Genomic DNA, 56,695 nt, shown 5'->3' with positions numbered 1-56,695 from the left:
CGGCGGCAACGAGGTCGGCCGCCACCAGCTCGAGCACCAGCAGATCCTGCCGCAGGCCGGCTGGGTGGAGCACAACCCCCTCGAGATCTGGGAGCGGACCCAGACGGTCATCCAGACCGCGATGAACGAGCGCGGCCTGACCGCCTCCGACCTGGCCGCGCTCGGCATCACCAACCAGCGCGAGACCACGGTCGTGTGGAACCGCCGCACCGGGCGGCCCTACTACAACGCCATCGTCTGGCAGGACACCCGTACCGACCGGATCGCCTCGGCCCTGGAACGCGACGGCAAGGGCGACATCATCCGGCGCAAGGCCGGCCTTCCGCCGGCGACGTACTTCTCCGGCGGAAAGATCCAGTGGATCCTCGAGAACGTCGACGGGGTCCGGGAGGCCGCCGAACGCGGCGAGGCACTCTTCGGCAACACCGACACGTGGTTGCTGTGGAACCTCACCGGCGGCACGGAGGGCGGGGTGCACGTCACCGACCCCACCAACGCCAGCCGCACGATGCTGATGAACCTGGAGACGCTGGACTGGGACGACGAGCTGCTGTCGTTCTTCGACATCCCCAGGGCCATGCTGCCGCAGATCCGGCCGTCGTCCGACCCGCGCTCGTACGGCAGCACCGTGAACGGCCCGTTCAACGGCCCGGTCCCGCTCACCGGCGACCTGGGCGACCAGCAGGCCGCCACGGTCGGGCAGGTCTGCTTCGCCCCGGGCGAGGCGAAGAACACCTACGGCACGGGAAATTTCATGCTCCTCAACACCGGCACGGAGATCGTACGGTCGGAGGCGGGGCTGCTCACCACGGTGTGCTACCAGTTCGGTGACGACGCCCCGGTGTACGCGCTCGAAGGTTCGATCGCGGTCACCGGCTCGGCCGTGCAGTGGCTGCGCGACCAGCTCAAGATCATCAGTAACGCCGGGCAGAGCGAGATCCTGGCCCGCCAGGTGGCGGACAACGGCGGCGTGTACTTCGTGCCGGCGTTCTCCGGCCTGTTCGCCCCGTACTGGCGCTCCGACGCCCGCGGCGCGATCGTCGGCCTCTCCCGGTTCAACACCGACGCCCACATCGCCCGGGCCACCCTCGAGTCCATCTGTTACCAGAGCCGGGACGTCGCCGAGGCCATGGAGCAGGACTCCGGGGTGCACCTCGAGGTCCTCAAGGTCGACGGCGGCGTCACCGTCAACGACCTGTGCATGCAGCTGCAGGCGGACATCCTCGGCGTGCCGGTGAGCCGGCCGGTGGTCGCCGAGACCACCGCGCTCGGCGCCGCGTACGCCGCCGGCCTCGCCGTCGGCTTCTGGAAGAACACCGACGAGCTGCGCGAGAACTGGAACGAGAGCCACCGCTGGCAGCCCACCTGGTCGCCGGAGCAGCGCGAGACCGGCTACACCCGGTGGAAGAAGGCGGTCCAGCGCACCCTCGACTGGGTCGACGTCGACTGACCGCCGGCCCCACCCCTCAAGGATCCGGGCGGCCGGCGCCCGTCGCCGGCCGCCCCCACCCCTCCCAGGAGAGAGAAGACGGATGCACTCCGCGACACTGTCACCGGCCGCCCGTGAGCGGTCCCTGGCCGCCCTCAGCAGCGGTCAGGAACTGGACGTCCTGGTGATCGGCGGCGGCGTCACCGGCGCCGGCTGCGCTCTCGACGCCGTCACCCGCGGCCTGTCGGTCGGGCTCATCGAGGCCCGCGACTGGGCCAGCGGCACGTCGAGCCGGTCCAGCAAGCTCATCCACGGTGGCCTGCGCTACCTCGAGATGCTGGACTTCGGGCTGGTCCGCGAGGCCCTGCGCGAGCGGGGTCTGCTCCTGCAGCGGCTCGCGCCGCACCTGGTCCGCCCGGTGCCGTTCCTCTACCCGCTGCGCCACCGGGGCTGGGAACGCCTGTATGCCGGCGCCGGCGTGCTGCTCTACGACGCGATGAGCCTCTCCGGCACCCATGCGCGCGGCGTGCCGACCCACCGGCACCTGAGCCGCCGCGGGGCGCTGCGCGCCTGCCCGTCGCTGCGGCCGGAGGCGCTGGTCGGCGCCCTGCAGTACCACGACGCGCAGGTCGACGACGCCCGGCTGGTGACCTGCCTCGTCCGCACCGCCGCCGGGCACGGGGCGCACCCGCTGTCGCGGGCTCGCGTCGTGGGTCTGCTGCGCGAGGGCGCCCGGGTCACCGGCGCGCGGGTGCACGACCTGGAAACCGACCAGGTGTTCGAGGTGCGCGCCCGGCAGGTCATCAACGCCACCGGGGTGTGGACCGACGACACCCAGGCCCTCGTCGGCGAGCGGGGGCAGTTCCAGGTGCGCGCCTCCAAGGGCATCCACCTGGTGGTCCCACGCGACCGGATCCGGTCCAGCACCGGCCTGATCCTGCGTACCGAGTCCAGCGTCCTGTTCGTGATCCCGTGGGGCCGGCACTGGCTGATCGGCACCACCGACACCGACTGGGACCTGGACAAGGCGCATCCGGCGGCGACCAGCCGGGACATCGACTACCTGTTGGAGCACGTCAACGCGGTGCTGGCCACCCCGCTGACCCGCGATGACGTCGAGGGCGTGTACGCCGGCCTGCGCCCGCTGTTGTCCGGGGAGTCCGAGGCGACCGCCAAGCTGTCGCGGGAGCACACCGTGGTCAGCCCGGCGCCCGGGCTCGTGGTGGTGGCCGGCGGCAAGTACACGACGTACCGGGTGATGGCGCGCGACGCGGTCGACGAGGCGGTGCGCGGCTTCGGCGCTGCGGTACCCGCCTCCTGCACCGACCGGATGCCGCTGCTCGGCGCCGAGGGTTACGTCGCCCGGTGGAACCAGCGGCGCCGGCTGGCGCAGCAGTTCGGCATGCACACCGAGCGCGTGGAGCACCTGCTGCGGCGCTACGGCGCCGCCGTCGACGAGGTTCTGGCGCTGCTGCGGGAGGATCCCACGCTCGGTGAGCCGCTCGACGGCGCGGAGGACTACCTGCAGGTGGAGGTCGTCTACGCGGCGTCCGCCGAGGGGGCGCTGCACCTGGAGGACGTGCTCACCCGGCGCACCCACATCTCGATCGAGACCTTCGACCGTGGCCTGCTGGCCGCTCGGCCTGCGGCGACACTGATGGCTCCGGTCCTTGGCTGGGACGACGAGCGGGTCGACCGGGAGGTGGCGCACTACGTCGCGCGCGTCCGGGCCGAGCGGGCCGCGCACGAGCAGCCCGACGACGCGGGCGCCGACGCCGTCCGGCTGGGCACGCCCGACGTGGTGCCGGTGGCGGCCATGGCAGCCTGAGCGGGCTCCGGCGGGTCAGCGGGTCTTGCGTGGTGACCTCTTCGGCGGCCCCGAAGAGGTCACCAAGCACTTGAGCCTCTCCCGCCACGGTGACCGGCAGGACGCATGCCATCTGAGAGCCACACCAAACCGCGGTGGGCAGCCGATGAGAGAGCCATCCCGCCGGTCACCTCGACCACGCCTGGCACGGTCCGCGTCTGCTGGCGCAGGCACTCCGGTCAGGTGTTAGCCATCGGTGCCAGGGCGAACAAGGGCGGCACCGGATCGGCTGCCTGGATCGCGGCAACGACCTGTGCCAGTTGCTGGTAGTCGCCGCCGGCCGCCCTGATGAGGGTGTCCGCATCGGCGTGGTTGCCGAGGTAACACTCGGCGATGGCCCGCAGGAGAAACGCGACGCTGCACAGGTCCGGCGGGTCAACACCCGGCCGAATGTCGAGAAGCAGCGACCGCGCATCCTCCGGCCGCTGGTTGAGCAGATGAGCCAGGCTCATGGCGACACGCGCGGACAACATGTGCGGCTGCACGTGGAAGGCGAGCTGGGCCAGTTCCGAGATCTCCAACACCTCTTGGTGTTCGACCGGCGATCCGTTCACCACTGCGGCGTGCAGGTACCACAACCCGAACTGGACGGTGAGCACCTGCCCGATTGCGGCGGCGGCCATGGGATCGGTGCTGTCGGCGCGAGCCAGCGCCGCGAGCCGCTCGGCGTCGGCGATGAGGTCCCCCGCCGACTGCGCGTGTCCCGTGCTCCAGCGCCGTTGGAAGGCAGCGAGCGCGAGTCGCGGGTCGTTGCCGCCGCGAACCGGGTCTCCGAGACGACCGTCGTCAACCTCCCCTCGGGCAATCGCCCGCAACGTCCTGCTTACCTCCTCCTGGTAGTAGCCCGCCCGTAGCGCGGCGCGGGTGGCTGTTGGCGTCAAGAGCCAGCGAAGCAGGTTGCGGCCGTCACTGCGGGGCGATATCCCGGGAATGAGATTGACCACCCCGAGCAGCGCCGCACAAAGCGCTGCGCCGAGCAGTGCGACGCGTGTCAACGCCGTGCTCGTCAACGCCGTTGCGGTACCGAGCACCGTCGCAGTGCACAGGTTCGCCATCGGGCCACCGAGGTAGAACAGCACCATCCGCAGCGGCAACGCCGTCGCCGACGGCGCCGGCCGGACCGACACCTCGCTCCGCCACCCGGTAAAGGGTGCGATACGGACCGCGATGACCGGCAGCCGCAGCAGCTTCGCCACGACGAGGTGCCCGCACTCGTGCAGGACGACGTGCACCCACAACGACACGCAGGTGAAGCCAACGGCGGCGATCGCACCCGTCACGGACTCGGTGACGAACAGCGCGAACGCCACCGCCTCCAACACCAAGAGGATGGACGCGGCGACCAGCCGTCGGCGGGGGGAGATCACCGGGAGATGGTACGGCCGGACAAGTAGCGGCCCAGGTACTTACCGTACGTACGTCGCACACCGCGACGCCGATCCACGTTCGCGATGCCCGCCCGGCTTCGCCATCCTCTTCTGCCGCTGACAGAGCGCCCGGGATCTTGCGCGCGGCGCGGGGCGGCGAGAGTTTGCGGTCAGAGTTGACGGTAACGGACCCGGCGGGTCTGGCGGCGGTCCGCCGGGTCGACGTCGAGCAGGGTGGCCAGCTCGTGCGCCAGTACCGCCCCCAGCCGGTCGAGGAACGCCGCGGGCTCGTCGGCGGCGTCGGGTCGCTCGGCCACGATCCGGTCCACAATGCCCCTTGCCCGCAGGTCCTGCGCGCGGATGCCCTGCGCGGCGGCGACCTGTGGCGCCCGCTCGACGGTGCGATGGAGGATCGCCGACGCGCCCTCCGGCGGCAGCGGCGAGAGCCAGCCGTGCGCCGCGGCGATGACACGGTCGGCCGGCAGCAGGGCCAAGGCGGCGCCGCCGCTGCCCTGACCCAACAACACGCAGAGGGTCGGCACCGGCAGGGTGACGAGATCGGCAAGGCACTGGGCGATCTCTCCGGCCAGGCCACCCTCCTCGGCCTGTGGCGACAGGGCGGCGCCCGGCGTGTCGACAACGGTGACGACGGGCAGCCCCAACTCTGCGGCGAGCTTGAACCCCCGCCGGACGGCCCGCAGGCCGGCGGGGTCAGGCGGGCTGTCGCGCCGATCGTGTCCGACGACCATGGCGGGGGCTTCCCCGAAGCGGGCCAGCGCCACCATCACACCGGCTCCGGTTTCGCCGCTCTGCGTGCCGTGCAACGGCACGACATCCCGGCCGGCGTGTCTCAGCAGTCGACGGATTCCGGGACGGTCTGCCCGGCGGGATCGCCGGACGGCGTCCCAGGCGGTGCTTTCGCCGGGCGGGTCCTCCACCGGGCTCGGCGGACGGGGGAGACGGCGCGGCGCGCTAAGAGTGGCCAGCGCTCGGTCGGCCAGCGGCGCCACCTGCTCCGGCGCAACGACCGCGTCGATCAGACCGTGTTTGTGGAGGTTCTCGGCAACCTGCACGCCGGCCGGGAACGGCGAGCCGGTCAGCGCCTCGTGTACCTTCGGCCCGAGGAAGCCGATCAGCGCGCCCGGCTCGGCGACTGTCAGGTGCCCGAGGGACCCCCACGACGCGTACACGCCGCCGGTTGTCGGATGTCGTAGATAGACGAGGTATGGCAACCCCGCGGCCTTGTGCGCGGTGATCGCCTGGCTGATCTTCACCATCTGCAGGAACGCGATCGATCCTTCCTGCATCCGGGTGCCGCCGCTCGCGGGCGCGGCAAGCAACGGAATCCCCTCGGCGGTCGCCCGCTCGACGGCCCGGGTGAGCCGCTCGGCCGCCGCGACGCCAATCGAGCCGCCGAGAAATGCGAACTCGCCGGCGATGACGGCGACCCGCCGCCCGCCGAGCCGGCCCGCGCCGGTGATGACCGCCTCGTCGACGCCGGTAGTCCGGCGCGCGGCGGCCAGGGCAGCCGCATAATCGGCGTCGAGCGGGGTCGGATCCGCAACCGCCTCATCCCACGACACCCACGTGCCGGGGTCGATGACCAGTTCGATCAGGTCCCGTGCCGATCTCCTCACACCCGGTCGACCTCCGCGTACGGGCGGCCGCCGGAGAGCCGCGCACAGCCCGGACCGCGGTCGAAGAATGACTCCTCACCGGTGCGCCGGCTCCACAGCGTCGGGCACAGTGCTTCCGAGGCGGCCTCGTCAACCTCGTCGCCAGCCATGATCACACCATAGTCGTCGCGGGCTCCGGCAATGGAGAGAGAGGAAGACCTCGGAAGATTGGTTCTCGTCAAGGGGGTCCCGCGTAGGGGAGTGCCTTCCACGGTCGACCCGTGTCGTCAGTCGACCAGCTCGGCGATCTGGCGCAGCTGCCGTGGGCCGCCCGAAACCAGCAGCGTGGTGATCACGCTCTCGCGCCACCGCTGCAGCTCGTCCTTGATCTTTGCGGTCGGCCCGATCAGCGCGATGTCCTCGACCAGTGCGGTCGGCACGGCGGCGATCGCCTCCTGCTTGTTGCCCGCAAGGTACGCCTCGGTGATGACGTCGCACTCCCGCTCATAGCCGAGACGGGCGATGACGTCCCGGTGGAAGTTGGCCGACTTGGCACCCATGCCGCCGACGTACAGCGCGACGAACGGCCGGATCCGATCGGCCGCCCGCTCCACGTCGTCGTCGACGACGATCGGCACTGTCGCGGCGATCTCGAACTCGTCCGGACCGCGGCGGGCGCCCGGGCGGGCGAAGCCCTCGGCCAGCGCGTTGCGGTAGAAGCCGTCCGCCTTGGGGGAGAAGAACAACGGCAGCCAGCCGTCGGCGATCTCGGCGGCGAGCGCCACGTTCTTCGGCCCTTCGGCGGCAAGGAAGATGGGGATGTCGGTGCGCAGCGGGTGGACGGTGGACTTCAGTGGCTTGCCGAGGCCGGTGCCGACGCGCTGCGGCAGCTGGTAGAAGTCACCGTCGTACTGGACCGGGCCGGTGCGGGCGAGGACGGTGCGGATGATCTCGATGTACTCCCGGGTGCGGGCCAGCGGCCGCGGGTACGGCTGGCCGTACCATCCCTCCACGACCTGCGGGCCGGAGGCGCCGAGCCCGAGGATGAACCGACCGCCGGACAGGTGGTCGAGGGTGAGCGCCGCCATCGCGGCGGCGGTCGGCGTACGGGCCGAGATCTGCATGATGTTGGTACCCAGCCGCACCCGGGAGGTGCTGGCGCCCCACCAGGCGAGCGGGGTCAGGCAGTCCGACCCGTACGCCTCGGCGGCCCAGACCGAGTCGAAGCCGAGGCGGTCGGCCTCCGCGATGGCCTCCGTGACGCCGGCGGGTGGGCCGGAGGACCAGTAGCCGGTGGTGTACCCGAGTTTCATCGCGCGACCTTCCATGTCACGGGGCGATGCCGTCGGCGGCGAGACCGGCGACGACCGCCTCGCTCAACGTGGTGACGGCGGACAGGGGGCGGACCATGACCGTGAACTCCTCGATCAGACCGTCGTCGCCGAGCTGGAGCAGGTCGAGGCCGTGGATCTGCTTGCCGCGCACGGTCGCGCGGAAGATGAGGATGTGCGACTCGACCGGCCGGCCCGCCGTGCCGATCTCGGCCTCGCCGGCCAGCTGCCCGACGTACCGAAAGTCCTCGAAGGTGCGCAGGAGGACGCCGAGGAGCCCATGAACGGCCTGCGCCCCCTCGAACGGCGTGAACTTCACCGGGCTGAAGAAGCGGACGTCCGGGCTGAACAGCCCGTCGAACGCGGCCAGGTCGCGGTCCTCGACGGCGGCACGGAACCGCTCGACGGTCGTCACGGCGGCCTCCCCTATAGTCAACGATAGGAATAGTCATATCACTGACTATGCGACGAGGGAAGTGGGAGGTTGCGCCGATGGCGTTGCGCCACGCGGTGCTGGCGGCACTGCTCGACGGCGAGTACAGCGGGTATCAGCTGGCCAAGGTCTTCGACGTGTCGCTGGCGAACTTCTGGTACGCGGTGCCCCAGCAGCTCTACGGCGAACTGGCCAAGCTGGAGCGCGAGGGGCTGATCGTCGGCCGAAAGGTCATCCAGCACGACCGGCCCAACAAGCGACTGTTCACGGTCACCGACGCCGGCCTCGCGGAGCTGGCCGCGTTCACCGCGACGCCGTCGAAGCCGACGTCCATCCGGGAGGACCTGCTCGTCATGGTCCAGGCCGTCGACCGGCTGGACCCGGCCCCGGTCATCGCCCAGCTCGAGGAGCGGGCGGTCGCGGCCGCGGCGAAGGTGGAGATCTTCGACCGGATGCTCCGGCGGTTGCGTGGCGAGCTGGACGAGGAGACGTTCCTGCGCGAAGGCGACCGGATCGGGCCGTACCTGACGTGTCTGCGCGGCCGCCGGTTCGAGCAGGAGAACCGCGAGTGGTGCGAGCAGGCCGCGGCGCTGCTGCGCGCCCGGGCGCCGCTGCCGGCCTGACCCCGCTATCAGTGCCATCAGCGCAGGGTGGGGCGCTACGAACCAAGGTGATCATGGCGGCGCTACGCACCTACCTCGCGAAGAGTGGCTGTCAGCCGCGCGGGATGGCGCCATGAAGGCGCAGCCCGTGTTGGGGTGTGAGCGCGGACCTTCCTACTTGTCGTGCTGTCGGCGCACCATCTCGTTGATCCAGGTGGGCGCGAACGGAGATGTGCAGCCCGGGGAGGTCGGGTAGTCCTTGAGCACCGCCAGGCGCTCACCGATGTCGATTGCGCGGGTGCGGTACTCGGCGTGCTCGATCCCGATCTGAGCCAGGCAGTGGTTCATCGCCCACTGCAGGCGATCCGGGGCGTCTTTCATCTCCGCCTCGATGACGTCGAGCAGTCCTGCGAGGTCCAGGCCCTCGGGCTTCTTCGCCACGCGTTCGGTGGTCAGCGCCCAGCCGGCACTCGCGACCACCGGATCCGGATCGGCGGACCAGGCCAGGCGCAGCTCTTCGGAGTGCGGGTTCTTCTTCACCACGTAGTTCACGAGCCAGTCGTGCACCTTGGGTGCGCGCGCCTCGCGCAACATGACGTCCAACTCGTCACGCTCGAACGCCTTCGGGCGGCAGATCAGGATCGCCAGCAGTCTCGCCGCGGTGTCACCCGTCTTCCAGAGCTGGCACGCGAGTTCCTGTTGCGTCTTCAGCCGCTTGGCGAGCGCGCGCAGCTTGCTGAGGTTCACACCGTGATCGTCGCCGTGTCTCTCGTTCACCTGGCGTGCCTTCGGGTCCTCGAGCTCGGCCAGCTCGGCCATCACCTCGGTCAGCGTCGTCTCGGCCACCTCAGCCTCCTGTCCATCACGTGCGGGATGCAGCCTACGACGGGAGGGCGGCCTCCAGTCGTACACGCCGGTTCGGCGACAACCACCGACCCGAAATCACTCGTCCTCACAAATCTGCAGCGGTTCTCGGGCGCCACCTGGGAGCGAGCGTTCCTCAACACAGCACGAAGTGGAGAAGCCGAATGCGTGCCCAGGGCGCTGACCGGCGCCCCTGCCCTTGGGGAGTCGGCACACTCACCTCGCGCACCGGTACGCGCGTGCCTAAGCCGCGCGTACCGGTGCCGAGTTGTCGCCGACGTCGCCCACGCGTCGGTCAGCGAGTCTTCCTCTGCGTCCCGATGGTCGGCTGGGCGGCGTCGCCGATGACGGACTGTGCGGTGGTGGTGTCGGTCCACCCCAGCCGGTGCACGGCACGGATCTGCAGGGTGTGCGCGCCGGGCGTGACGGTGACCGTGGCCGACCGGGCGGTGCCCGCCGTGGTGAGCAGCACCTTCCCGTCCACCAGCACCTCGAAGCTGTTGATGAGGTGACTCGCCGTGCCCACCGACCAGGAGGCGGTGAACGTGCCCCGGGTGTGGTAGGTGGTGCCGGACTTGCGGCCGGTGAGGCCGGCGAGTGCCAGCCCGGAAACCTTGGCCGCCCTGGTCCGGATTCCGCTCAGCTGGGCGTAGAGCGAGTCGCCCGGGCACTCCGTCGCCACCGCGTCGCGGTGACCGGAGATGCGGTTCATCACCACGGATTGGCCTTGGTCGTACTTGCCGTCGACTGCGGACACCAGGGACACCTTGCCGTACGGGTCGTTTCCGTACTGGCCGAGCTTGTACGCCGCGACGTGCGCGACGGCGTCCTGGACGACGGTGGGCGCGCCGGAGGTGATGTACGTCCCGAGCACGGCGATCGCGGCGGTGTTCGTGTTGAAGCCGTAGGTGTGCGCCCCGGTCACCGGCTTGTCGATGCCGCCCTTGCGGCCCTCGAAGATCACGCCGCACTTGTCGACGAGGAAGTTGTAGCCGATGTCGTTCCAGCCGTTGCTCTTGACGTGGTAGACCTCGATGCCGCGGACGATGGCGGCCGAGTCCGTGCAGCTGTAGGTGCTGGTGCCGGCGGTGTGGTGTACGAAGAACGCATTGACCGTGGTCCCGTACGTCGGTGGGCTCAGCACGATCGACTCGTCGGCCTTCCACCCCGCGCGGGTGACCACCTTCGGCGCGGGGATCGGGTTCGGGGGCGTGCTGGGGCTGGGCGACACGGTGGGTGAGCTGGTGGTGGGCGCCGGGGCGGAGGTGGTGGCCGGCGCGGGTGCGGTGGTGTCGGCCGGCGCCGGGGCGGTGGTCTCGACCGGCGCCGTCGTGGTGGCGGTGTCGGTGGGCGCGGGCGCGGTTGTCGTGGTGTCGGTCGGCGCCGGCTCGGTCGTCGTGGTGTCGGTCGGTGCCGGGTCGGTGGAGGTGGGTTCCAGTGCCTGTACCTCGGCGACCGGCTGGAGGCGCTCGGGGCGGACGTGCACGGCACCGGCCCCGGCGGCCTTGCGGCGCTTCGGCTGGCCCGGGTCGACAAGCTCCAGGCGCAGTCCGGCAGGCAGCCGGTGGCTGCCGTTGCCGCCAGCGGTCTTGGCGCGCACCTCGACCGCGTCGGAGGGACCGACCCACAGCGGGTCCGTGCCGCCGCGCGCCTTTCCGGAGGTCGCCTCGGCACCCGGCTCCGGTCCGAAGTGGTTGTCCAGATCCAGCGGCAGCCAGCCCGACCAGCCGCCGCCGACCGCCCGAGTCCGGACGGAGATACTGCCCTCGAAATCGATCTTCGGGTTCGCCCAGGTCACCCCGACCATGGCGAAGCGGTCGGTCTCGCGCTGCGCGATGGCCACCTCCCGGTCGTCAGCGGTCGGGAAGTCCACGGTGTGCAGCGCCGTGGTGACCGGCCCCTCCGCGGCTGCCCACTCGGCCCCGTCCTCGCCGAGGCCGACCACGACCAGGCCGACCGTTCCGGCCACAGCGGTGGCCACCAGGCCGGCCCCGACGCCGGCCGTCCGGCGGCTCCAGCGGATCCCCGTCAATCTCACAGCTGAGTCCCTCCGTAATGATCTACCGGAGGGCTCAGCGCCGGTAATGTCCGGAGCGTTACTCGCTCAGGTTGATGCGGCGGATCGAGATGTGCCTCCATCGAGCTGCTTTCGCGAGACGTCCCTCAAGTACGGCGCACCACGCAGACACCGCCACTATTGACCCTGGGTGGGAAGATGCGCCGATGCCGCTGACCTTCCCGTCGCACCCGGGCGTGGTACTCCCGCTCAAGCTCTGGCGACCCCGCTGGTTCGACGGTGTCGCGCTGACGACCGGGGCGGTCGCACCCGACATCAAATACGCGTTCCTCGGGGTCGGACCGGAGTGGCAGAGCCACACTCTCACCGCGCTGGTGTGGTGGTGTCTGCCGGTGGCGCTGCTCGGCGCGTGGCTCGTCCGCGCCACCGTCGGGACCCTCGCCGCCCACCTACCCCACCTCGGCCCGCTCGCGCTGCGCGACTACGGGGTGCTCGCCACAGTGCGCCACCCCTGGCAGATCACCGCCGGATCGGCGCTGCTCGGCGCGGCCAGTCACATCGCCTGGGACTACCTAACCCACACCGTGGCGTGGCTGCGCACCGTATTCGGCATCGACTGGGACCAGGTCAGCGACGTCGCCTGGTGGACCGTGTCCGACATTCCCAGCAGTTTCGTCGGCGCGCTGGTCACGCTCGGCGTCGCCGTCGTGGTCGGCCGCCGCCGGCTCGTTCGCGCTTGGCACGGCAACCCACCGCCGGTCCCCACCCGCCCGAGGTTGTTCTGGTCCGTCGCGGGCGCCGCCGCAATCATCGGGTACGCCCTGACCCCACTTATGCCAGCCAAGGAGCTGCCATGGGCGACTACCGTACGGCTGCTGTGTGTCACGGCCGGGGCGCTGCTCGTCGCCGCCGTGGCAGTGCAAGCAACGAGCGCTAGGACCGCCCCCGCTGACACACGCACGGTGGTGCGTGGGAGCCGTTCGGAAGTGCCACCCTCGTCGCTGTAGCAGGCTCTGTCAGCGCTGGGAGACCGGCGGATCTGGCGGTGCAACCGCACACCATCTCCTCGCCGTCAGGCTTCCTTGGATTCGCTTCACCGAACGGACTGTCCGGCGGTGTATCCGGCGGATCCGGAGCCGATGATGATCAAGCGGTGCGGGTCGGACACGAGGGACTCCTGCTCAGTGTGCAGCCGCCCGCCGACGGTGGTCGGCGGGCGGCGAGGGGGACGGGGTCAGGCGGTGCGGCGCAGTTCGGTGAGCAGCTGCTCCACTCGGCTGCGGATCTCGTCGCGGATGGGGCGCACGGCCTCGACGCCCTTGCCGGCCGGGTCCTCGAGCTTCCAGTCCTCGTACCGCTTGCCGGGGAAGATCGGGCAGGCGTCACCGCAGCCCATGGTCACGATGACGTCCGAGGATTCGGCCGTGGCGTACTCGAGGAGCTTGGGGGTCTGATCGGTGATGTCGATGCCGACCTCCCGCATGGCCTGCACGGCGGCGGGGTTGACCGTCTCGGCGGGGGCGGAGCCGGCGGAGCGAACCTCGACGGCCTCGCCGGCGAGGTGGCGCAGCCAGCCGGCGGCCATCTGGGAGCGGCCGGCGTTGTGCACGCACACGAAAAGGACGCTGGGCTTGTCGGACATCAGGAGCCTTCCTTGCAGTACGGGTCGCAGGGCCGGTTCACCGGCGCCTCCGAGTGGGCTGTGGGCGGGACCGGTCAGAGTCGCTGTTGCGGTCGAGCAGCCGGTAACGGCCGGCCGGACGCGGCGAATTGACCAGGGCGCGATACGAGTCGTCCGCGCCACCGTGCGCCGGGTTGGTGCTCATGGGCGGTGGTCGAGCGCCCGGTCGCGCTCGTCGGTAGGCACGACCACCTGGTCTGCGGCCTGCCCGGCGTCGGGGTAGAGCGCGGCCAGGAGACCGATGCCCACGGCGAGGCCGACGATCTGGGCGATGATGAAGCCGGGCACGGACGCGGGGGCGATGCCGGCGAAGGTGTCGGTGAACGCCCGCCCGATCGTGACCGCCGGGTTGGCGAACGAGGTCGACGAGGTGAACCAGTAGGCGGCGCCGATGTAGGCGCCGACCGCGGCGGGGGCGACGGGGGCGCGCCCGGAGCGGGCCAGAGCGAAGATCAGCAGGATCAGGCCGGTGGTGGCGACGACCTCGCCGAGCCAGAGGTGCCCGGCGGTGCGGTCCTTGGCGGAGAAGTCGACGGCGGCCAGGTCGAACATCAGGTTCGCCAGGATCGACCCGCCGATCGCTCCAGCGGCCTGGGCGGCGACGTAGCCGCCGAGGTCCCGGCCGGTCAGTCCGCTGCCGGCGCGGCGGCCGAGAAACCAGTCGGCGGCGGAGACGACCGGGTTGAAGTGGGCCCCGGAGACCGGTCCGAAGATCAGGATCAGCGCGCCGAGGGCGAACGCGGTGGCGATCGAGTTCTCCAGCAGTTGGAGGCCGACGTCGCCGGGGGAGAGCGCGGTGGCCATGATGCCGGAGCCGACCACGGCGGTGACCAGCAGGGCGGTGCCGGTGAACTCTGCCAGCAGGCGCCGCCAAAGTGCGATGGTCATCAGTCTCTACTCTCCCGTTGCAGTGAGGTCCCGAGCCGCTTCTCGGCCGGGGCGAGGGTTATCGGCTGGCGGGGACGTGCAGCTCGTCGAGGAGCCGGCGCACGTCCGCGGCGCGGACGTGGTCGCCGGCGAGGCGGGTGAAGAAGCCGAGCGCCATCTGAGAGCGGCCGGCGTTGTGGGTGCACAGGAACAGGGCGACGGGCCGGCCGTCGCGGTGATGCCCCTCGACGCGGGCCAGGGCCTGCAGGCGCTGGCGGGCGAAGCGCTCGGCGAGCAGCGGCAGGTAGTTCGGGGCGCTGCCAACAGTGGCGAACCGTACGTGCTGGTGTCAGTCATGGCGATCTCCCGAACTCATGGCGGGGGTGACGACGGGGGCGACCCGCTCGACGCGTGCGGCCAGGTCGGCGAACGCCGCCTCGAACGCGGCATCGGTGTCCAGCCGGACCGGGTCGGGCACTGACCAGTGCAGCCGAGGCCGGACCGGTCCGGTGAGTTCCTCGTGGGCGTTGTCGCAGACGGCGATGACGAGGTCGTCATCGCGCACGATGTCCGCGACGTGAGAGGTGCCGGTCGGGTTCAGCGCCAGCCCATGTCGCTGAGCCACAGCCACAGCACGAGGATGAACCCGGTCTGCGGGCTTCGTCCCCGCGGATGCCGCCGAGGTGTGGGCGCGGTCGGACCAGATGGCGGCAGCGAGCTGCGAGCGGGCGGAGTTGCGGGTGCAGACGAACACCACCCGACCGACCCCGGCCAGCGGCGACGGGGTCAGTGCCGCCAGGGCCGCCGGTCGCAACCGCAGGTAGGTACGACGACGGTCTCCCTCCGACCGGCCACGGACCACCAGGCCGGCCTCGGTGAGGACCTTGACGTGATGGGCAACCAGATTCGTCGGCATCCCCAGGTCGGAGGCGATCTCGCCAGGGGAAGCGTCACCCAGGGTGAGCGCGTCCACGATCGCCAGCCGCGCCGGGTCGCCGAGCGCGGCGTGAATCCGGGCGCGCCCCTTCAGAGAGACAAGGTCAGTAGCCATTGACTCAATGATTACTGAGTAACTGAAGGAACGTCAAGCGGAAGAAGCCAGCGGTCAGGTGGGTGTCCGCCGACGCGCCCGGGCCGGGCGGAAGGTGCAGTCGGGTGAGGGGCCCTCCTGAAGCCGGTCGGCCAGCTCGTGCGTAACTCGCCCCAAGGAGGCGCCCATCTGGTGGGCAGGGGAGCTGTGTTGCCGGCTCCGTCTTGAGGCCGCGGTCAGCAGCAGGTCTTCAGGTACGACTGCAGCTCGGCCAACGCCGCGACCGCCCCGTCGCGGTCGGCCCGGTAGTACACGGTCTTCCCGTCGCGCCGCGACGTCACCACGCGCCCGCGGCGCAGCAGGGTCAGCTGTTGCGACGCCGTGGCCTGACTGATCCCCGCGCGTTCGGCCACTTCCCCGACCGACAGCTCGGCACCTCCCGCGAACAGCAACATGATCCGCTGTCGCGTCGGGCTGCCCAACGCCTTGAGAAACTCCTGCGTGTCCAGCGCCAGCCCGGGCGGTCCGGCGCTGGGCGCGACCGCGGCCGGCTCTGGCTCATCCATGCTTCCCAGCTTTCCGCAGCATCGCCATATTGTCATTCAACGAAATAACAATATGATGGTGCTGTGACCACCTCGTCCGAACCCGTGATCATCGTCGGCGGCGGCCAGTCGGGCCTCGCCGCCGCTCGCGCCGCGCTCTCCGTTGGCCTGCGCCCCGTCGTTCTGCAGGCGGGCGTCGAGACGGTCGGGTCCTGGCCCGACTACTACGACAGCCTCACTCTGTTCTCCCCGGCCCGATACAGTGCGCTGCCCGGCAAGGCGTTCGGCGGTGCAGACCCCGACCGCTACCCCACCCGCGACGAGGTTGTCGCTTACCTGCGCCGCTACGCCGGCAGCCTGGATGCCGACATCCGCACCGGCGTCCGCGTCACCGCCGTGCACCAGCGCCGGGGTGCTGGGTTCATGGTTCGCACGGACACCGGTGACGAGATCCCTGCGGCGGGTGTCATCGCCGCCAGTGGCTCCTTCGGCAACCCGTATCTTCCGGTACTTCCCCGTCGGGAGGACTACGCCGGCGAGGTGCGGCACGTCGCGCACTACCGCCGGCCCGAGCCGTACGCCGGCAAGCGGGTCATCGTCGTCGGCGCCGGCAACTCCGCCGTCCAGGTCGCCCACGAACTGGCGTCGCACGCGAACGTCACGCTGGCCACCAGGGCGCCGATCCAGTTCGTGCCGCAACGTATTCGCGGCCGGGACCTGCATTACTGGTTCCACGTCACCGGCGCGGACCGGCTCCCACGGGCGGTGCTGACCCGCCTCGTCCGGCACTCCGCCGTGCTCGACACCGGCGTCTACCGCGAGGCCATCGCCTCCGGGCTCCTCGCCCGCCGGGAGATGTTCACCGCCTTCACTCCTGACGGGGTCGTCTGGGCCGACCGCAGCTCTGAGGTGGTTGACGCGGTGATCTTCGCTACCGGCTACCGCCCGAATCTCGACTATCTCGCTCCGCTCGGGACCTTGGAGCGCGGGACGCCGCGGCAGGTGGCCGGCGTCTCCACCACCCACCCAGGGCTGGTCTACCTGGGGTTGGAGTTCCAACGCTCGTTCTCGTCGAACACCCTGCGCGGGGTCGGCCGCGACGCCGCCCACGTCGTCGCCGCCTTGGCCGAGCGCGTGTCCGGCGCAACGCCCCGGCGGCGGTGGCTTACTGAGCGGCTGCCGGTTCGACGGTGAGCAGCGCGGCGAGCTGGCGCAGCATGGCCGGCCGGGCCCGGTAGTACACCCAGGTGCCCCGGCGTTCGGCGTCGACCAGCCCTGCTTCGCGCAGCGTCTTCAGGTGATGCGAGATCGTCGGGCCGGTGAGATCGAAGGCGGGGGTGAGGTCGCAGACGCAGGCCTCCCCGCCCTCGGCTGAAGCGATCATCGACATCAGCCGCAGCCGTACCGGATCGCCGAGGGCTTTGAACGCGGGCGCGAGCACCGCGGCGGTCTCGGCCGGTACCCGCCGCTCCGCCAGGGGAGGGCAGCAGGGGGTGTCGGCGGTCAGGTCGACGAGGGTGAGAGGCGCCGCTTGCTTCGACATGCCCCTAGGTTGACATCTATCTAATCAACGTGCAAGTCTCTACTTCGACGGACGTCAAGACAGACGCCTGGGGAAGGGGAGCCCATGTTCGGGTTCATGCGCAGGCCGAAGTTTCCGGCGGCTGGCGTGCGGTTCTGCGACTCCTGGGCTGAGGTCACCGCCACAGGGCAGCGAGCTCGGCGCCGCTACGACACTGCCCGCACCGCCGCATGTGCGGCCATGCGCCAGCGGTAGCCAATGAGGGCCTGTTAGGCTTTATCGCCTATCGGCGATAAACGATGAAGGACGTGGTGATGGCGGACGAGCTGCTGGATCGGACGACGGCGCAGACGTATGCGTCGTGGTTCCGGGCCCTCGCGGACCCGACCCGGGTGCAGATCGTGGAGTACCTGGCCCGCCATGCCCGGCCGATGAGCGTGGGGGAGATCGTCACGGCGGTCGGGTTGGCCCAGTCCACCGTCTCACAGCACCTCAAGATCCTCACCGAGGTGCGGTTCGTGCTGGTGGAGCCGGCCGGAACGGCCCGCCACTACCGGATCAACGACGCGTGTGTCGGCTGCTTTCCCTCCGCCGCCGACGTCGTCATGGGCCGGCCCGCCCCCAGTCCGGACGGAATCTGCTGATGGGCGACATCACCATCCGTGCCATGGCCGCCAGGGACGCCGACCGGGTCCTGGCGATCTACCAGGCCGGACTCGACGCCGGCAACGCCAGCTTCGAGACCACCACGCCGACCTGGGCGGCGTTCGATGTCGCGAAACTGCCCGAGCACCGCTTCGTGGCCGTCGACGGCGACGACACCCTGCTCGGCTGGATTGCGGTCTCGCCGACCTCGAACCGGGCGGTCTACGCAGGGGTGGTGGAGCACTCCGTCTACGTGGACCCGGCCGCGCAGGGCCGAGGCGTCGCCCGGCTGCTGCTGCAGACCCTGATCGCCTCCACCGAGGCCGCCGGCATCTGGACGATTCAGTCCGGCGTCTTCCCGGAGAACACCGCCAGCCTCGCCCTGCACGAGCGCGCCGGGTTCCGGGTCATCGGCGTGCGGGAGCGGGTCGGACGGCACCACGGCCGCTGGCGGGACGTCGTCCTGCTGGAGCGCCGCAGTCCCGCGATCACCTGACCAGCGCCGGCCCAGAGGACACGGGCCGCCGTCCACCTATTTGATTCGACAGATCTCTACACAGAGGAGTGACCCATGAGGGCCCTGGACAACCTTCCCGCCGTGGTCATCGGCGCCGGCCCGGTGGGGCTGGCCGCCGCCGCGAACCTGCACGAACGCGGCATCGCCTTCACCGTCCTGGAAGCCGGCGACTGCGCCGGCGCCGCCGTACGGCAGTGGGGACACGTGCGGGTCTTCTCCCCGTGGCGATACAACATCGACCCCGCTGCCCGCCGCCTCCTGGACGACGCCGGCTGGGTCGCCCCCGACCTCGAGGCACTGCCCACCGGCGCGGAACTCGCCGCCGACTACCTGCAGTCCCTGGCCGAACTGCCGCAGCTCAAGCCGCACCTGCGCTACGGCGCACGGGTGGAGGCGATCAGCCGCCTCGGCCTGGACCGGCTGCGCACCGCCGGCCGCGAGCACACGCCGTTCCTGATCCGCCTCGCCGACGGTGACGAGGTCCTGGCCCGGGCGGTGATCGACGCCTCCGGCACCTGGGGCACCCCCAACGTGCTCGGTGCCTCCGGCCTGCCCGCCCGCGGCGAGGCCACCGTCGCCGCGTTCCTGGAGCACGCGCTGCCGGACGTGCTCGGCACCGACCGGGACCGGTTCGCCGGCCGGCACACCCTGGTCGTGGGCGCCGGCCACTCGGCGGCCAACACCCTGCTGTCCCTGGCGGACCTGGCTGCCGGCGAGCCGGGCACCGAGGTGACCTGGGCGATCCGGACCGGCTCACCGGCGCGCACCTACGGCGGCGGAGACGCCGACGCCCTGCCGGCGCGCGGCGCACTCGGCTCCCGGCTGCGCGGGCACGTCGACGCCGGCCGGATCCGGCTGCTCACCGGCCTCTCCGTGCACACCCTCACCCCGACCGACGGCCGGGTGAGGGTGGTCGTGCGCCACGCCGACGGCGGCGAGAAGTCGATCACGGTGGACCGCATCGTCGCGGCCACCGGCTTCCGCCCGGACCACTCGATCGCCTCCGAGCTGCGCCTGGACCTCGACCCCGTCATGGGCGCCACCCGGGCCCTCGCCCCGCTGATCGACCCCAACGAGCACTCCTGCGGCACCGTCCCCCCGCACGGCGTGGACGAGCTGTCCCACCCGGAGGTCGGCTACTACGCCGTGGGCATGAAGAGCTACGGCCGCGCGCCGACGTTCCTCATGGCCACCGGCTACGAGCAGGTCCGCTCCGTCGTCGCCGCCCTCGCCGGCGACTGGGACGCCGCCCGCGACGTCCAGCTCGACCTGCCCGAAACCGGCGTCTGCAACAGCAATCCTGCCGACTCCGCAACCGGCGACAGCTGCTGCGGGCCGGCCCCGACCGGCGAACCGGCAGCGCGCGGGCTCGCCACCGGCGTCACCGGTGGCCTGCTGTCCGCGCCGCTGAACCTGGTCACCCTCGACGCCGCCCCCGCAGGCGGCCAGACCGGTGGCTGCTGCGGCAGCTGATGCCCACCACCACGACGGTGCCCGCCGACCCCGCGGTCGGCGGGCACCACGCCCACGGCTGGCGGATCGTCGCCGCCCTCGCCGTCACCTCCACCGTCGGATATGGCACCCTCTACTACGCCTACGCCGTCCTGCTGCGCCCGATGGCCGTCGCCCTCGGCGCGTCCACCACCGCCGTGACCGGCGCGCTGACCGCCTCGGTCCTTGCTGGCGCGGTCATGGCCATCCCGGTGGGACGGTGGCTCGACCACCACGGCGGACGCGCGCTGATGACCGCCGGTTCGATCACCGCCACCGCCCTGCTCGTGGCCTGGTCGCAGGTTCACTCCATCGCCCAGCTCTACGCCGTCATGATCGGCATCGGGATCACCGGCGCGATGGTGCTCTACGAGCCCGCCTTCGCCGTCATCGTCTCCTGGTTCACCCCGGACCGACGCGCCACCGCCCTGTTGGCCGTCACGATCGTGGCCGGATTCGCCAGCACCATCTTCATGCCGCTGACCGGCCTGCTGGCCGAACACCTCGGCTGGCGCGGTGCGCTGCTCGTCCTCGCCGTCATCCACGGCATGATCACCGTGCCCCTGCACGCGCTCACCATCCGCCGGCGCCCGTCGTCGGCGACGACGGCCCCTGCCGGGCCGACACCACCGGATCCCGCCCAGCGGCGTGCGATCGTCAAGGCCGCGATGCGCGATGCCAGGTTCTGGATCCTGGCCGGTACCTTCGTCGCCCAGGGTGCGGCGACAAGCACCATGACCGTTCACCTCGTCGGCTACCTGACCAGCCACGGCCACCCCGCCACGTTCGCCGCCACCGCCACCGGCCTGCTCGGCGTCCTGTCGGTCACCGGCAGGCTCATCCTCACCGGCGCCCGCCGACGCCTGCCCGTCACCAGCATCGTGGCCGCCGTCTTCGCCACCCAGGCGGGCGCTGTCCTCGCGATGCCGCTGCTCGCCGGCACCCGCACGGGCGCCGTCATCACCGTCGTCGGCTTCGGACTCGGCTTCGGCATCACCAGCCTCGCCACCCCAGCCCTGCTCGCCGACCGCTACGGCACCACCGCCTACGCCACCATCGCCGGACGACTCGCCGCCCCCGTCACCATCGCCAAAGCCACCGCGCCCCTCGCGGCCGCGATCCTCCTGCACACCGCCGGCGGATACACACCGCTGCTCACCGCCGTCGCCATCAGCTGCGCACTCGCCGCCGTCGGCATCACCACCCGAGTGAAAATTCCTGCGCCACAACCCTCCACTGCCCACACCTGAGGCTGCATGTGTGACCAACTCGGGCCGACCCGACCCTCACCCAGGCGGCGCGGTCCGGGTGGTAGCACGCGGCCAGGGCGGGGCGAGGATCCCAACTTTCGGAGCACGATAGGGACCCTTCTTTGCAGGAGGACAAGCGCCGTAGCACGCCGCCGTAGTGGCTCGCCGGCCAGCCGGGCGCGACAACTGTCTATCCTGGCCTCATCCCCTTGGCAGTCACGCTCATCTATTCTTTGCTGTCCGAGACGATTAACTACCGCCCAGGACGGCGGTGTTCGTGCTCGGCGACCAGGAGGAGGCACGGCTATGAGTGCGAGCATGAGTCGGTTGGCCCGTCGCGTCGTGGCGGTGGGCGTGACCGCGACCCTGGCGGCGGCAGGATCAACGTTCCTCGCGGCCGGCGCGGCACAGGCGGCGGGAGTGCGCGCGAGCGTGGTCAACGCGGCGAAGGCGTATCTCGGGACCCCCTACCGCCTGGCCTACGGATGGACGTGCGGAAGGGCGGCGGTGGACTGCGAGTGCCTCAACCGGCATGCCATCTGGGACGGCACCTACGCCGCCACCGGTCGTGGACTGCAGCTCAACTACTGGCTACAGGGACAGATCAACCAGGGGCGTCGCACGACCGCCCCCCGACCTGGCGATTTGATCTTCTGGGACACCGACCCCAACGACGGCATCCGCTACGGCGGCGACCTCGACCACACCGGCGTCTACGTCGGCAACAACAAGGCCATCGACGCCAACGCCTACTACGGCTACGTGAAGTACGACTCCATCACCCTCGGCGGCACCGAACCCGACCCGATCTTCGTCGACGTCCTCACGCCCAACGGCTACTGACCGAACCTGAAGTGCCGGCCGGCAATCAACTACGGTCGCCGGTCGGCCCGCACCAGGTCCAGCACCAGATCGACCGGCAGGGCGGGCATCCAGTGACCATCGCGGCCGCTCATCTCGTCGTTGACGAACAACGCGTTGAGCACCGCCTCCTCGACCGCCTGCACCACTGCGTCAAAGAACCGGTCGATGAAACCCCAGGGCACGTAGGTGAGCGTGTCCAGGCGTTCCGTCCCGGGCTGCGGATGGTCCGCGCCCAGTCCACCCTCATTCCCGGTGGAGAAGGTGAGGAAGAGGTCGCCGGAGAAGTGCGACCCGGTCGTGCCGGTGCGGGCCAAGCCGAGCGGCACCCGCCGCGACAGCGCCTTGCACTGGCCGGGAAGCAGTGGCGCGTCGGTCGCCACCACGGCGATGACCGACCCCGCGCCGGCCGGCACCGACACGCCGGCGCGGGGATCCTCGCCCGGCAGCGCCCGGCCCACCGGTACGCCGGCTACGACCAGCTCCTCTCGGGCGCCGAAATTGGCCTGCACCAGTACGCCGACCGTGTAGCTCCGGTCCGCCAGGGTTGCCAGCCGCGAGGCCGTTCCGGTGCCACCCTTGAAGCCGTAGCAGCACATTCCGGTACCCCCTCCGACCGAACCCTGCGCCACCGGCCCGCCGGCCGCCTCGTCGATCGCTCGCGCGACCGTAGCCGCCCGCACATGCTCGCCATTGATGTCGTTGAGATAGCCGTCGTAAGTCTCGGCCACCACCGGCAACATCCACCGATCGGCCCGCCGCGGAACGTTGGCGACCACCCAGTCAATGACACCGCGGTGCCCGGCGCCGACCGCATGTGAGTTGGTCAGCACGACGGGAAGGTCCAGCAGGCCCGCTTCCTCGATGAATGCCGCTCCGGTCATCTCCCCGTTGCCGTTGAGCACTGACGTTCCTGCCGCGCACGCCGACCCGACCCCCGCTCGGCCCCGAGGCAGGACCACCGTCACGCCGGTGCGGACCGGACCGACGCCCACCGTGAGCGCTCCGGTGCCCTCGACCAGAGTGACCGCACCGACCTCCACACCCGGCACATCGGTGATGGCGTTGTTCGTCCCAGGTACACCGGGCAGCGGGAGCCCGAGCTCGCGAACGCCCGGCTTCACCGGCCGGCTCCGTCGGTGGTCTTCCGACACCGGCACCTCCGTCGCAAGGGATTCTTCGTACGCGACGACGAACGATACCGGCCGCCTACATCGCGCGGTCCGGACGATGAGGTGTGCTGTCTGCTCTACGAATTCTCACCCCAGGCGCGCCGGCGACCCAGCGACGCCGGCCTGCGTCGCACCCTGTACGACCGGCAGGTGCAGCGCTACGAACAAATCCTCACCGAGGGCAGCCGCGACGGCCAGTTCACGCTCGCGCTGCCCGCGGCGGAGGCGGCCCGAAACCTCGTCGCCCTCGAGGACGCCTACGGGTATCACATCATCGCCGGAACACGGTCACCCGCGACCAGGCGCGCCAGTACCTCATCGGTTATGCCAGCTATGCGACCAACACCCAACTCGCGCCGTCGGTCCGCCCCACGTGACTCGACGAGCGCCTGGTGCCGTGACCACTATGAGCGGCACCCGTGTCGTCGCCTTGCTGAGGCCGCTGACAGTCGCCACGATCGCGTTCCTTCGGCACGGCGCCGGCCACGGCGGTGCCGGTCGGGTGAGCGCCGATGACCCGCGGTGTGGCGCGGGAGGGGGCGACCCGATGCGCCCAGCGTGGTATCTGAAATCTCCAATTCGGTCCGCAACCTTGTAGCATGCGGCGGACGATGGCCGGCAGCCGGAGCGCGGCTCTGGTACGACTCGGCGGGGTGGCACTGCCGGGTCGGGCGGCCGCGGCGCCGGTCAGGCCGGGGTCGGAGCGAGAGAGGAACCTGCTCGGCGTGTTCCAGGAACCGGACCGGACCCGGATGACCGGCGGAAACTCAATTGGCGGGGCGCCAGGCGTCGACCCGCCGGGGGCGTGGGACGCGGAGCTGGCCAAGGCGGTGCGGCACGTCGCCGTGCTGCGCACCGGGTTCTACGTTGTCGTGCTGCTGATCGCGCTCGGCGGCCAGGTGTCCGGGGCGATGGAACGGCTCGGCATGCCGTGGTACGTCGCCCTTCCGGCCGTTGGGGCGTTGGAGCTGGGCGGCGTTGTGGTGCTGGCGAACGCCGACGTACGCCGTCGACTAGGCGAACCGGCGATCCTGTCCCGTGTGCTGTCGGCCGGTATCGCCACCGCCGCGGTCGCCTTCAACTGGCTGGCGCACAGCAACCACCTCGAAGGCGGCTTCTACGCGGGCATGTCCCTGCTCGGTTATCTGGTGTGGCTGATGAACGCCGAGAACCAGCGGCGGGACCGGCTGCGCGCCAGGCAGCAGCTGCCCCCCACGACGCCGGCGTACGAACCGGTCGGGCACTGGTTGCGACACCCGTGGCTGACCCGCCGCGCACGCTCGCTGGCCAAGGCTGACCCCGGCCTCGGGCTGTACGGCTCGCTCGACGCGGCCCGCGCGCAGATCCGCGCCGAGCGGCGGCAGGCGGCGCTGAGCAAGGTGTTGCACCGCAAGATCAGCCGAGCGCTGGACGCCACCACCGCGGACATCGCCGTGGCGGTGTACGACCTCGACGAGATCGCCCGGCGGCTGGCCGAGCAGGCGGACTACGACGGGCTCACCGCGCTGATCGCCGCCGATCTGGCACCTGCACGCGTGCTGGCCGGGAACCTGCCGGCGGGCGGCCGCCGCCGGCGGTGGCGTCGGACCGGCCAACCCGACCCCGTCGCACTAGCCTCGGCCGCGCGGCTGCTCGCCGACGCGCCGGACCCGGTCACGGACGCGGCCCCCGTAGCCCCTGCGGCGGACGCGGCCTCCGGCGACTCAGCGCGGCCCGAGTCGGCCGGGGACGCCGTTCAGCAGGCGGGCGCCACCGAGCAGGCCGGAGACGATGCCGAGCGACTGGGATCGGAGCGGTCCCGGGGGGCAACGCCAGACCGTACCGACCGGCAGTTGGAGCGGTCCGAGAGCACGGGCCAGCTCACCTCGACCACGGATCAGCCCGACCCGCCCCGCGCCTCGGACTGGGCGGCGCTGCACGCGGAGATCGCCCCACTCCTGCCGGCAGCCGCACCGCGCCGAACGCCGCGCAACACAGCAGGCCGGTCGGCCACCAGCCGGGCGGAGGCATTGTCGACCACGGACGCGCCAGGCTCCGTCGAGGAGCCGGCCGACACCGCGCCGCCGGCAACGACCCGCAGCAGCGCGGCAGCGATGCCGCGGGCCGCGACGGGACGGGCACGTGTCGCCCGAGCCGCCGAGGCGGCGGGCGAGCCGGGGCCGATCGCGGCAGTCACGCGAGAGCTACCTCTTGTGGCCGGGCGGGACCTGCCGGACCTGGTAGACACCGCGGCGAGCCGTACCACACCACCCGTCGCGACCCCCGACACGGTGGAAGGGGCCACCGAGCAACGCTCGGCTTCGCGACCGCGGCAGCGCCCGGTGGGACGACGCGGCCCCGCGACCGGGCGCGGAGACCGTCCGGCGTCGGTCGAGCACCCGGTCGGCTGAGGCCAGTCGGCCCCTGGGGAGCTGGAGCAGTCATTCCCCGTGTGCCAACGAGCCGGCTGGGCAGCCAGCGCGGCGAAGCCCGATACGTCCTCGGCTCGGAGCGGTACCGCAACCGGTGGGCGGTGACCATCGGGGCAGGTCAGCCCCATACCGGTTCGCGGCGCAGGCAGTCCACGCCAACCACGACGGCATCGACGGGGTGCCGATCGTCGAGTACGTTACGGCGAGTCGATCTGGCGATGGTGGACGGCGGGAGGCCGCGTGGCCGGGAAACACCGTTCGTGGTGGGGCTGGGGGCACGTCGAGGACGCAGTGACCGGCACGGAGGCCACGGCGTTGGCCGACCGGGTGCGTACCCTGCTGCCCGACGTCGATCTGACCGAGCATGTCGCGCCGCCGGTGGCCGAACTCGACCTGCGCCCGCCGCGGGTCGATCCGCCGACGTCGCTCGCCCGGCTGTGCTCGACGGACCCGGCCGACCGGGCGGCGCACACCCACGGCAAGGCGTTTCGGGACGTCGTCCGCAACCTGCACGGGGAGGTTCACGACCCGCCGGACCTGGTGGTCCGGCCGGCGACCGAGCAGGACGTCGTCGACGTGCTGGACTGGTGCGCGGGCCAGGACATCGCGGTGATCCCCTACGGCGGCGGCTCGTCAGTGGTCGGCGGCGTGGAGCCGCGGCTGGACGACGCGTATCCCGCGGCGGTCAGTCTCGACCTCGGGCGCCTCGACCGAGTGCTGGAGGTGGACCCGACCAGCCGGGCGGCCCGCATCCAGGCCGGCGTGTTCGGCCCGGCGCTGGAGAACCAGCTCCGGCCGCACGACCTCACGCTGCGACACTTCCCGCAGTCGTTCGAGTTCTCTACCCTGGGCGGCTGGTTGGCCACCCGCGCCGGCGGTCACTACGCCACCGTCCTGACCCATATCGACGACCTGGTGGAGTCGTTGCGGGTGGTCACTCCGGCGGGCACCAGCCAGTCGCGCCGGCTGCCCGGCTCCGGCGCCGGGCCATCCCCGGACCGGCTGTTCCTCGGCTCGGAGGGCGTGCTCGGCGTCATCACCGAGGCGTGGATGCGGCTGCAGGACCGGCCGCGCTGGCGGGCGGGCGCCTCGGTGCACTTCACCGACTACGACCTGGCGGTCGAAGCCACCCGGGCCATCGCCCAGTCCGCGCTGTACCCGAGCAACTGCCGGCTGCTCGACCCTGCCGAGGCGCTCCTCAACGCCGGTGCCGCCACCACCGGCGGCGTGCTCGTCCTGGGATTCGAGTCCGCCGACCATCCGGTCACAACGTGGCTGGACCGCGCCGTCGAGCTGTGCCGCGACCACGGGGGAACCCTGCCGGAGCCGCCCCGTGGCGACGACTCGTCCGGCCCACGGCAGCGGACCGCCACCGACGCCTGGCGGTCAGCGTTCCTGCGGATGCCGTACCAGCGCGACGCACTCGCCGCCCGGTCGATGATCGTGGAGACGTTCGAGACCGCCTGCACCTGGGACCGATTCCCCGCCTTACGCGCCGCCGTGCTCGACGCGGCCGGCGACGCGCTCCGCGCCGTCAACGCGACCGGTGTGGTCACCTGCCGCTTCACCCATGTCTACCCGGACGGCCCCGCCCCCTACTTCGGCGTGTACGCCACCGGCCGCTGGGGCGCCACCGTCGACCAGTGGGACCAGATCAAGCATGCCGTCTCCGACGCGCTGCTCGCCGCCGGCGGCACCATCACCCACCACCACGCCGTCGGCCGCGACCACCGACCCTGGTACGACCAGCAGCGTCCGGACCCGGTCGCGCTCGCCATGCGCGCCGCCAAGAGCGCGCTCGACCCGTCCTGGATCCTCAACCCCGGCGTCCTCGTCGATCCCGCCGGCTGACCTGGGCCGGCTCCGCGACGCCTGACTTCCCGGCAAACCTTCGCCGGCGGGGTGCGGCGGAGGCAAGCGCCCCGTGACACAGCCCGTCAGCGACACCGGCGGGCGTTGAGCCGGGCGGCCTGGCGCGTCAGGTGGTCGCGTTCGGCGAGGTTGGGGGCCTTGTGGGCTGCCTCGGCGTACAGCCGTGCCGCCGTCGCCAGGTCGCCGTCGCGCTCGTGGAGGTACGCCGCCACCGCCGCGTGGCGGGGCAGTGAGTCGTTCAGCGCCGCGAGCGCCGCCAGCCCGGCGCGCGGTCCGTCGGCCTCGCCGACGGCCACTGCGCGGTTGAGCCGGACGACCGGGCTGTCGGTCAGGCGCGCGAGCTCGTCGTACCACTCGACGATCTGCACCCAGTCGGTCTCGTCGGCGGTGGGCGCGTCAGCGTGCAGTGCCGCGATGGCGGCCTGAGCCTGGAACTCGCCCAGCCGGTCGCGAGCGAGGGCCGCCTGGAGGATCGCGACGCCCTCGGCGATCGACGTGGTGTCCCATCGGCCGCGGTCCTGCTCGGCGAGCGGCACCAGGCTGCCGTCGGGCGCGGTCCGGGTGGCGCGCCGGGCGTGGTGCAGCAGCATGAGGGCGAGCAGCCCCGCCACCTCGGGGTGGTCGATCGCGGCCGCGAGTTGCCGGGTGAGTCGGATGGCCTCGGCGGCGAGGTCGACATCGCCGGAGTAGCCCTCGTTGAAGACCAGGTAGAGGACGCGCAGCACGGTGGCGACGTCGCCGGGCTGGTCGAACCGCACTCCGGAGACGGTGCGCTTGGCCCGGCTGATGCGCTGCGCCATGGTCGCCTCGGGGACCAGGTAGGCGTGGGCGATCTGGCGGGTGGTCAGCCCGCCGACGGCGCGCAGCGTGAGCGCGACCGCGGACGACGGCGTCAGCGACGGGTGGGCGCACAGGAAGTAGAGCTGGAGCGTGTCGTCCACCGTGGGCGCGGGTCCGGGCGCCGGCTCCTCGTCGACGAGGTCCTCACGCCGGCGGCGGGCGGCGTCCGCCCGGGTCGTGTCGAGGAACCGGCGCCAGGCCACGGTGACCAGCCAGCCCTTCGGGTCCCGCGGCGGGTCGGCCGGCCAGACGCGGACCGCCTCGACCAGCGCGTCCTGCACGGCGTCCTCGGCCGCCGCGAAGTCGGCTCCGCGGCGGACGAGGATCCCGAGCACGCTCGGCGTGAGGCTGCGGAGCAGGGCCTCGTTCATCTGAGAGGTCACTCCGTGATGGTGGGCGGCGCGGTGAGGAACGGGCGCACCTCGAGCCATTCGTGGATCGGCTTCCCGCCCGCCCCAGGGGCGGCCGACAGTTCCCCGGCCAGCTCGATGGCGCGCTCGTAGCTGTCGACGTCGATCACCATCCAGCCGGCGATGAGGTCCTTGGTCTCGGCGAATGGGCCGTCGGTGACCGGCGGGCGCCCCTCGCCGTCGTAACGGACGAACGTCCCCTCGGGGGCGAGCGCCTGACCGTCGACGAACTCGCCGGTCCCCTCGAGCCGGGCCGCAAAGTCGTGCATGTACTGCACGTGCGCCGAGATCTCCTCCGGCGTCCACTGGTCCATCGGCACGTCGTTGACCGGAGCCGGAGCGCCGCGGTAGTGCTTGAGCAGCAAGTACTTCGCCATCGTGTTTCTCCTCTGCTGGTAAGACCCATCTTGGTCACCTTCACCACGGGGACGGAGCCAGCCACCAGTTCTCGACATGGCCGTCCCAAATTTTTCTCGCTCTTAGATGAGCCTGGCTGAACCGACTCGCGGGTGTCCGGGTCCACGGCGCGGCGCGGCCGGGTGCTGTGCAGGTACGCCTCGAGTGCCGGCCGCCGAGTGCAATCTGGGGCAGGGGCACACTTCTGGGATCCTGAGGTCCAGGAAGACATCGAGCGGACGCGCCGCCGAGACCAGCCGACTAGCTCCGCCGGGCATCCTTGACGAACACGATCCCGTCGGTGCTGGCCACGTGGGCCGGGTCCAGCGGGGAGTAGCCGTACCAGGGGGAAACGCGGGGAGCGGGCGTCACGTTGGCGAGGGCAGCGGCCAGTCGGTGGGCGTCGACGATGTAACGCTCCTCCGGGAGCGCGTACAGCAGCCCCTCGATGGTGTCCGGAGGCGGGGCGTCCACCCCCTGGTGGCGGATCGTGCCGAGGGCTGTGGCGAGGAAGGCGTACCCCTCGCCCAGGTGGGCGCTGACGATCGCGCCGGCACTCCACCATTCCAGCGGCAGGTCGCCCATCCGCATCGTGCTCTTGTTTCGCTGGAGGTGGCCGTTGTGGGCGTTCACCAGCGCCGGCCCTCGTTCGGCGATGGCGAGCAGGTTGGCGGCCATCATCGAATCCCGCACGCCGAGCAGCCGCGCCATGCGGCTCGGTGACGTGTCGGCCATCCAGAAGTGGTAGCGAAGCAGCCCGGTGGCGGTACGGCCGTACAGGCGTGCCCGGTGCCAGTCCTCCCGTGAGGACGCCGCGATCAGGTGTGGCGTCTGCGCGTCGAGCAGGGCCACCAGATCATCGGCGAGCAGCCGCAGCTGTTTGGCGTCGGGCGTCTGCCCGACGGACTGGGACGGGTCCATCATCGCGGCGGGATTGGTCCACCGGTCGTCAGCGCCAAGCAGACGGTCGAGCGTTTCCGCGGTGCAGGGAAGCCGGTCGGCGTCAACCCAGGCGGTGAGGTAGCGGTGGAGTGCGGTGAGGGCCTGCCGAGGGCTCGCGGCACCCGTGATCTCCAGCGGGCCGTCGAAACCGGCGAAGCGGAGCTGCTGTGACACGGGCCGGCCGTCGTTGTACGCGCGCATCCAGCGCACCAGCTCGCGGTTGCCCGCGAAGGCGCCCCACTCGTGGCTGAAGCCGCGCTCCATGACCTCGTCGAGGATGCCGGTGCCTGAGGTGACGTAGTCGTCCACGACCAGGCCCATCACGCAGTCGCTCTCGATGGCGATCGTCCGGTAGCCCTCCTGCTCGACGAGCTGCCGAAAGATCTCGTTACGCACCTCGAGCAGAACGTCCTCGCCGTGGGTGGGCTCGCCCAGGGCGAGCAGCCGCGGCCGGGTCGCGAGCAGCCGCATGACGGTCGCGGCCTCGACAGCATGGGCGGTGTCCTTGGTGCCAGCAGCCATGCCCTCAACGGTATCGTTGAACCTTCGGTTGAAACTTCTGCGCAAATGTTGACAGGACATGGGGCGAAACCTTCAAGACGGTGGGCGGCTCAGGCCGGTCGACCTCGCGCGCGGGCCCGGTCTGTCCACCCAGGCGATCAGGAACTACGAGGCGGCCGGCATCCTTCCGGGCGCCGAACGCACCCTGCACGGATACCGCACCTACACGCCGCTGCACGCGCAGGCCCTCCGCACGTTTCTCGCGCTCGTGCCCGGACACGGCCACCAGACGGCCACGTCGATCATGCAGGCGGTCAACCGGGACGCGACCGAGGACGCGCTCCGGCTCATCGACGAGAGCCACGCCCAGCTGCTCGACGACCGCCGCACCCTCCAGTCCGTCGAAGCCGCGCTTCGCGACCTCGATCCTGTACCGCAGGAGCGCGGTGACACGTTCGTCGGCCCGCTGTCGCAGCGGCTCGGGATCCGCCCGGCGACTCTGCGCAAATGGGAACGCGCCGGCCTGGTCCAGCCGCGCCGCGACCCACGGACGGGCTACCGGGTCTACAGCGAGGCGGACGTCCGCGACGCCCTGCTGGCCCACCAGCTCAGACGGGGTGGCTACCTGCTGGAGCAGATCGCGCCGCTGATCGCCCAGGTCCGCTCCGCCGGAGGCGTCGCACCGCTGGAGTCGATGCTGCGCGACTGGCGCGCCCGCCTCTCGGCCAGGAGCCGCGCCCTGCTCGCCGGCGCCGCCGCATTGGACGCCTACCTCGACCACCGCCCTGCTCCGCCCGGATGACGAGCGGCCTGCTGGCCGCGAAGCTCCGGGTGTCTCAATCTGACGGACTGCCGTGCGCACAGTGCGGGATTGCTCACGGCCGACTCTGACAGCAACAGCGGCGGAGGCTCGGTCACCCGCCACCCCGGCGGACAGCATCGAGCGTCTGGGGAAGCAGCCGGCGGCCGGCATGGAGGACGGCGCCGTCGGGGCGGACGACGGCTGCGCGAGCCGCGCCGGTCCCTAACCATCGGTGCAGTTCGCTGCCCGGGTGGGCGACGATCAGAACCGCTCCGCGCCATTCGATGTCGGCGCGTTGGGCGGCGGACGGCTCGATGGACGTCACGATCGCGAACCGGCCAGCGGCCAGGTCGTCGAAACGTCGTTGGCCGTCGATGACCGCGTTCGGGCACAGCCTGCCCGCGAGGCCGCGGCGAAGCCGTGGCCGGATCACGAGGTCGGAGCGGTGCAGCGGGGGTGTCCGGCTGTCCGTGGCCAGGTCCGTGAGGCCTGGCACGAGGTGCAGCCGCGGCGCTACAGCGCGCCGGATGACGCTGCCGAACTCGCCGCCGGCCGTCATTGCCGTACCGATGAACTTCGCCAGCTTGATCATGGCGCGGGCGTGGTGCTTGCGTTCGATCTCGTACGTGTCGAGCACGGTCTCCGCCAGGGTCCCGTCGAGCACAGCGGTGACCTTCCAGGCCAGGTTCATCGCGTCGCGCAGCCCGGCACACATGCCCTGGCCGATGAACGGTGGGGTGAGGTGGGCGGCGTCGCCGAGCAGGAACACCCGCCGGTCGCGCCACCGGTCGGCGACCTGCGCGCGGAAGGTGTACTCGGCGACGCGGATGATCTCCAGCTCCGCGACGGGAATGTCCCCGGTCCACCGTGAGATCAACGGATGCAGCCGGGCCATGTCGCGGTAGTCGTCGGCGGTCTCGCCGGGCGTCAGCTGGAACTCCCAGCGGTACCGGGTCCTCCCGACCCGCATGTAGGTGCCGGCGCGGGCCGGGTCGGACAGCTGGTGCACGCCCTCCCACTGGCCGAGGTCGGCCTCGGTCGCCACGTCGATGACGAGCCAGCGTTGCGTGAAGCCCAGGTCCTGCATGGCGGCGCCGATCGAGGCCCTGGACAGGCTGTGTGCACCGTCGCACCCCAGGACGTACGCCGCCCGGACGGACTTGTGCTCTCCCGTGGCGGTGTCGGTGACGTCGACCCGCACCCCGCTGGCGTCCTGGGTCAGCGCGGTGACCTCGGCGTTGCCCCGGAAGGTGACGGTGATGTGCCGCTTGAGATTTCGGCGGAGGATCGTCTCCAGTTCCGGTTGGTCGAACATGCTCCCCTGGGGGTAGCCGTGCCGGCCGGGCCCCGTGTCCCGCCGAAACTCGGCCAGCACCCGCATGTTCCGGTCGAGGAGGCGCAGACCCCGGTGCGGCCGGGAGATCGCGGCGAACTCGTCCCGGAGCCCGAGCCGCGCCAGGATGCGGTGGACCTCGTCGTCGAGGGCGACGGCGCGGGGCTGGGGATAGATCGACTCCCAGCGCTCGAGGACCAGGCACTCGACGCCGTACTGGGCGAGCAGCGTCGCGGCGGTGAGCCCGGTGGGGCCCGCGCCGACGATCACCACGGGAACGGTCCTCATCGGGCCGATACGAGGTGGAGGGCGAGGTAGACGGCGACGAGGAGTCCGCAGACGACGGCCGGGGCGTACTTCTGGGGGCCGTCTCCCTTGCGCAGGTGGACGACGAGAGCTCCGGCGAGCAGGAGCAGCAGCCCGGTGCCGGCGAGGGCGCCGATCAGCGGCTCGGTCAGGCCGATGAGCAGCCCGGCCGCCCCGGCGACCTCGAGCACGCCGAGACGGCGATAGGCGGCGACGGAGAAACCGGCCTCGGTGGCCAGCTCACGCATGCGCGGCAAGGCGAGGATCTTGGCCGTGCCGAGGGCGAAGAAGATCAGGGCGAGCAGCACCGCGAGGATGGCAGCAGCGAGCGTCATGACATAACAACCAATCGCCATTCGATGGCATAACGGCCCAGGAGGGCCTTGATGGCCGCCTGGTCGGCGGATGGAGAAACGGTGACGGTAGCCACGATGGAGCTACCCTCGGTGGTGGTCCCGATGTGGTGGACCTCCGGGACCTTGTCAAGTGCCGCGCGGACTTCCCGACGGATAGCGTCTGTGCGCAGTGCGGGCTTGTAGAGCTTGCCCACGGCGGTGACAGGCAGTTCGTCGAGGATCGTCACGGTCTTGGGCGCGGCGGTGCGGTCGGGCACCCGTTCGCTCGCCCAGTCGCGCAGGTCGTTCTCGGTCACCGTGGCGCCGGGCGGGAGGGTGACGTAGGCGACGGGTACCTCGCCGGCGTGGATGTCGGGGCGCCCGACCGCGGTGGCCCCGGTGACCTGCGGGTGGGCCAGCAGGGCGTCCTCGATGACGGCGGGGTCGATGTTGTGCCCGCCGCGGATGATGAGGTCCTTGGCCCGGCCGGCGAGCCAGACGAAGCCCTCCTCGTCGATGCGTGCGAGGTCGCCGGTGTCCAGCCAGCCGTCGACGAGCTTGCCGAGGCCGTCCAGGACGGGGCCGTTCTCGTTGCGGTCGGTGACGTAGCCGGCGAAGACGGTCGGGCCGTTGATCGCCAGCAGGCCCGTTCCACCCGGGGGTACGTCCTCCCACGTGCCGTCCGTGCTGACCACCCGCATCCGCTGGTAGGGCAGGCGCTGCCCGACCGAGCCCGGCCGTGACACGTCGGGGAAGCTGCGCGCGCTGGCGCAGGTGGCTTCGGTCAGCCCATAGCCCTCGATCAGGGCAGTCCCGGTGTGGGCGTGGAAGGTGTCCCGGACCGCGGCGGGCAGCGGTGAGGCGCCCACCATCGGGAACCGCAGGCTACTGATGTCGGCGTCGACCGGGCACTGCGCCAGCGTGGCGTACACGGTGGGCACCGCGCTCATGGCGGCGATCCGGTAGTGCTCGACGATTTCCCAGAATGCGCCGTACAGCGCGGGGTCGCGGTAGCCGAGCGGACCGGCCCACACCACGGTCTGCCCCTTGAACAGGGGCGCCAGCAGCGTGACGACGAGCGCGTTCACGTGGAACAGCGGAAGCGCCGCGAAGACCACGGTCCGTTCGTCGAACAGCTTGCTGGCGGACAGCATCCACGCGTCGGCGACCTCGTTGGCGTGGGTGTGGGCGGCCAGTTTCGGGGCGCCGGTGGTGCCGCCGGTGTGGAACATCGCGGCCAGGTCGCCCGGGCCGGGCGGCTCACCGTGGAAGGCGGACGGTTCCACGGCGGCGGCGAACTCGTCGAGGTAGCCGATGCGGACACCGTCGATGGCGGGCAGCGGCTCGGGGGCGCCCGCCGCCCCGGTGGAACGGAGCACGAGGATCGCGTCGAGCAGGCCGTCGCAGGCGAGCCCTCGATCACCTCATGGACGCTGCACCGGCACCGTGTCGCGCTCCGGTCGAGCGAGACTCACCGCGTCCGTGAAGACTCGTCCGGAGGTACCTGCGGCGAGTCCGGATCACGGTGAACACAGCGGGTGACGCAGACGATCCAGCGGGCCCGACGGATCGCCCGACCCAGGGCGGGTCCGGGGCGGTGGCTGTGTGCCGCCGCCGCCCCGGACCGTGGCGTTCGCCAATCGCCGCATTGGAGGTACGCGCCGTCCCGTGGAACTGCTGGGACAGCCGCAACGCTGCCGGACCCGCAGATCTGCGACAAGCGGATGTCGTGCGGTTCCCGACCGGGCCAAAATCGCGCAGTGACGACCTGGTCACGCCACGGTACGGTCGGCGACGGGGCGCACCACACGGCGCAGCTGGGGGGAGGACGAGTGCGGCGGCCTTCGCTGATGACGGCCATCCTTTACGCGGCTCTGCCCGTCATGCTGGGGCTGGTCGGGAACCTGGCCACGGGCACAGTGCGGCCATCGGATGAGTGGAAGCCGTGGCTTTGGGCGGCAACCGCGCTGCTCGCCGTCTCCGCAGTGGTCGCAACCGTGGCCCAGCAGGGGTGGAGCCAGCCGGCGGATGACGGTGCCGGCGCACCCCGGACCACGTCGCCGTCCGGGCGCGTACCAACGACGGTCGTCCGCGCAGCGGGGTTCAACACCGCCGCCGGGGTGACGGCGTCACTGTTCCTGGCGCTCGCCGCGGCGTTGTGCGCCTATATCTTGTTCACCCACCCGGATTGGGACCTCTGGACGAAGGCCGACTACGCGGCCGTACCCGTCGCCGCGTGCGTGGCGATCGTCCCGATGCTGCAGCGCAGGCGGTGGACGTTTGCCGGTACGGCGATGGTCCCCGCCGTCATCGCGGCCTGGCCGACAACGGTGTGGTACCTGGATGTCTCCGGCGCCGCATTCATGGCTCTGGTGCTTGGCTGTGTCGGGGTGGTCGTAGGCGCGCTGATCGTCAACTATCGCAAACACGATAAGGGCCACCACATTGGATGGTCCGCCAAGGGCGCGATCTTTACGCTCGGCGGTATTGCCATCTTGGCCTCCGTTGCCGGGGTCGTACTCAACGCGGGTATGTTCCTGGTCTACCTGCCCTTCATCGTCGTCTTCGGCTGTGTGGTGATCCAGACGGCCTGGGAGAGTGACCAGGCGGCACGACGAGATGCCGCCCGGACTGGAGCCGTGTTCGCCCTCCTGCAGGCGGTCTATCCGAGCTTCGCCCTCAGCGGCTTCTACATCGTCGGCACCGACACGGTTGATCCCCGACCCACCTATCGCCTGCTCTTGCTGGCCTTGACCGCGATCCTGACCGCGGGCGTGGTGGTCAGGAGTGCGAACGCCAGGTGGCAGCCAGCTTTAGGGGCTTAAGGAACCTGAAGTACGCACGGGTCGACCCGATGCTGCTGGGCGCCGGCTTGTAGATCATCGGTGTGGCGAAGGCTCTGGCCGTTTCGGGCTTGATCGAACCGATTCGCTCGGCGGGCGCCTTGTGGGCGGTAATGTCCGAGTCCTGGGAGGCGGCCCATGAGGCGAGTGGCCGACCAGCTAGGTGACCAGGTCTGCGTCGAAGGTGTGTGGGTCGAGTTCGGCGAAGAACTTGATTCGTTCCAGAAAACTGGACTATGTTCGTCACATGACGTCCGACTTCGAGACCCAGCTGCGGGCGGTCTCGTTGCGCGTGACCCGGCCCCGGTTGGCGGTGCTCGCAGCGCTGCGCGACCATCCGCACGTCGACACCGACACGGTGATCGCGCTGGTACGGGCCGATCAGCCCACGGTCTCCCACCAGGCGGTGTACGACGTGCTTCGCGCGCTCACCGACGCCGGTCTGGTGCGACGCATCCAGCCTGCCGGTGCGACCGCCCGGTATGAGTCGCGGGTGGGGGACAACCACCACCATGTCGTGTGCCGCTCCTGCGGTGCGATCGCCGATGTCGATTGCGCTGTCGGCGATGCTCCCTGTCTCACCGCCTCGGATGACCACGGTTTCGTGGTCGACGAGGCGGAGGTTGTGTATTGGGGCACCTGCCCCGACTGTGCAACCGAACGCACCTCTTAGTGATCCGCCAGCTCGGAAGGAAGTAGATGAGCGACACCCAGGACTACACCCCCTCCAGCGCGCAGGGCGTGGACAAGAAGGAGGCGGCCGGCTGTCCGGTCGCGCACGACTCCGTGACCGCGCACGGCAGCGAGAGCGAGAACCCGGCGATCGACTCGCCGACCCCGAAGACCGGTGGTCGTCCGCGCACCAACCGGGACTGGTGGCCCAACCAGCTCGACCTCTCGGTGCTGCATGCCCATTCGTCCAAGGGCAACCCGCTGGGGGAGAGCTTCAGCTACGCCGAGGAGTTCGCCAAGCTCGACGTCGAGGCTCTCAAGCAGGACATCACCAAGGTCCTCACCACCTCGCAGGACTGGTGGCCGGCCGACTTCGGCCACTACGGCGGCCTGATGATCCGGATGAGCTGGCACGCCGCAGGCACCTACCGCATCCACGACGGTCGCGGCGGCGCCGGCGACGGTGGTCAGCGGTTCGCCCCGCTCAACAGCTGGCCGGACAACGCCAACCTCGACAAGGCCCGCCGGCTGCTGTGGCCGGTCAAGCAGAAGTACGGCCAGAAGATCTCGTGGGCCGACCTGCTCGTGCTCGCCGGCAACGTCGCCCTGGAGTCGATGGGCTTCAAGACCTTCGGCTTCGGCTTCGGCCGTGAGGACGTCTGGGAGCCCGAGGAGATCTTCTGGGGTCCGGAGGACACCTGGCTGGGTGACGAGCGCTACGTCTCCGAGAAGGAGATGGCCGAAGGCGTCGGCGCGACCGAGATGGGTCTCATCTACGTCAATCCTGAGGGTCCCAACGGCAACGCGGACCCGGCCGCGGCGGCGCACTTCATCCGCGAGACCTTCGCCCGGATGGCGATGAATGACGAGGAGACCGTCGCCCTCATCGCCGGCGGCCACACCTTCGGCAAGACCCACGGCGCCGGCGTCGCCGACGACCACGTGGGCCCCGAGCCCGAGGCCGCCCCGCTGGAGGCGCAGGGCCTGGGCTGGCTGAGCACCTACGGCAGCGGCAAGGGCGGGGACACGATCACCAGCGGTCTCGAGGTGACGTGGACCGACCGGCCGACGCAGTGGAGCAACCGTTTCTTCGAGATCCTCTTCGGCAACGAGTGGGAACTCACCACGAGCCCCGGCGGTGCGAAGCAGTGGGTCGCCAAGGATGCCGAGGCGATCATCCCAGACGCCCACGACCCGTCGAAGAAGCACAAGCCGACGATGCTCACGACCGACCTGGCACTGCGCGTCGACCCGACGTACGAGAAGATCTCGCGCCGCTTCCTGGAGAACCCCGACGAGTTCGCACTGGCCTTCGCCAAGGCCTGGTACAAGCTGCTGCACCGCGACATGGGTCCGGTCAGCCGCTTCCTCGGGCCGTGGGTCCCGGAGCCCCAGCTGTGGCAGGACCCGGTGCCGGCCGTCGACCACGAGCTCGTGAGTGACGCCGACGTCGCCGCCCTCAAGGCGAAGGTCCTGGAATCCGGGCTCACGACCGCCCAGCTGGTTTCCACCGCGTGGGCGTCGGCCGCGAGCTACCGCTCCACCGACAAGCGCGGTGGCGCCAACGGGGCGCGGATCCGGCTCGAGCCGCAGCGGAGCTGGGAGGTCAACCAGCCGGAGCAGCTCGCGACGGTCCTGGCGACCCTGGAGGGCATCCAGCGGGAGTTCAACTCCGCCGGCAACGCGCAGATCTCGCTCGCGGACCTGATCGTGCTGGCCGGCTCGGCCGCGGTCGAGAAGGCGGCGCGCGACGCCGGTGTCGAGGTGACCGTGCCGTTCCGGCCGGGTCGCACCGATGCCACGCAGGAGCAGACCGACGTCGAGTCGTTCCGGGTCATGGAGCCGCGCGCCGACGGGTTCCGCAACTACCTGCGTCCCGGCGAGAAGACCCAGCCGGAGGTGCTGCTCGTCGACCGTGCGTACATGCTGAACCTGACCGCGCCGGAGATGACGGTCCTGCTCGGCGGTCTGCGCGCCCTCGGCAACAACGTCGGCGGTGCGCGGCACGGTGTCCTCACCGACCGGCCCGGCGTGCTCACCAACGACTTCTTCGTCAACCTGCTCTCCCCGGGCACCCGGTGGAAGGCGTCGGAGTCCGAGGAGCACGTGTACGAGATCCGGGACCTGGCCACCGATGAGGTGAAGTGGACCGCCACCGCGGTGGACCTCATCTTCGGCTCCAACTCCCAGCTACGGGCCCTCGCGGAGGTCTACGCCAGCCAGGACGCGCGCGACAAGTTCGTGGGCGACTTCGTCGCAGCCTGGACAAAGGTCATGGAACTCGACCGGTTCGACCTCGCCTGACCCGGCTCCAGCCGACGAGCCCCGGTCGATCCACCAGCGATCGACCGGGGCTCGCCTGGCACTGGATTCGGTGATCCGGGCCGCAGCTGGCCGGGTGATCCCTTCAGGCCGGGTACGGGACCGAGTTGCGTGCCGCACGCAGGGCGGCGGCCCACCAGGTGAGCTGGTCCAGCAGGGTTTTGGCGTATCCGGGCGCCTGGGGGTCCAGCGGCCGGCCGTCTTCCCACGTTGTGCGGTAGTTCGGGAACGCCAGGCCATCGCGGATTGTCACGGCGTGCAGTTCGGTGAGCACGTTCTCCAGGTGGAGGACAGCGTGGCGCCCGCCAGCCGCGCCCCCGTAGCTGACGAAAGCGACGGGCTTGGCCGTCCAGTGGGTGAAATGCCAGTCGATGGCGGCCTTCAGGGACGCGGGGTAGCTGTGGTTGTACTCCGGCGTGACCATGATGAATGCGTCCGCGTCCGTGAGGTGGGACGTCAAGGACGCCATTCCGTCGGGGCGCGGGTACGAGTCGCCGGCGAACTTCGGTGGGGCTGCCGGCAACGACAGCGGGATCTCGGCGTCGGCGAGATCGACGACGTCGATGTCGAACCCGCCGTGCTCGCGCGCTTGGTCGGCGACCCAGGAGGCGACGACCGGCCCGAACCGGCCCTCTCGAACGCTCCCGATGATGATGACCAACTTGTGCTTCTCGCTCATGGGCTCCACGGTCCATCGTCCGGGCGTTGGCAACCAGACCGGGCGCAGGCTGGCCCTCGTGGGGCCACCCTGCGGGCTTCGATGCGCTGGGGAGACCGCGCTAGGCTCCCGAACATGAGCACGCCGCTGGGCGACTTCATCCGCGCCAAGCGCGACACCATCCAGCCGGAATCGTTCGGACTGCCTGATCGTGGCCGCCGTCGGTCTCCTGGGCTACGACGCTCAGACCTCGCCGCGCGTGCCAGGATCAGCGTCGAATACCTCACCCGCATCGAGCAGGGACGAGACCGTAACCCGTCCCCTGCGGTGGTCAATGCTCTTGCCGACGCCTTGAGCCTCGATGCCGCCGAACGCAATCACCTGCGCCACCTCGCCAAGATCACCGGCGGAGGGTGCCCAGGGCGCGGGCGGCCGGCGCCGCCCAACCGCCAGGTCCGGCCCACCGTGTTGGAGACCCTCCGACTCCTTGAGCCCGGCATCGCATTCGTCACCAACCGCCTGGGAGACGTGCTCGCATACACGCGTGAGTTCGAGCTGCTGATGCGTGGGATCGGGCTGCTCGAGAGCGGGACGCCGAACCTGACGCGCTACGTGTTCACCAATCCGCACGCCCGGACCTTCTTCCCGGACTGGGACCAGGTGGCCGACGAACGAGCATTCGAACTGTGGCTCGGGCCGTCCGCGGAGACCTCCGAATGGTTCAGGGCCGAGCTCGCCCCCCTGGCCGGAAAGGAGTTCACCCGACGACTCAACCGCCACCTGCCCCCACCGCACGTGCCGCTTCGGGTCAACCACCCCATTGCGCACGAGCTTCGGTGGCAGCGAGAGAAGCTCGAGTTGCCGAAAAACGACGCACAGGAGCTGGTCGTTCTCCTGCCGGCTGATGACGCGACGGCGCGGGCCATGGAGCGGCTACGTCACCAACCCGACCGTATCCTTCGCGCGGTTATCTAGCTCATGGCATTGGCCCTTTCGCCCATTACCCGCTACCGACTGCCCCTTGCCGCAAAAGGTGAGGGCAGGCGCGGCCGGTCAGGCCAGCGTCGGCGTCCCGCACCGCCCGACGCAGCGGCGTCGCATCGTGTCCGGGCCGCATGTCCGGCCCGTTGAGTGAGCTGCCGAAACGTCGTGACCTCAAGATCGATCGCGGTGTGGTGCGGCTCGATCCGCTCGAACCTGCCCGCAAAACGAGGCGAGTACCTTGTCCGCGGCCCTGTCCCGTCCGGCGGCGTCTACGCTGTTACCGAGAAGGGCGGATCATGATCGTTACATGGTGCCGGGCAGTGACTCCTTCCTTGTCCGGGGTCGGCCGATGAGCGCAATCGCATTCCTCAACATCGCCATGCACGGGCACATCAATCCGACGCTGCCGATCGTGGCCGAGCTTGTTCGTCGTGGCCACTCCGTCACCTACCACACGACGCCCGCCTACTCAGAAAAGATCGCCGCCACCGGCGCGCGAGTGCTCCTCTATTCCGGGGATGACATACCGCTTTCCGGCCCGCCAACGCCGGTCACGCTGATGGAACAGCTCGCGCGCACCGCCGTACGCGTGCTGCCCGCCGTCCTCGCCGATCTGCGCGGCACCCCGCCCGATCTGATCGTGCACGACTCCGCCTGCCTGTGGGGGCCGGTGGCCGCCCGGGAACTCGACGTGCCGGCAGCGTCGTCGTTCACCACGTTCGCGTTCAACCGGCACGTGCCCAGCCCCACCCGCGGCTCCTGGGAGTTGCTCGCCGCGGCGGCGGCCCTGCCCCGCCCCGCCGGGGGGTACCTGAGGTCGCGCTGGGAGCTGCGCCGCCGGTACGACACGCGTGCGGTACCCCCGGTCGACCTGGCGAACATCCGTCAGCCGCTCAACCTGGTCTACACCTCGCGGGCGTTCCACCCCGAGGCCGTCAGCTTCGACCAGTCCTACCGGTTCGTCGGACCGAGCATCGGCGCCCGCCCAGCCGACTCGTCGTTCCCGGTCGACCGGCTGCGGGACCCGGTGCTCTACGCCTCGCTGGGCACGGTGTTCGGCGCCGACCCCCGGCTACTGCGCAGCTTTGCCGACGCGCTCGCCCCGCTGGATGGCACCGTGATCGTCGCCACCGGACCCACCGATCCCGCCGCGCTCGGTCCGCTGCCGGCCAACGTGATCGCCCACCGCTCCGTACCGCAGCTGGAGGTGCTGTCCCGCGCAGCGCTGTTCATCACTCACGGCGGGGTGAACAGCGTCAACGAGGCTCTGTACGCCGGCGTCCCGATGCTGGTGGTCCCGCAGGGCGCTGACCAGTCGTTGGTGGCTTCCCGCGTCGTCGAGCTCGATGCCGGCCTCGCGATCCGCACCGAGGACGTCAACGTGGAGGTTGTGCGCGCCCTCGCCCAGCGCCTGCTCGACGAGCCCCGATTCCGGGCCGCCGCGAGCACCCTGCGGGTCGCCCAGCGCGAGGCAGGCGGCTATTCGCGCGCCGCCGACGAACTCCAGCGCTATGTGCAGCAGACCGGCCGGGTCACTCAGCCGGTCTCTGCCGATCTGCCACCGCAGGGCTGACCGATGTCCCCCCTCGTCGCCATCCTGCTGCTGTTCGCCGGGCTGTCCGAGGCCGCCGGGCGTCTCGTGCCCGTGGTGGCACGCCTGTCTGGCGTGTCACGTACCAGGGTCATCGGGTTGATGCTGGCCGGCGCCGTGGTCGACGGCGCGGTATTCGCGCTCTGGCCACTGTCCGCGTGGACCGTTGCCGAGCTGCTGCTGCCCACCGCACCGTCCGAGGAGGCCGCGCTGGTCTGGACACCAGCCCTGGCCGCCCCGCTGCTGCTTGCCGCAGTCCTCGCGTTCCCGCTGCTCGGGCCGCTGCTGCACGTGGTCCTCATGGTGGGAGTGGGGAGCGGCCTCGCCACTGCGCTCGCCACAGCGGCCGGGCTCGGCTGGTGGGACGCCGCCGGTTGCGTAGCCCTCGCGGGATTCGGGCTTGGCGTCGCGGTCGAGGGCGTCCGCCGCCTGGTCGTGCGGCTCAACAGGCCAAGAGCACCGGAGCCGCTCACATGATCGAGTTTGCGCTCCTGCTGCTGCTGGGCGCGATCGGACCGGTCCTTATCGCCGAAGCTCTGCTCGCCCGCTACGAGGTGCTGGTGTATGCCGCAGGCTGGCGGGATCCCACCGTCGCACGCCCCAAGGGCATGCCCCCCGCCCGGGGCGCGGAGCCGGACCGCCCCCCGGACGCATACCTGGTCTATCTGGACGGTATCGGGAAACGCCGCTTCCACGACACCCGCGACGGCGGCCGACTGGTCAAGTCCCTGATCGACGGGGCGCCGGAGCTCAGGGTGCTGGGCCAGGTGCAGCCCTACTCCCCGCTGGCCCTTCCGCTGGCCGACCGGCCGGTGTGGGTATGGCTGCGTCGCCACATCGGGCTGGTGCTGTTCCTGCACAACGTGATGCAGATCTTCGTCGCCGCCGACCGCCGGTACCGTCCCCTGTACAACCGTGCCGTCGGCTCGCAGATCGCCGCTCAGCTCCGGCTCGCCGGTTACCGGCGTGACAGCGGGATCCCCGTGGTGATGCTCAGTTACAGCGGCGGCGCCCAGGTCGCCACCGGCGCGGTGGACGAATTGTGGTCCCAGCTGCGCTCCCCGCTCTGGCTGATCACTCTGGGCGGGTTCCACAACGGGGCCAACGACATCAGTCACGCCCAGCACCTCGACCGGCTCACCAGTGCCGGCGACCGGATCGAGCGAGTCAGCACCTGGATGTTCCCGCAGCGGTGGCGGCTGTTCCGGTGGAGCGGTTGGAACCGGGCTGACCGGGAAGGGAAGATCACCGTGCATCTGCTCGACCCGGCCACCCACGTCGGTCCGCTCAGCTACATCAGCCCGGAGGCCCGGCTACCCGATGGCCGCAGTTACCTCGACCGCACCGCCGACACCGTGATCGCGCTGATCCGGGACCGCCTCAGCGCGACTGCGAAAACCGACGACCCGTAGTCTCGGTCGTCATCTGGCGGCTCTCCCTCGATGGTCGATCAGCCGTTGTTCGTACGGTCGCGGTATTCCGCTCGTAGATCGTCATTGGCCGTGTGTGGCGCGCATTCACGGGTAAAGCGCTGCATGCGTCAACAGGTGCCACGGCGCCGAGACCTGAAGCGGAGTCCCGGCTCGCGCTGGGAACGGCTCGTGCGGGCGGGTGGACGGGGCGCCGCCGAGGACCGGCTCGTCCAACGACTCAAGGTGCGAGAGCGGGCGGTCCGGGTGTACGGCGGCGGCATCGTGGCCCTACAGGCGGGCATCGCCGCGGTAACCGCCTGGCTGCTGTCGCACGAACTGACCGGCAATGCCAGTCCCGTGTTCGCTCCGCTCGCTGCGGTCGGGACTCTGGCCGTGTCCGTGGGGCAACGGGTACGGCGGATCGTCGAGCTGGTCGTGGGTGTGGCGCTGGGGGTGCTTGTTGGCGATGCGCTGCTGTCTTTCATAGGCACCGGGCCCTGGCAGCTTGGCCTGGTTGTCGTCATGTCGATTCTCGCAGCCTTCGCACTCAGCAGTCGGGCGGCGGTGGTGATCCAGACGGCGAGCACCGCGGTACTGATCACCACGTTGAGCCCGCAGGCCCCGAACGTGGAGCTTTCCCGGTTCGTTGACGCGCTGCTCGGCGGTGGTGTCGCACTGGCCACGGCGATCCTCTTGCCGGTCAACCCGTTGAGAGTCGTCAGGCGTGCCGCGGGACCGGCGCTGCGCACGCTGGTCGAACAGCTGACGGAAACGGCAGCGGCGTTGTGCGAGCGTGACATCGAGCGGGCGATCCGTGCCCGGGACCGACTGCGCGGTAACCAGGAGGAACTTCGGGTACTGCGGGAGGCGGTGGCGGGCGCGCGGGAGGTCACCCGGCTGTCTCCGTTGTCATGGCGGCACCGGCACGGCGTGCTCAGTCACTACGCCCGAACCGCCGAGCCGTTGGAGCGGGCGATGGGCAACAGCGGGACGATGATCCGTCGAGCTGTCACTGCCATTGAGGACAAGGAGCCAGTCCCGGCAGCGATGATCGACGCGGTTCTCGCTCTTGCCGGGACGGTGCGGATACTTCGGGACGAGTTTGCGGCTCGACGTGAGCCGCACGATGCGCGGGCGAAAGCCCTGCAAGCCGTTCAACACGCCGGCGCAGCGTACGGGGATGACATTGGTTTCTCCGGGACCGTCGTCCTCGCCCAGATACGCACCACGGCCAGCGACCTGCTCGTCGCGTCCGGCCTCTCGCAGGCGGAAGCCAACAGGCGGGTCCGGTGCGCCTTCGGCAGGCTGCCGGATCCGTCGCAGCAAGCTCGGCGAAGCGGGCCTACGGCCATAGCGCCGATCATCCGCGCCTGACGCCGGATGCGTCGGCCGGGCGGCTCTGATCCGGCAGCCAGGGCGTCGAATTCATCGTCCGGCCGGTGGGTCGGCCGGATGGGGCCCTGGGTCCATCGGCTTGCGGAGGCGCTCGACCAGATCGCGCGCCGCCTCGATGTACGGCTCGTCGGACTCGCGGGGCCCGTGTCCCTTGATCGGTGGGGGGACGCTGTCGCTGGGTGGGACGACTACGTCGCTCGGGTCTCGGAGGCGGCGGTCCACCGTCGCCGCCGGGCCGGTGACGGTGGGCGACTCGTCCGGCCGGTGGGCGGAGAAGATCCATCCGCCGATCGGGTCGGTGTCGCGCCACAGGTTGAGCCATCGCCAGCTGACTCGGCCACCCACTTCGTTCAGCATGTCGTCGTCGACGTAGGCGGGGAAGAGCCGGGCGTAGATCCGCCGCAGTGGTGAGCCATAGGTGAGTAGGGCGACCCGGTCGCTGACGTGCGGCGGCAGTTGGAGAACGGCAGCGGTGACCAGCACGGAGCCGTGGCTGTACCCGGCGAACAGGACGGCGTTGCCGCTTTCGACCAGGTAGGTGATGCGTCGTACCAGCTCGGGCACGGCCCGTTCGGCGTAGCAGGGCGGCGCGAAGGGGTGGGCGGCGCGAGGCCAGAAGGTGGCCAGGTCCCAGAGAACGCCGACGTGGCGCCGGAACCCGGCGGTCCGGTAGGCGAAGATTCCGCCGATGACCAGACTGAGCATGGTCGCCGCGATCAGGTAGCTGCCCATCCCGATGCCGAAGTTGACCAGGCCGGCCGGCACTCCTGCATACCGCTCGATCGCGTCGCCTGGATACAGCCCGAGCAGGTCCAGTGCGGTGGTTGCCGCGCTGAGTCCGGCGAGGCAGGCGTAGACCACGGCCAGCGGTATCAGCTGTTCGGTGAACCGGGCCCGGACGATCGCCTGCTGCACCTGCCGCAGCCGGGGTGCGGCCTCCGGCGGCGGGTCCGGGAAGTCGCGTGCGACGATCGCGGCCGCCGCGCGGGAGCGGTCGCGTCGGGAGATCAGGGTCACCACGCTGGCGACGACCAGCGTGATCAGCGCCGCCCGGAAGAAGCCGTAGATCGCCCAGGCGTACGCAGCTGGTGGGCGGGGGACCAGGTCTGGTGGGGTCGATGCGGTGCGGTCCAGGTAGTCGGCCACCCGGCGGACGAGTTCGGCGGAGAACGCCACCGCGAGACCGGCGGCCGCCGCCGCGGTCGCCAGCGCGCCCAGTCCGAGTAGCGGTGGGTGACCCGGCCGTCGGTCCGGCCGCCACAGCAGCGCGGCGGCCAGGGCGGCCAGCAGCCCGGCATGAGCGACGAACAGCCAGGTGAGGGTCGAGCCGTAGCCGGGCAGGCCACCCCCCTCCTGCCAGCGTGTGGGGCTGGTCAGGACATGGGCGCAGACCGCGACGGTGAGACCGACGGCGATCGTCCGCAGCAGGCGGGCGGCACCGTCGAGCCGCCGGTTCGTGGGGGCCCGGTCGATCAGCGGGGGCGTGCAGAGCAGGGCTACACAGGTGGCCAGGACACCTCCCGTTGCCACTGCCAACACGACGGTGATGGCCGAGGCGCCCTGTGCGGCCCGGGCGGCGAGCAGGCTGCCGTCCAGCGTTGCGAACGCCGCAGCGATGTGGACCGAGCGCAGCCGTCCCACCAGTGGCTCGGCGTCCCACTGGCCGACGGTGCTGAGCGGATGTCCGGACACCGTGCTGTCCGGCGCGCGGAATGCCTGAAACGACCGTCCCGGGCGCGTGCTGGCCCACCAGATCAGGCCGATGGCGGCGGCCGGCACCAGCGCGAGTACCGCCAGCCGCAACCCGGTGGGCCGTTCACCCAGCCAGGACAGCCAGCTACGACCAGACAGGCAGGCCGAGGAGGACATGCACTGCCAGGCGACGAGGTCCAGCGCGACGCCGACGGCGGCAAGCACGTAGAGGGCGGTCAGGGTGAGGCCCAGCACCCGGCACAGAGATCTGACCACCGCGTCGGAAGCCGAATGTCCCGGGCGCATCCAGATCGCCACGTTGAGCAGCAGGAACGGCAGCAGGAACAGCAGCGAGAGGGTCCGAACCGCGGTGCCGGAGGGCAGGTCACTCCACCGGTACGCCTCCAGGGTCGCCCCACTCGGGCCGCTGACCTCCGAGTAGCCGGGTCGTGGCCGGTAGAAGCCCGCGCTGCGATCCCCCGCGACCTGCTGCACGTTCGGTCGGTCCAACACCTGGGCGGCACCTGCGGCGGCGATCCCGTGGACCCGCAACTCCACCACGTTGTTCGGCGTCGCCGGCCCGCTCACTCGCGCTGGTCCTTCTGCCATCGACCCTCCGAGACATCTCGGCAGCCCCACCGCAGTGGCGGGCTGAGGATGGTCCGGCCGGCCGAGTGGAAGGCGGATCTACCCCACCCGACGGGCTCTAACCCCGGGACGCGGGACCGGCCGGCAAGGTCGGCATCTCCCGGGGTACGCGCGTGAGCCGTGCTCGCACAAGGAGTGGATGTGGGTCAGGAACCCGCACGTGAATCCGGCGGCGTCCGGGCGGATGACGAGTACAAGTACCAGGGCGGGCGAAAATTCCGATATAGGATGTTTGTGAAGGTATGTAGGGGGAAGGGCGGTAGGAGTTCGTGCTAGCCGGCACAGATAGGCAACAGGGTGAGGTTGGTCTGCAGGCGGCCCTGTCAGGCCCGCCAGCCACCCGGCGGGCACGTCGGCGAATCGTCGCGGTGCTGGCGCTGGCGCTGGCGGTGTTCCTCCCCCTGGTCGCGCATGTTCTCGAGCTCAGGTCGCACCGGGGAGCCGCTCCGCCCGTGATCCACACGTTCCATGTCAGCCCGACCGGGGACGACGCCCGCGACGGCTCCTCGCCCGCCACCGCGTGGCGATCGCTGGACAAGGCCGCCGCCTTCGCCTTCAAGCCGGGAGACAAACTCCTGTTCGAAGGGGGTGCGCACTTTCGTGGGAGCCTGACCTTCGGGCCCGGAGAGGCGGGTGACGCGGCACATCCGGTCGTCGTCGGCACCTACGGCGCCGGCCGTGCCACGATCGACGCCATCGGCGGCGCGGGGATCAGGGTGCACAACACGGCCGGCATCGAGATCCGCGACTTGGTGATCGTCGGCGGCGGGGCGGACAACCGGACCACCGGCGGGATCGAGCTCTACTCCGACGTGACCGACGGCCGGACACTCGACCACGTGCATATCACCGGGGTCGAGGTGAGCGGATTCAAGAACGGAATCCAGATTGCCGCCGGCCCGAGATCCACCGGCTTTCGTGGCGTACGGATCCGTGCTGCCAACCTGCACGGAAACACGGAGAACGGACTGGTCAGCTTCGGGCCTCGCTTCGATGCCGCGGCGCCGCGCTACGCGCACGAAGATGTTGTCGTGTCCGAGGTCGAGGCGCACCACAACCCGGGAGACCCGACCAATCACTTCAATAACACGGGCAGCGGAATCGCGCTCGGAAGTGTGCGGGGCGGGCGCATCGAGCGGTCCACTGCGCACGACAACGGGTCGTTGGCTGCGGCGCCCGAAGGGCCGGTCGGCATTTGGACCTATGATTCGACCGCTGTGGTCATGGAGCGCAACGTCTCATTCCGCAACCACACGGCCGGCCAGAAGGACGGCGGTGGCTTCGACATGGACCAGAACGTCTCCTCGTCGGTCCTGCAGTACAACCTGTCCTACGACAACGACGGCGCCGGGTACCTGCTCTACAGCGGACAGTCGAATACCGCGCACACCGACAACGTCGTCCGTTTCAACCTCAGCATCAACGACGCCCGCAAGCTGCCGGAGTACGCGGGTATCCACCTGGCCGGGTCGGTCAACAACGCCGAGGTCTACCACAACACGGTGGTGATGGAGGCGAGGTCCTGGGCCCCCGCGGCCATCCGTTTGCAGAAGTTCTTCGGTGGCTTGTCCAACATCGTCCTGCGCAACAACCTGATCGTCTCGGGTGGTACCAACCTCGTGCTCGCCGATGACTTCTCGCCGGCCAGCGTCCTGTTGCAGGGCAACAACTTCTTCGCCGAATCGGGAAGCTGGGCCGTCTCGTGGGCCGGCGCGTCCTACGCCAATCTGGAGGATTGGCGCGCGGCGACCGGGCAGGAACGCCTCGGGGCGAGGGCCGGCGGATCGGATGCAGACCCGCGTTTCGTGAGGGCCAGTCGCGCCGGCTCGCCGGACCAACGGGCGAAAGCGCTCACGCCGCGCCGCGATTCGCCGCTGGCCGGCAGCGCCCTCGACCTCCGGTCGCTCTTCGATGTCGATCCGGGACCGGTGGACTTCCTGGGCCGGCCGCTCGTCGGGGCCGGCACCGTCGGGGCCATCCAGCCCGCCACCTGAGCGACGTCTCGCCACTGCGTGGACACCGTTGTCGACGGCGTCTGCGGTCGGCCCATGGTGGCGGTCGGGACACGACGTCGGTCAGGCCTGGCCCCTTGTGATGGTCGCGGGTTGAGGCCGCCGGGAGCACCTGGCAGGCTCCTGCCCCATGATCGACGACTTCGCGAAGACGCATCTGCACAGCGACCTGCGTGAGGTTCGCGAGGCGATCCTCTGGAAGCTCGACGGGCTCGGCGAGTACGACGTCCGCCGCCCCCTGACCGCGACCGGCACGAATCTTCTCGGCCTGGTCAAGCACCTGTCGGTCTGGGAGGCCAGGTACTTCGGCGAGGTCTTCGGGCGGCCGTTCCCCGAACCGCTGGGTCGCTGGGACGACGCCGAGGCGCGCGGCAGCGACATGTGGGCGACCGAGCACGAGACGCGCGAGGAGGTCATCGACCGCTACCGTCGCGTGTGGGAGCACTCAGACGCGACGATCATCGCCCTGGACATCGACTCGCCCGGCTACGTGCCCTGGTGGCCGCGTCCACAGGTCACACTGTTCGCCATCCTGGTCCACGTGCTCACCGAGACGAACCGGCACGCCGGACACGCCGACATCCTGCGCGAACAACTCGACGGTTTGACCGGGACAGCAGCCCGATACGCCAACCGGCAGCCCGACGCGGCCTTCTGGGAGGCCAGACGCGCGCAGATCGAGCGGGCCGCCAAGGCAGCCGGTCCTACCATTTTGCCTGAGGCGCGGTCGTGAGCCGGTGATCGTCGCCGTCGAGCGTCAACGATGGTCGGGTGCAGGTGATCTCGGCATCGCGTCCGCATCGAGCGATCGCGCCGTCGGGATGGCGGCCGGCCTCGTCAGGTCGTCGTCGAATCCGGCGGGATTCAGCAGCTGGAAGCGCCACGCGTCCCGGCACATCGCGGCGAGGTTCCGGGTCGTGCGCCAGCCCCACTTCCGGGCCGCCGCGCCAGGGTCGGCAACCAGTCTGGCCACGTCACCTTGCCGCCGTTCGACGATGTCGTACGGCAGGGACTTTCCACAGGTCGCGCTGACCGCCCGGACGAGCTCCAGGACCGACGTCCCCACGCCGGTGCCGAGATTGAGGGTCTCCAGTCCCGTCACCTCGTCGAGGCGCTCCAGTGCGATGCGGTGCGCCTGGGCGACGTCCATGACATGGATGTAGTCGCGCACCGCCGTACCGTCCGCGGTGGCGTAGTCGCGGCCGAAGATGCTCAGCCGTTCGAGCCTGCCGATTGCGACCTGCATCAGATAGGGCATCACGTTCTGCGGGATGCCGCGGGGGTCCTCGCCGAGCAGCCCGCTGGGATGTGCGCCGACCGGGTTGAAGTATCGCAGCGCATAGGCCGCCAGCTCCGGGTGCTGCCGGCAGGCGTCGGCGATGATCTGTTCGCACATCCATTTCGATCTGGCGTACGGGTTCGTCGGCCGTGGCGGGGCCTGCTCGTCGATCGGGATCCGGGTCGCCTCCCCATAGATGGAACACGATGAGGAGAAGACCAGGCGGTGCACGCCGTTTTCCCGCATGCTTCGCAGCAGGCTCGTCGTGCCACCGACGTTCGTGTCGTAGTAGTCGACGGGAATCCACACCGATTCGCCGACCGCCTTCCTCCCGGCGAAGTGGATGACCGCATCGATGGGGTTCGCCGCAAAGATCGCCGAGAGCGCCCGACGATCACGTACGTCGGCCTCGTAGACGCTCAGCAGAGGGCGGCCCGCCACCTTCTCGACCCGGCTCGGCGCCGCCGGTGAGCTGTTGGAGTAGTTGTCGACAATGCACACCTCGTAGCCGTGCTCGAGCAACTCCACGCAGGTGTGGCTCCCGATGAAGCCGGCGCCGCCGGTCACCAGGACAGTCTTCAAACCAGACATGAGAATTTCCTTCCTGTGCGTCCGCGCAGCGGGGCGTCATCGGATATGGAGCAGCACTGCGGCGTAGGAGTAGCCGGCGATGGCCGCCGCGAGCGGGAGGAGCGCCACCACGCCGACCAGCAGGGGTCCGGCGGCGGTCGGGACGGCTGACCACACGCGCAGCCCGGCGGCCCGGGCTGCCTCCACCACATGCAGAGCGGGTACGGCGAGGCCTGCCGCCGCGTAGCAGAGGGCGCCGAGGATGCAGAGGAAGACGTACCCCGGGGTGTGTGCCGACCGCTCGCCGAGCAGGGCCGCCGCGGACAGCACCACGGTGATCGCCGCATAGGGCAGGACGAGTCGGGTGGGGAGTGGTTCCAGGCCGGTGCGCGCCTTGGGGGTGACCTTGAAGGAGACCTGCCTGGGCCGGGCGTTCAGCCGCGTCGCGGCCAGGACGCCCCACACGACGTACGGCCAGCGGGTCAGGGCGAACAGGACACCTTCCCAGCTCAGGACGGGCACGGATCGGGGGCGCAACAGCCCGCGCCGGCGGAGCAGCAAGGTCAGTAGGGGCAGCCACAGTGATACGGCGGCCAGGCGGGCCAGGAATTCCAGATAGTTGACGTTGACCCACGGCAGCCCGGTGACCGCGGCGAACGGGGGCAGGGCGAGGCCGACGACGGTCGCGATCGCCAGCAGCGGGTAGTAGGACAGCTGGAACGCGAAGCGCAGCCGCAACGCGGCGCCCATCCGCCGCAGGTGATCCGGTGCGAGGTCGTAGCGCAGCATGGTGAGGCTGCGTGACCACTGGAATTCCTGGGTCAGCATGTCGGCGACGGTGAGCGGGCCGTCGCCGTGCGCCTCGGCGTCGATGGCGAAGGCACCCTGCCAGCCGGCGGAGGTGAGCAGGAACGTCGTGGAGAAGTCCTCGGCCAGTTCGGGGCCGAGACCGCCGATGTCGCGCAGCGCCTGCGTCCGTACGGCGTAGTGCGAGCCGATGCACAGGGGAGCCAGGCCGCGGTTGTGGCCCAGCTGCACCGGGCCGTGATAGGTCGCCTCGCGGTGCAGTCGTCCCCGCGCCGCCCACGAGTTCGCGCTGTTGGCGTCACAGACGCTCGGTGCGGCGACGTAGCCGATGGCGGGATCGGCGAACGGTCGCGTGATCGCGGCGAGATAGGTCGGTTGGGGCACGTGGTCGCAGTCGAGCTGGGCGACCACGTCGTAGTCCCGGTAACCCCAGTGGTCGTAGAAGTAGGCGAGGTTGCCTTCCTTGCAGCGGGTACGGCGAGGCCAGGTGGCCCGGTGGTAGGCGGCGACGCCACGTCGACTGGACACCCCGACCCCGTTCGCGGCGCACCATCGCAAGGCCTGCTCGGACGGGTCCTCGTCGCAGAGCCAGACGTCGTAGGGGTAGGGAAACTGCTGGGCCAGCATCGCCGTGAGGGTGCGGTGGGCGAGCGACCAGGGTTCTGACGGTGCGCGGGTCACCACGAAGGCCACCCGCAGCCGAGGCACCCCGAGCGCGGGATTGACCTGCCGCAATCGCGAGACGGCGAGGAGGTAGTAGGCGGGCAGCGCGGTCAGGTACAGCAGCAGCAGACTGTTCAGGGCCAGTCCCGCCCAGCCGACGCGGTGCGCGGGTTGCCACCACCACAACCAGAAGGCCACGAAGGAGGTCGCCCAGCCGGCGGTCAGCCCGGCGACGGCCACCCGGTCGTGCCAACGCAGGGCCGATACGAAGGTGGCTGCCCGGGTGGCGCGCAGGTACCGGAAGGGCGTGAAGGTCGGTCCACCGGGCCCGGCGCGGAGGACGCGGCCGCCCGAGAGATCCCGGATCTCGGTTTCGAGTGTCTCGGGTGCTGGCCGAGCCGGAGCGCTCATGCCGCGGTCCGTGCCCGCTGCCCGGCCCAGGTCTCCGGCGGTCTTCCCGATCGCCGGACGTCCTCGCCGAGACGGTAGCGCCGACCGGAGTGTTCCGTACCGGATGCGTCCGCCCGGCGACGCCCGCCGGCTCGCCGATTCCCCGAAGTCTGCACGTGCACTTGCGGTCCCCGTATCAAGATCGATGATTGTCGATGCGATGGCGCTCAGTCGTCCCGGTTCTGTCCGGCAGGGGGATCATCGGTCAGCGCGAAACCGACTAAAGCGATGCTAGTAGCAGTAATCCCGTGAAACACGAGGATCGGCACATAAGGGGCAAAGCAGGCTCACGGGACGAGGAGCGCGCCCGCCGGTCGGCGGCCTCCTCGGCCGCCGACGAGTCCAGCACCACCGAGCGGTGCCCGCGCCGCTGCCGTCATGAATATTTCGGCCATCGCTGATGAGCCACCGATGCGGGATCCGGCACCTGCTGAAGGGCGAACGCGAGCGCCTCGCCGCGGGCCTTGGTCAGTAGAGGCCGCGCTCGCGGGCCGCGAGGCGGGCGAGACCCAGTAACGCGTCCAGGTGCGGGGTGGGCGCGCCGGTCAGCGCGCCGATCTCACCGACCGCGGTGACCAGGGCGTCCAGTTCGATGGTGCGACCAGCCTCGGCGTCCTGGAGCATGGAGGTCTTGAAGGCGCCAAGCCGTCTGGTGGCCTCCGTGCGCTCCGCGATGCTCTGCGAGATCGGGCAGCCGATCCGCACACCGATCTCGGCCGCCTCCGACATGACCCGCTGGACAAACGTGTTGACCAGCGCGTCGTCGAGGATGCGGTCCGCGGTGGCGCCGGTCAGCGCGGAGATCGGGTTCATGGTCATGTTGCCCCAGAGCTTGAACCAGACGTCCCGCTGGATCGACTCCGAAACCGTCACCGTGAACCCGCCGCCGCGCAGCAGGGCGGCCACCGCCGCCGCCCGGGCGGACGCCACGCCCGACGGCTCGCCGATGACCAGCTCGTCACCCGCGGTGTGCACGGCGTGCCCGGGCCGGAGGGTGCGGGCGGCGAGGTAGACCACGCAGCCGATCACCTGCTCAGGTGGCAGCGCCTTCGAGACGACGCCGCCAGGATCGACCGCGTCCAGGCCGGTGCCGGCCAGTGGACCGCCGAAGTCGTGGAAGAACCACCACGGCACCCCGTTCAGCGCCGGGACCAGCACGGTCTCCGGGGTGAGCAGCGGCGCCAGCGCGGGCGCGAGCGCGGGCAGGTGGTGCGCCTTCACCGCGAGGATCACGACGTCCTGCGGGCCCAGTGCCGCGGCGTCGTCGGTGGCCGCGGCCACCGGGGCGGCCTGCGGCCCGCCGTCGCGCGGGCTCAACAACCAGCCGTGCGTACGCAGCGAGGCCAGCGTGTCGTTCCTGGCCAGGGCCGACGCGGGGAGCCCGGCCAGGGCCAGGCGCGCGCCGATCACCCCGCCGACCGCGCCCGCCCCGACCACGCAGACCTTTCGCACGGAGCCGAAACTACACCTCAGTGGAGGCATGCCGTCGTACCTGCCGCCGACCGGCAGAAGTATTGACGTACTTGCATGTGTCAATTGAGTTCGTGTATGAAGGTGCAAAGGCACGTCCGGATGCTGGTTCCGGGGGAGGAGCGACGATGAAACATGCCCTGCGCCGCCTGCGAACGGCGGCGGTCGCGCTCGGCGCCTGCACACTTGGGCTGAGCCTGCTGTCAGTACCCGCCGCTGAGGCGTACTCGGTGCGACCTGTCGCACCGCATTCCGAGCGGGCACCCGAATCGGATCAGTTCTCGGCCGAGGGCGTCACCACGGTCGGTGAACTCCGCACCGTCGACGGCTCCCTGTCCTATGCCCGGGGCGGCCGGACGCAGATCATTCGGCACCCCGGCGCGGCGTACGTCAAGGTGCACTTCAGTGCACTGCGACTGGCCCACGGCGACCACGTCACCGTGTCGAGCCCTGACGGCGAGGAGAGCTACCGATACGACCGCTACCTGAACCGGGCGACCGGCTCGGACTACACCACCGACGGGCAGCCGGGCTTCTGGGCGATGTCGGTGGAGGGTGACACCGCGGTGGTGACGCTGCACAGCAGCGGCCGCTCCCGTGGCAGCGCCGCCACCATCGACCGGTTCTGGCGCGGCTACGACCGCACGGAGATCGCGCAGCACAACTTCTCCACGCAGTCCGTCTGCAGCACCGACGCTCGCCGCGATGTGGTCTGCTACCAGAGCAGCCACCCCAGCGAGTACGCCCGCGGCAACGCGGTGGCGCGGCTGCTGATCAGCGGCGGTGGGCTGTGCACCACCTGGCGGGTCGGCAACACCAACCGCATGCTGACCAACAAGCACTGCTTCTCGACGCAGTCCGCCGTCAGCGGCAGCGAGATGCAGTTCAACTACCAGTGCGCCACCTGCGGCGGCGCGAACCCTGGGCCCGGCACCAAGGTGAGCGGCGCCACCCTCTACAAGGTGAGCTCGGGCGGCTCCGGCGAACTGGACTACACCCTGTACTCGGTGAACAACTTCACCACCATCCAGAGCTTCGGCACGCTGTACCTGGCGACGACCGCCACCAGCACCGGCGCGCGGATGTACATCCCGGGGCACGGTGACGGCAGCCCGAAGCGACTGTCGATCTACGAGAACACCCAGGGTGGCACGACGTGCACCGTGCGGAACGCGAACTACAACACCTGGAACATCAGCTACAGCTGTGACACCTCTGGCGGCAACTCGGGCTCGCCGGTGCTGAACGCCAGCCACCGGGTGATCGCCCTGCACCACCTGGGCGGCTGTCCGTCGAACCAGGGCGCGAAGGCGCACCTGATCTACAACCAGATCGCCAGCCTGATCGACAACGGCTGACGACTGCTGACAACGACGGGCCGTTGGGGTGCGATCCGCGCCCCAGCGGCCCATCGGCGTGCTGTACCTGCACGCCACCACAGCCGGCGCGGGCCACGGGGCATAGCTGCGATCCGGGAGATCTGCGCGCTCGCAAGGGCCGAGCCGCGGGCGGGCAGGTTCCCCAGCACCGTCGGTAGATTGACAGCGCATAGACGTAGTGATATCTGTTAATAAGGTTATCTAATGCGTCACGGCGGTAACCGGGACCGTCCGACGCGGCGCAGGCCACCAACCGGAGGGCGGTAGCACCGCACCCCCCATCCGAGGAGAGCCCATGCTTCGCAAGCGGACAGTCGCCCACCTTTCAGCGGCTCTGCTGGTATCCACCGCGACGGTTGGCTACGGCCTGTCGTCGGCCAGCGCCGCGTCGGCCGGGCCGATCACCGGCCTCGGGGGGAAGTGCGTCGACGTGGCCGGCGCCAACCCGGCCAACGGCACGCCGGTCCAGCTCTGGGACTGCAACGGCACCGCGGCCCAGGCATGGACGGTCGGCAATGCCGACGGCTCGATCCGCGCGCTCGGCAAGTGCCTGGACGTCACGGCCGCGTCGACCGCCGACGGCGCCAAAGTGC

General features: G+C 70.6%; 49 protein-coding genes (2 of these 49 running past the window's edge). 25 read left to right on the top strand and 24 right to left on the bottom strand.

Features of this window, described 5'->3' with window-relative positions:
• Together glpK and ACTMTB_RS16405 are read left to right on the top strand one after the other, a co-directional pair.
• Window positions 1-1,450, top strand: the 3' portion of a protein-coding gene (gene glpK / locus ACTMTB_RS16410; protein WP_441146499.1) for a glycerol kinase GlpK. 65 nt of this gene lie to the left of the window's left edge; the window shows 1,450 of its 1,515 coding nt (coding positions 66-1,515); its start codon lies off the left edge, out of view; the stop codon is at window positions 1,448-1,450.
• 82 nt (window positions 1,451-1,532) lie between these two features.
• The gene (locus tag ACTMTB_RS16405) at window positions 1,533-3,257 is read left to right on the top strand and encodes an FAD-dependent oxidoreductase (RefSeq protein WP_441146497.1); all 1,725 of its coding nucleotides are present in this window, start codon (window positions 1,533-1,535) and stop codon (window positions 3,255-3,257) included.
• A 218-nt stretch (window positions 3,258-3,475) separates the two neighbouring features.
• Here the strand turns inward: ACTMTB_RS16405 and ACTMTB_RS16400 are convergent, their stop codons facing one another.
• The 5 genes from ACTMTB_RS16400 to ACTMTB_RS16380 form a co-directional block, all read right to left on the bottom strand.
• Window positions 3,476-4,663, bottom strand: coding sequence for a hypothetical protein (locus tag ACTMTB_RS16400; RefSeq protein ID WP_441146495.1), 1,188 nt, complete (start codon window positions 4,661-4,663; stop codon window positions 3,476-3,478).
• A 170-nt stretch (window positions 4,664-4,833) separates the two neighbouring features.
• Window positions 4,834-6,300 (bottom strand): carboxyl transferase domain-containing protein, encoded by a 1,467-nt coding sequence (locus ACTMTB_RS16395; RefSeq protein ID WP_441146493.1) that lies wholly within the window; start codon window positions 6,298-6,300, stop codon window positions 4,834-4,836.
• Entirely contained in the window at window positions 6,297-6,449 is a 153-nt protein-coding gene (locus tag ACTMTB_RS16390) for a hypothetical protein (protein WP_441146491.1), read from the bottom strand. The genes ACTMTB_RS16395 and ACTMTB_RS16390 overlap by 4 nt, the downstream gene beginning before the upstream one ends.
• A gap of 117 nt (window positions 6,450-6,566) precedes the next feature.
• The gene (locus ACTMTB_RS16385; RefSeq protein ID WP_441146489.1) at window positions 6,567-7,592 is read right to left on the bottom strand and encodes an LLM class F420-dependent oxidoreductase; all 1,026 of its coding nucleotides are present in this window, start codon (window positions 7,590-7,592) and stop codon (window positions 6,567-6,569) included.
• A gap of 16 nt (window positions 7,593-7,608) precedes the next feature.
• Window positions 7,609-8,025, bottom strand: coding sequence for a nuclear transport factor 2 family protein (locus tag ACTMTB_RS16380; protein ID WP_441146487.1), 417 nt, complete (start codon window positions 8,023-8,025; stop codon window positions 7,609-7,611).
• A gap of 77 nt (window positions 8,026-8,102) precedes the next feature.
• Between ACTMTB_RS16380 and ACTMTB_RS16375 the strand changes: the two genes are divergently transcribed.
• A complete protein-coding gene (locus tag ACTMTB_RS16375) occupies window positions 8,103-8,666 on the top strand; it encodes a PadR family transcriptional regulator (protein WP_441146485.1) in 564 nt (187 codons plus the stop codon).
• A 153-nt stretch (window positions 8,667-8,819) separates the two neighbouring features.
• Here ACTMTB_RS16375 and ACTMTB_RS16370 read toward each other — a convergent pair whose 3' ends face one another.
• Both ACTMTB_RS16370 and ACTMTB_RS16365 read right to left on the bottom strand, forming a co-directional pair.
• Window positions 8,820-9,491 (bottom strand): DNA alkylation repair protein, encoded by a 672-nt coding sequence (locus tag ACTMTB_RS16370; protein WP_441146483.1) that lies wholly within the window; start codon window positions 9,489-9,491, stop codon window positions 8,820-8,822.
• Between the two features lie 313 nt (window positions 9,492-9,804).
• Window positions 9,805-11,547, bottom strand: a complete 1,743-nt coding sequence (locus ACTMTB_RS16365; protein WP_441146481.1) for a peptidoglycan recognition protein family protein — start codon at window positions 11,545-11,547, stop codon at window positions 9,805-9,807.
• Between the two features lie 185 nt (window positions 11,548-11,732).
• Between ACTMTB_RS16365 and ACTMTB_RS16360 the strand changes: the two genes are divergently transcribed.
• Window positions 11,733-12,533 (top strand): DUF4184 family protein, encoded by an 801-nt coding sequence (locus ACTMTB_RS16360; protein WP_441146480.1) that lies wholly within the window; start codon window positions 11,733-11,735, stop codon window positions 12,531-12,533.
• A 227-nt stretch (window positions 12,534-12,760) separates the two neighbouring features.
• Here the strand turns inward: ACTMTB_RS16360 and ACTMTB_RS16355 are convergent, their stop codons facing one another.
• The 4 genes from ACTMTB_RS16355 to ACTMTB_RS16340 form a co-directional block, all read right to left on the bottom strand.
• Window positions 12,761-13,168, bottom strand: a complete 408-nt coding sequence (locus ACTMTB_RS16355) for an arsenate reductase ArsC (protein WP_441146478.1) — start codon at window positions 13,166-13,168, stop codon at window positions 12,761-12,763.
• 180 nt (window positions 13,169-13,348) lie between these two features.
• Window positions 13,349-14,095 carry an aquaporin gene (locus tag ACTMTB_RS16350; protein WP_441146476.1) on the bottom strand — a complete coding sequence of 249 codons (747 nt, stop codon included), beginning with the start codon at window positions 14,093-14,095 and terminating at the stop codon, window positions 13,349-13,351.
• A gap of 328 nt (window positions 14,096-14,423) precedes the next feature.
• A complete protein-coding gene (locus tag ACTMTB_RS16345) occupies window positions 14,424-15,125 on the bottom strand; it encodes an arsenate reductase/protein-tyrosine-phosphatase family protein (RefSeq protein WP_441146475.1) in 702 nt (233 codons plus the stop codon).
• A gap of 215 nt (window positions 15,126-15,340) precedes the next feature.
• Window positions 15,341-15,670 carry an ArsR/SmtB family transcription factor gene (locus ACTMTB_RS16340; RefSeq protein WP_441146473.1) on the bottom strand — a complete coding sequence of 110 codons (330 nt, stop codon included), beginning with the start codon at window positions 15,668-15,670 and terminating at the stop codon, window positions 15,341-15,343.
• 63 nt (window positions 15,671-15,733) lie between these two features.
• Between ACTMTB_RS16340 and ACTMTB_RS16335 the strand changes: the two genes are divergently transcribed.
• A complete protein-coding gene (locus ACTMTB_RS16335; RefSeq protein ID WP_441146471.1) occupies window positions 15,734-16,843 on the top strand; it encodes a flavin-containing monooxygenase in 1,110 nt (369 codons plus the stop codon).
• On the opposite strand, the gene ACTMTB_RS16330 is transcribed toward ACTMTB_RS16335, so the two are convergent.
• Entirely contained in the window at window positions 16,815-17,192 is a 378-nt protein-coding gene (locus ACTMTB_RS16330) for an ArsR/SmtB family transcription factor (RefSeq protein WP_441146469.1), read from the bottom strand. The genes ACTMTB_RS16335 and ACTMTB_RS16330 overlap by 29 nt on opposite strands.
• 278 nt (window positions 17,193-17,470) lie before the next feature.
• On the opposite strand from ACTMTB_RS16330, the gene ACTMTB_RS16325 reads away from it, so the two are divergent.
• The 5 genes from ACTMTB_RS16325 (at window position 17,471) to ACTMTB_RS16305 (ending at window position 21,917) form a co-directional block, all read left to right on the top strand.
• Window positions 17,471-17,815 carry an ArsR/SmtB family transcription factor gene (locus ACTMTB_RS16325; protein ID WP_441146466.1) on the top strand — a complete coding sequence of 115 codons (345 nt, stop codon included), beginning with the start codon at window positions 17,471-17,473 and terminating at the stop codon, window positions 17,813-17,815.
• Window positions 17,815-18,312, top strand: coding sequence for an N-acetyltransferase family protein (locus ACTMTB_RS16320; protein WP_441146464.1), 498 nt, complete (start codon window positions 17,815-17,817; stop codon window positions 18,310-18,312). Before ACTMTB_RS16325 ends, ACTMTB_RS16320 begins: the two co-directional genes overlap by 1 nt.
• Window positions 18,313-18,387: 75 nt before the next feature.
• Window positions 18,388-19,806, top strand: a complete 1,419-nt coding sequence (locus ACTMTB_RS16315) for an FAD-dependent oxidoreductase (RefSeq protein ID WP_441146462.1) — start codon at window positions 18,388-18,390, stop codon at window positions 19,804-19,806.
• The gene (locus ACTMTB_RS16310) at window positions 19,806-21,074 is read left to right on the top strand and encodes an MFS transporter (protein WP_441146460.1); all 1,269 of its coding nucleotides are present in this window, start codon (window positions 19,806-19,808) and stop codon (window positions 21,072-21,074) included. Before ACTMTB_RS16315 ends, ACTMTB_RS16310 begins: the two co-directional genes overlap by 1 nt.
• Window positions 21,075-21,380: 306 nt before the next feature.
• Window positions 21,381-21,917, top strand: a complete 537-nt coding sequence (locus tag ACTMTB_RS16305; RefSeq protein ID WP_441146458.1) for an NlpC/P60 family protein — start codon at window positions 21,381-21,383, stop codon at window positions 21,915-21,917.
• A 29-nt stretch (window positions 21,918-21,946) separates the two neighbouring features.
• Here the strand turns inward: ACTMTB_RS16305 and ACTMTB_RS16300 are convergent, their stop codons facing one another.
• The gene (locus ACTMTB_RS16300; RefSeq protein WP_441146456.1) at window positions 21,947-23,059 is read right to left on the bottom strand and encodes a DmpA family aminopeptidase; all 1,113 of its coding nucleotides are present in this window, start codon (window positions 23,057-23,059) and stop codon (window positions 21,947-21,949) included.
• A 773-nt stretch (window positions 23,060-23,832) separates the two neighbouring features.
• Between ACTMTB_RS16300 and ACTMTB_RS16295 the strand changes: the two genes are divergently transcribed.
• Window positions 23,833-25,497 carry a hypothetical protein gene (locus ACTMTB_RS16295; protein WP_441146454.1) on the top strand — a complete coding sequence of 555 codons (1,665 nt, stop codon included), beginning with the start codon at window positions 23,833-23,835 and terminating at the stop codon, window positions 25,495-25,497.
• A gap of 261 nt (window positions 25,498-25,758) precedes the next feature.
• Window positions 25,759-27,369: an FAD-binding oxidoreductase gene (locus tag ACTMTB_RS16290; protein ID WP_441146452.1), complete on the top strand. Its 1,611-nt coding sequence runs from the start codon at window positions 25,759-25,761 to the stop codon at window positions 27,367-27,369.
• A gap of 86 nt (window positions 27,370-27,455) precedes the next feature.
• On the opposite strand, the gene ACTMTB_RS16285 is transcribed toward ACTMTB_RS16290, so the two are convergent.
• The 3 genes from ACTMTB_RS16285 to ACTMTB_RS16275 all read right to left on the bottom strand — a co-directional run bounded on the left by ACTMTB_RS16285 (window position 27,456) and on the right by ACTMTB_RS16275 (window position 30,500).
• Entirely contained in the window at window positions 27,456-28,601 is a 1,146-nt protein-coding gene (locus tag ACTMTB_RS16285) for an RNA polymerase sigma factor (protein ID WP_441146815.1), read from the bottom strand.
• 8 nt (window positions 28,602-28,609) lie between these two features.
• Window positions 28,610-29,017, bottom strand: coding sequence for a YciI family protein (locus ACTMTB_RS16280; protein ID WP_441146451.1), 408 nt, complete (start codon window positions 29,015-29,017; stop codon window positions 28,610-28,612).
• A gap of 280 nt (window positions 29,018-29,297) precedes the next feature.
• Window positions 29,298-30,500, bottom strand: coding sequence for an erythromycin esterase family protein (locus ACTMTB_RS16275; RefSeq protein WP_441146449.1), 1,203 nt, complete (start codon window positions 30,498-30,500; stop codon window positions 29,298-29,300).
• Between the two features lie 58 nt (window positions 30,501-30,558).
• Between ACTMTB_RS16275 and ACTMTB_RS16270 the strand changes: the two genes are divergently transcribed.
• Window positions 30,559-31,281: a TioE family transcriptional regulator gene (locus ACTMTB_RS16270; RefSeq protein WP_441146448.1), complete on the top strand. Its 723-nt coding sequence runs from the start codon at window positions 30,559-30,561 to the stop codon at window positions 31,279-31,281.
• 112 nt (window positions 31,282-31,393) lie between these two features.
• On the opposite strand, the gene mhpA is transcribed toward ACTMTB_RS16270, so the two are convergent.
• Genes mhpA through ACTMTB_RS16255 form a run of 3 tightly spaced genes read right to left on the bottom strand, consistent with a single transcriptional unit; the run spans window position 31,394 to window position 34,634 of the window.
• Window positions 31,394-32,902: a bifunctional 3-(3-hydroxy-phenyl)propionate/3-hydroxycinnamic acid hydroxylase MhpA gene (gene mhpA / locus ACTMTB_RS16265; protein ID WP_441146446.1), complete on the bottom strand. Its 1,509-nt coding sequence runs from the start codon at window positions 32,900-32,902 to the stop codon at window positions 31,394-31,396.
• Entirely contained in the window at window positions 32,899-33,255 is a 357-nt protein-coding gene (locus ACTMTB_RS16260) for a DoxX family protein (RefSeq protein ID WP_441146444.1), read from the bottom strand. The genes mhpA and ACTMTB_RS16260 overlap by 4 nt, the downstream gene beginning before the upstream one ends.
• A complete protein-coding gene (locus ACTMTB_RS16255) occupies window positions 33,252-34,634 on the bottom strand; it encodes an AMP-binding protein (RefSeq protein WP_441146443.1) in 1,383 nt (460 codons plus the stop codon). The genes ACTMTB_RS16260 and ACTMTB_RS16255 overlap by 4 nt, the downstream gene beginning before the upstream one ends.
• A gap of 471 nt (window positions 34,635-35,105) precedes the next feature.
• Between ACTMTB_RS16255 and ACTMTB_RS16250 the strand changes: the two genes are divergently transcribed.
• The 3 genes from ACTMTB_RS16250 (at window position 35,106) to katG (ending at window position 39,074) form a co-directional block, all read left to right on the top strand.
• Complete coding sequence (locus ACTMTB_RS16250; protein ID WP_441146441.1) at window positions 35,106-36,080, top strand: hypothetical protein; 975 nt, start codon at window positions 35,106-35,108, stop codon at window positions 36,078-36,080.
• A gap of 265 nt (window positions 36,081-36,345) precedes the next feature.
• Window positions 36,346-36,771, top strand: coding sequence for a Fur family transcriptional regulator (locus ACTMTB_RS16245; RefSeq protein ID WP_441146439.1), 426 nt, complete (start codon window positions 36,346-36,348; stop codon window positions 36,769-36,771).
• Between the two features lie 26 nt (window positions 36,772-36,797).
• A complete protein-coding gene (katG, locus tag ACTMTB_RS16240) occupies window positions 36,798-39,074 on the top strand; it encodes a catalase/peroxidase HPI (RefSeq protein WP_441146437.1) in 2,277 nt (758 codons plus the stop codon).
• 103 nt (window positions 39,075-39,177) lie between these two features.
• Here katG and ACTMTB_RS16235 read toward each other — a convergent pair whose 3' ends face one another.
• Window positions 39,178-39,771 (bottom strand): NADPH-dependent FMN reductase, encoded by a 594-nt coding sequence (locus tag ACTMTB_RS16235; protein WP_441146435.1) that lies wholly within the window; start codon window positions 39,769-39,771, stop codon window positions 39,178-39,180.
• A 114-nt stretch (window positions 39,772-39,885) separates the two neighbouring features.
• On the opposite strand from ACTMTB_RS16235, the gene ACTMTB_RS16230 reads away from it, so the two are divergent.
• The 5 genes from ACTMTB_RS16230 to ACTMTB_RS16210 all read left to right on the top strand — a co-directional run bounded on the left by ACTMTB_RS16230 (window position 39,886) and on the right by ACTMTB_RS16210 (window position 45,111).
• Entirely contained in the window at window positions 39,886-40,725 is an 840-nt protein-coding gene (locus ACTMTB_RS16230) for a helix-turn-helix transcriptional regulator (RefSeq protein WP_441146433.1), read from the top strand.
• 358 nt (window positions 40,726-41,083) lie between these two features.
• Window positions 41,084-42,307, top strand: coding sequence for a macrolide family glycosyltransferase (locus ACTMTB_RS16225; protein ID WP_441146431.1), 1,224 nt, complete (start codon window positions 41,084-41,086; stop codon window positions 42,305-42,307).
• 3 nt (window positions 42,308-42,310) lie between these two features.
• On the top strand, window positions 42,311-42,802 hold the full coding sequence (locus ACTMTB_RS16220; RefSeq protein ID WP_441146429.1) for a hypothetical protein: 492 nt from the start codon (window positions 42,311-42,313) through the stop codon (window positions 42,800-42,802).
• Window positions 42,799-43,737 (top strand): hypothetical protein, encoded by a 939-nt coding sequence (locus ACTMTB_RS16215; protein WP_441146427.1) that lies wholly within the window; start codon window positions 42,799-42,801, stop codon window positions 43,735-43,737. The genes ACTMTB_RS16220 and ACTMTB_RS16215 overlap by 4 nt, the downstream gene beginning before the upstream one ends.
• Before the next feature lie 123 nt (window positions 43,738-43,860).
• On the top strand, window positions 43,861-45,111 hold the full coding sequence (locus ACTMTB_RS16210; RefSeq protein ID WP_441146425.1) for an FUSC family protein: 1,251 nt from the start codon (window positions 43,861-43,863) through the stop codon (window positions 45,109-45,111).
• Window positions 45,112-45,162: 51 nt separating this feature from the next.
• Here the strand turns inward: ACTMTB_RS16210 and ACTMTB_RS16205 are convergent, their stop codons facing one another.
• The gene (locus ACTMTB_RS16205; protein ID WP_441146423.1) at window positions 45,163-47,412 is read right to left on the bottom strand and encodes a hypothetical protein; all 2,250 of its coding nucleotides are present in this window, start codon (window positions 47,410-47,412) and stop codon (window positions 45,163-45,165) included.
• Between the two features lie 428 nt (window positions 47,413-47,840).
• On the opposite strand from ACTMTB_RS16205, the gene ACTMTB_RS16200 reads away from it, so the two are divergent.
• Window positions 47,841-49,466 carry a right-handed parallel beta-helix repeat-containing protein gene (locus tag ACTMTB_RS16200; RefSeq protein ID WP_441146421.1) on the top strand — a complete coding sequence of 542 codons (1,626 nt, stop codon included), beginning with the start codon at window positions 47,841-47,843 and terminating at the stop codon, window positions 49,464-49,466.
• Window positions 49,467-49,614: 148 nt separating this feature from the next.
• Complete coding sequence (locus ACTMTB_RS16195; RefSeq protein ID WP_441146419.1) at window positions 49,615-50,217, top strand: DinB family protein; 603 nt, start codon at window positions 49,615-49,617, stop codon at window positions 50,215-50,217.
• 24 nt (window positions 50,218-50,241) lie between these two features.
• On the opposite strand, the gene galE is transcribed toward ACTMTB_RS16195, so the two are convergent.
• The 3 genes from galE to ACTMTB_RS16180 form a co-directional block, all read right to left on the bottom strand.
• Window positions 50,242-51,354: a UDP-glucose 4-epimerase GalE gene (galE, locus tag ACTMTB_RS16190; protein ID WP_441146417.1), complete on the bottom strand. Its 1,113-nt coding sequence runs from the start codon at window positions 51,352-51,354 to the stop codon at window positions 50,242-50,244.
• Window positions 51,355-51,390: 36 nt separating this feature from the next.
• Window positions 51,391-53,214, bottom strand: a complete 1,824-nt coding sequence (locus ACTMTB_RS16185) for a glycosyltransferase family 2 protein (protein WP_441146415.1) — start codon at window positions 53,212-53,214, stop codon at window positions 51,391-51,393.
• Between the two features lie 507 nt (window positions 53,215-53,721).
• Window positions 53,722-54,705 (bottom strand): 2-dehydropantoate 2-reductase, encoded by a 984-nt coding sequence (locus tag ACTMTB_RS16180; RefSeq protein ID WP_441146413.1) that lies wholly within the window; start codon window positions 54,703-54,705, stop codon window positions 53,722-53,724.
• Between the two features lie 146 nt (window positions 54,706-54,851).
• Between ACTMTB_RS16180 and ACTMTB_RS16175 the strand changes: the two genes are divergently transcribed.
• Together ACTMTB_RS16175 and ACTMTB_RS16170 are read left to right on the top strand one after the other, a co-directional pair.
• The gene (locus ACTMTB_RS16175; RefSeq protein WP_441146412.1) at window positions 54,852-56,081 is read left to right on the top strand and encodes a trypsin-like serine peptidase; all 1,230 of its coding nucleotides are present in this window, start codon (window positions 54,852-54,854) and stop codon (window positions 56,079-56,081) included.
• A gap of 316 nt (window positions 56,082-56,397) precedes the next feature.
• Window positions 56,398-56,695, top strand: partial view of a chitosanase gene (locus ACTMTB_RS16170; protein WP_441146410.1) — the 5' portion only. It continues 908 nt past the right edge of the window; only the first 298 of its 1,206 coding nucleotides appear in the window; its start codon is at window positions 56,398-56,400; its stop codon lies beyond the right edge, outside the window.

Origin of the sequence: Micromonospora sp. L32 (assembly GCF_052068055.1) — a bacterium.
In the GTDB taxonomy this organism is placed as follows: domain Bacteria; phylum Actinomycetota; class Actinomycetes; order Mycobacteriales; family Micromonosporaceae; genus Micromonospora; species Micromonospora purpureochromogenes.
This window is presented reverse-complemented; position numbering and strand designations above follow the sequence as displayed.

Excerpts from the sequence above, each read along its gene's own strand:
- ACTMTB_RS16405 (WP_441146497.1), top strand. The coding sequence starts at position 1,533 with ATGCACTCCGCGACACTGTCACCGGCCGCCCGTGAGCGGTCCCTGGCC.
- ACTMTB_RS16390 (WP_441146491.1), bottom strand. The coding sequence starts at position 6,449 with ATGGCTGGCGACGAGGTTGACGAGGCCGCCTCGGAAGCACTGTGCCCG.
- ACTMTB_RS16385 (WP_441146489.1), bottom strand. The coding sequence starts at position 7,592 with ATGAAACTCGGGTACACCACCGGCTACTGGTCCTCCGGCCCACCCGCC.
- ACTMTB_RS16375 (WP_441146485.1), top strand. The coding sequence starts at position 8,103 with ATGGCGTTGCGCCACGCGGTGCTGGCGGCACTGCTCGACGGCGAGTAC.
- ACTMTB_RS16360 (WP_441146480.1), top strand. The coding sequence starts at position 11,733 with ATGCCGCTGACCTTCCCGTCGCACCCGGGCGTGGTACTCCCGCTCAAG.
- ACTMTB_RS16355 (WP_441146478.1), bottom strand. The coding sequence starts at position 13,168 with ATGTCCGACAAGCCCAGCGTCCTTTTCGTGTGCGTGCACAACGCCGGC.
- ACTMTB_RS16350 (WP_441146476.1), bottom strand. The coding sequence starts at position 14,095 with ATGACCATCGCACTTTGGCGGCGCCTGCTGGCAGAGTTCACCGGCACC.
- ACTMTB_RS16345 (WP_441146475.1), bottom strand. The coding sequence starts at position 15,125 with ATGGCTACTGACCTTGTCTCTCTGAAGGGGCGCGCCCGGATTCACGCC.
- ACTMTB_RS16340 (WP_441146473.1), bottom strand. The coding sequence starts at position 15,670 with ATGGATGAGCCAGAGCCGGCCGCGGTCGCGCCCAGCGCCGGACCGCCC.
- ACTMTB_RS16330 (WP_441146469.1), bottom strand. The coding sequence starts at position 17,192 with ATGTCGAAGCAAGCGGCGCCTCTCACCCTCGTCGACCTGACCGCCGAC.
- ACTMTB_RS16325 (WP_441146466.1), top strand. The coding sequence starts at position 17,471 with ATGAAGGACGTGGTGATGGCGGACGAGCTGCTGGATCGGACGACGGCG.
- ACTMTB_RS16320 (WP_441146464.1), top strand. The coding sequence starts at position 17,815 with ATGGGCGACATCACCATCCGTGCCATGGCCGCCAGGGACGCCGACCGG.
- ACTMTB_RS16315 (WP_441146462.1), top strand. The coding sequence starts at position 18,388 with ATGAGGGCCCTGGACAACCTTCCCGCCGTGGTCATCGGCGCCGGCCCG.
- ACTMTB_RS16310 (WP_441146460.1), top strand. The coding sequence starts at position 19,806 with ATGCCCACCACCACGACGGTGCCCGCCGACCCCGCGGTCGGCGGGCAC.
- ACTMTB_RS16305 (WP_441146458.1), top strand. The coding sequence starts at position 21,381 with ATGAGTGCGAGCATGAGTCGGTTGGCCCGTCGCGTCGTGGCGGTGGGC.
- ACTMTB_RS16285 (WP_441146815.1), bottom strand. The coding sequence starts at position 28,601 with ATGAACGAGGCCCTGCTCCGCAGCCTCACGCCGAGCGTGCTCGGGATC.
- ACTMTB_RS16280 (WP_441146451.1), bottom strand. The coding sequence starts at position 29,017 with ATGGCGAAGTACTTGCTGCTCAAGCACTACCGCGGCGCTCCGGCTCCG.
- ACTMTB_RS16275 (WP_441146449.1), bottom strand. The coding sequence starts at position 30,500 with ATGGCTGCTGGCACCAAGGACACCGCCCATGCTGTCGAGGCCGCGACC.
- ACTMTB_RS16270 (WP_441146448.1), top strand. The coding sequence starts at position 30,559 with ATGGGGCGAAACCTTCAAGACGGTGGGCGGCTCAGGCCGGTCGACCTC.
- mhpA (WP_441146446.1), bottom strand. The coding sequence starts at position 32,902 with ATGAGGACCGTTCCCGTGGTGATCGTCGGCGCGGGCCCCACCGGGCTC.
- ACTMTB_RS16260 (WP_441146444.1), bottom strand. The coding sequence starts at position 33,255 with ATGACGCTCGCTGCTGCCATCCTCGCGGTGCTGCTCGCCCTGATCTTC.
- ACTMTB_RS16250 (WP_441146441.1), top strand. The coding sequence starts at position 35,106 with ATGACGGCCATCCTTTACGCGGCTCTGCCCGTCATGCTGGGGCTGGTC.
- ACTMTB_RS16245 (WP_441146439.1), top strand. The coding sequence starts at position 36,346 with ATGACGTCCGACTTCGAGACCCAGCTGCGGGCGGTCTCGTTGCGCGTG.
- katG (WP_441146437.1), top strand. The coding sequence starts at position 36,798 with ATGAGCGACACCCAGGACTACACCCCCTCCAGCGCGCAGGGCGTGGAC.
- ACTMTB_RS16235 (WP_441146435.1), bottom strand. The coding sequence starts at position 39,771 with ATGAGCGAGAAGCACAAGTTGGTCATCATCATCGGGAGCGTTCGAGAG.
- ACTMTB_RS16230 (WP_441146433.1), top strand. The coding sequence starts at position 39,886 with ATGAGCACGCCGCTGGGCGACTTCATCCGCGCCAAGCGCGACACCATC.
- ACTMTB_RS16225 (WP_441146431.1), top strand. The coding sequence starts at position 41,084 with ATGAGCGCAATCGCATTCCTCAACATCGCCATGCACGGGCACATCAAT.
- ACTMTB_RS16220 (WP_441146429.1), top strand. The coding sequence starts at position 42,311 with ATGTCCCCCCTCGTCGCCATCCTGCTGCTGTTCGCCGGGCTGTCCGAG.
- ACTMTB_RS16215 (WP_441146427.1), top strand. The coding sequence starts at position 42,799 with ATGATCGAGTTTGCGCTCCTGCTGCTGCTGGGCGCGATCGGACCGGTC.
- ACTMTB_RS16210 (WP_441146425.1), top strand. The coding sequence starts at position 43,861 with ATGCGTCAACAGGTGCCACGGCGCCGAGACCTGAAGCGGAGTCCCGGC.
- ACTMTB_RS16195 (WP_441146419.1), top strand. The coding sequence starts at position 49,615 with ATGATCGACGACTTCGCGAAGACGCATCTGCACAGCGACCTGCGTGAG.
- galE (WP_441146417.1), bottom strand. The coding sequence starts at position 51,354 with ATGTCTGGTTTGAAGACTGTCCTGGTGACCGGCGGCGCCGGCTTCATC.
- ACTMTB_RS16185 (WP_441146415.1), bottom strand. The coding sequence starts at position 53,214 with ATGAGCGCTCCGGCTCGGCCAGCACCCGAGACACTCGAAACCGAGATC.
- ACTMTB_RS16175 (WP_441146412.1), top strand. The coding sequence starts at position 54,852 with ATGAAACATGCCCTGCGCCGCCTGCGAACGGCGGCGGTCGCGCTCGGC.